This window comes from Bacillus sp. PS196, from assembly GCF_037963555.1.
GTDB lineage: Bacteria > Bacillota > Bacilli > Bacillales > Bacillaceae > Bacillus > Bacillus subtilis.
The window spans coordinates 187501-245171 of record NZ_CP150159.1 but is presented as its reverse complement, the minus strand read 5'-3'; the positions used below and the strand labels follow the sequence as shown (position 1 = coordinate 245171).

At 42.8% G+C, this 57671-nt stretch carries 54 protein-coding genes, 5 tRNA genes, 2 rRNA genes and 2 pseudogenes (2 of these 63 only partly in view); 23 read left to right on the top strand and 40 right to left on the bottom strand.

What is annotated here, in order from left to right:
• Positions 1–758, top strand: the 3' portion of a protein-coding gene (locus tag NST79_RS01400; RefSeq protein ID WP_212060573.1) for an AraC family transcriptional regulator. 70 nt of this gene lie to the left of the window's left edge; 758 of the gene's 828 nt are visible here — the last part of the coding sequence; its start codon lies off the left edge, out of view; it ends in the stop codon at positions 756–758.
• Complete coding sequence (locus NST79_RS01395; protein ID WP_076458347.1) at positions 755–1675, top strand: DMT family transporter; 921 nt, start codon at positions 755–757, stop codon at positions 1673–1675. Before NST79_RS01400 ends, NST79_RS01395 begins: the two co-directional genes overlap by 4 nt.
• Before the next feature lie 252 nt (positions 1676–1927).
• Here the strand turns inward: NST79_RS01395 and NST79_RS01390 are convergent, their stop codons facing one another.
• The 3 genes from NST79_RS01390 to NST79_RS01380 all read right to left on the bottom strand — a co-directional run bounded on the left by NST79_RS01390 (position 1928) and on the right by NST79_RS01380 (position 4432).
• Positions 1928–3178, bottom strand: a complete 1251-nt coding sequence (locus tag NST79_RS01390) for an MFS transporter (protein WP_212060625.1) — start codon at positions 3176–3178, stop codon at positions 1928–1930.
• On the bottom strand, positions 3175–4092 hold the full coding sequence (locus NST79_RS01385) for a helix-turn-helix domain-containing GNAT family N-acetyltransferase (RefSeq protein WP_212060572.1): 918 nt from the start codon (positions 4090–4092) through the stop codon (positions 3175–3177). The genes NST79_RS01390 and NST79_RS01385 overlap by 4 nt, the downstream gene beginning before the upstream one ends.
• Before the next feature lie 91 nt (positions 4093–4183).
• The gene (locus NST79_RS01380; protein ID WP_015715167.1) at positions 4184–4432 is read right to left on the bottom strand and encodes a YbeF family protein; all 249 of its coding nucleotides are present in this window, start codon (positions 4430–4432) and stop codon (positions 4184–4186) included.
• 296 nt (positions 4433–4728) lie between these two features.
• On the opposite strand from NST79_RS01380, the gene glpT reads away from it, so the two are divergent.
• Complete coding sequence (glpT, locus tag NST79_RS01375; protein ID WP_003246460.1) at positions 4729–6063, top strand: glycerol-3-phosphate transporter; 1335 nt, start codon at positions 4729–4731, stop codon at positions 6061–6063.
• 98 nt (positions 6064–6161) lie between these two features.
• A complete protein-coding gene (locus NST79_RS01370; RefSeq protein WP_029317254.1) occupies positions 6162–7043 on the top strand; it encodes a glycerophosphodiester phosphodiesterase in 882 nt (293 codons plus the stop codon).
• Between the two features lie 46 nt (positions 7044–7089).
• On the opposite strand, the gene NST79_RS01365 is transcribed toward NST79_RS01370, so the two are convergent.
• Positions 7090–8709 (bottom strand): APC family permease, encoded by a 1620-nt coding sequence (locus NST79_RS01365; RefSeq protein ID WP_167559192.1) that lies wholly within the window; start codon positions 8707–8709, stop codon positions 7090–7092.
• Positions 8710–8976: 267 nt separating this feature from the next.
• Here NST79_RS01365 and NST79_RS01360 point away from each other — a divergent pair, with 267 nt between their 5' ends.
• Positions 8977–9237 carry a hypothetical protein gene (locus tag NST79_RS01360; protein WP_003234883.1) on the top strand — a complete coding sequence of 87 codons (261 nt, stop codon included), beginning with the start codon at positions 8977–8979 and terminating at the stop codon, positions 9235–9237.
• A gap of 40 nt (positions 9238–9277) precedes the next feature.
• On the opposite strand, the gene cypC is transcribed toward NST79_RS01360, so the two are convergent.
• Complete coding sequence (cypC, locus tag NST79_RS01355; protein WP_021481914.1) at positions 9278–10531, bottom strand: fatty-acid peroxygenase; 1254 nt, start codon at positions 10529–10531, stop codon at positions 9278–9280.
• A gap of 163 nt (positions 10532–10694) precedes the next feature.
• On the opposite strand from cypC, the gene blaOXA reads away from it, so the two are divergent.
• Positions 10695–11498, top strand: coding sequence for a class D beta-lactamase (blaOXA, locus tag NST79_RS01350; RefSeq protein ID WP_212060570.1), 804 nt, complete (start codon positions 10695–10697; stop codon positions 11496–11498).
• Positions 11499–11524: 26 nt separating this feature from the next.
• Here the strand turns inward: blaOXA and NST79_RS01345 are convergent, their stop codons facing one another.
• From NST79_RS01345 to NST79_RS01330, 4 genes are all read right to left on the bottom strand, one after another.
• On the bottom strand, positions 11525–11716 hold the full coding sequence (locus NST79_RS01345) for a DUF5370 family protein (RefSeq protein ID WP_003234886.1): 192 nt from the start codon (positions 11714–11716) through the stop codon (positions 11525–11527).
• A 16-nt stretch (positions 11717–11732) separates the two neighbouring features.
• Positions 11733–11981, bottom strand: coding sequence for a sigma-G-dependent sporulation-specific acid-soluble spore protein CsgA (csgA, locus tag NST79_RS01340; protein ID WP_024571599.1), 249 nt, complete (start codon positions 11979–11981; stop codon positions 11733–11735).
• A gap of 111 nt (positions 11982–12092) precedes the next feature.
• Positions 12093–13481 carry an amino acid permease gene (locus tag NST79_RS01335; protein WP_015252942.1) on the bottom strand — a complete coding sequence of 463 codons (1389 nt, stop codon included), beginning with the start codon at positions 13479–13481 and terminating at the stop codon, positions 12093–12095.
• Between the two features lie 308 nt (positions 13482–13789).
• Complete coding sequence (locus NST79_RS01330) at positions 13790–14974, bottom strand: DUF4885 domain-containing protein (protein ID WP_212060568.1); 1185 nt, start codon at positions 14972–14974, stop codon at positions 13790–13792.
• A gap of 131 nt (positions 14975–15105) precedes the next feature.
• On the opposite strand from NST79_RS01330, the gene NST79_RS01325 reads away from it, so the two are divergent.
• Both NST79_RS01325 and NST79_RS01320 read left to right on the top strand, forming a co-directional pair.
• Positions 15106–15963, top strand: coding sequence for a hypothetical protein (locus tag NST79_RS01325; protein ID WP_212060566.1), 858 nt, complete (start codon positions 15106–15108; stop codon positions 15961–15963).
• A gap of 85 nt (positions 15964–16048) precedes the next feature.
• Complete coding sequence (locus NST79_RS01320) at positions 16049–16810, top strand: protein kinase (RefSeq protein ID WP_212060564.1); 762 nt, start codon at positions 16049–16051, stop codon at positions 16808–16810.
• Here NST79_RS01320 and NST79_RS01315 read toward each other — a convergent pair.
• The 4 genes and pseudogenes from NST79_RS01315 to NST79_RS01300 form a co-directional block, all read right to left on the bottom strand.
• Positions 16795–17057, bottom strand: a pseudogene (locus tag NST79_RS01315) (hypothetical protein). The gene NST79_RS01320 and the pseudogene NST79_RS01315 sit on opposite strands and share 16 nt — an antisense overlap.
• Positions 17058–17115: 58 nt before the next feature.
• Positions 17116–18102 (bottom strand): two-component system sensor histidine kinase YbdK, encoded by a 987-nt coding sequence (gene ybdK, locus NST79_RS01310; protein ID WP_191603904.1) that lies wholly within the window; start codon positions 18100–18102, stop codon positions 17116–17118.
• The gene (gene ybdJ, locus NST79_RS01305; protein WP_003234895.1) at positions 18099–18770 is read right to left on the bottom strand and encodes a two-component system response regulator YbdJ; all 672 of its coding nucleotides are present in this window, start codon (positions 18768–18770) and stop codon (positions 18099–18101) included. The genes ybdK and ybdJ overlap by 4 nt, the downstream gene beginning before the upstream one ends.
• A gap of 1 nt (position 18771) precedes the next feature.
• Positions 18772–19749, bottom strand: a complete 978-nt coding sequence (locus NST79_RS01300) for an alpha/beta hydrolase (protein WP_212060562.1) — start codon at positions 19747–19749, stop codon at positions 18772–18774.
• 131 nt (positions 19750–19880) lie between these two features.
• On the opposite strand from NST79_RS01300, the pseudogene NST79_RS01295 reads away from it, so the two are divergent.
• A pseudogene (locus NST79_RS01295) lies at positions 19881–20027 on the top strand (MerR family DNA-binding transcriptional regulator); the annotation flags it as partial.
• A gap of 106 nt (positions 20028–20133) precedes the next feature.
• Here the strand turns inward: NST79_RS01295 and NST79_RS01290 are convergent.
• The 10 genes from NST79_RS01290 to adaA form a co-directional block, all read right to left on the bottom strand.
• Positions 20134–20487, bottom strand: coding sequence for a hypothetical protein (locus tag NST79_RS01290; RefSeq protein ID WP_212060560.1), 354 nt, complete (start codon positions 20485–20487; stop codon positions 20134–20136).
• A 207-nt stretch (positions 20488–20694) separates the two neighbouring features.
• The gene (locus NST79_RS01285) at positions 20695–21867 is read right to left on the bottom strand and encodes an MFS transporter (protein ID WP_212060558.1); all 1173 of its coding nucleotides are present in this window, start codon (positions 21865–21867) and stop codon (positions 20695–20697) included.
• Between the two features lie 127 nt (positions 21868–21994).
• Positions 21995–22297, bottom strand: a complete 303-nt coding sequence (locus tag NST79_RS01280) for a metalloregulator ArsR/SmtB family transcription factor (RefSeq protein WP_003234907.1) — start codon at positions 22295–22297, stop codon at positions 21995–21997.
• 482 nt (positions 22298–22779) lie between these two features.
• A complete protein-coding gene (locus NST79_RS01275) occupies positions 22780–23154 on the bottom strand; it encodes a DUF2294 domain-containing protein (protein WP_003246482.1) in 375 nt (124 codons plus the stop codon).
• Positions 23155–23211: 57 nt separating this feature from the next.
• The gene (locus NST79_RS01270) at positions 23212–23502 is read right to left on the bottom strand and encodes a DUF6407 family protein (protein WP_003234913.1); all 291 of its coding nucleotides are present in this window, start codon (positions 23500–23502) and stop codon (positions 23212–23214) included.
• A 63-nt stretch (positions 23503–23565) separates the two neighbouring features.
• Positions 23566–24093: a carbonic anhydrase gene (locus tag NST79_RS01265; RefSeq protein ID WP_041335172.1), complete on the bottom strand. Its 528-nt coding sequence runs from the start codon at positions 24091–24093 to the stop codon at positions 23566–23568.
• A 76-nt stretch (positions 24094–24169) separates the two neighbouring features.
• A complete protein-coding gene (locus NST79_RS01260; RefSeq protein ID WP_212060556.1) occupies positions 24170–26782 on the bottom strand; it encodes a YbcC family protein in 2613 nt (870 codons plus the stop codon).
• A 14-nt stretch (positions 26783–26796) separates the two neighbouring features.
• Positions 26797–28314 carry an NADH dehydrogenase subunit 5 gene (locus NST79_RS01255; RefSeq protein WP_212060554.1) on the bottom strand — a complete coding sequence of 506 codons (1518 nt, stop codon included), beginning with the start codon at positions 28312–28314 and terminating at the stop codon, positions 26797–26799.
• Positions 28315–28832: 518 nt separating this feature from the next.
• Positions 28833–29372, bottom strand: a complete 540-nt coding sequence (gene adaB / locus NST79_RS01250; RefSeq protein ID WP_088325225.1) for a methylated-DNA--[protein]-cysteine S-methyltransferase — start codon at positions 29370–29372, stop codon at positions 28833–28835.
• Positions 29359–29994: a bifunctional transcriptional activator/DNA repair enzyme AdaA gene (adaA, locus tag NST79_RS01245; RefSeq protein WP_038428288.1), complete on the bottom strand. Its 636-nt coding sequence runs from the start codon at positions 29992–29994 to the stop codon at positions 29359–29361. The genes adaB and adaA overlap by 14 nt, the downstream gene beginning before the upstream one ends.
• A gap of 272 nt (positions 29995–30266) precedes the next feature.
• On the opposite strand from adaA, the gene alkA reads away from it, so the two are divergent.
• Positions 30267–31178 carry a DNA glycosylase gene (gene alkA / locus NST79_RS01240; RefSeq protein ID WP_212059268.1) on the top strand — a complete coding sequence of 304 codons (912 nt, stop codon included), beginning with the start codon at positions 30267–30269 and terminating at the stop codon, positions 31176–31178.
• Between the two features lie 280 nt (positions 31179–31458).
• Here alkA and NST79_RS01235 read toward each other — a convergent pair whose 3' ends face one another.
• From NST79_RS01235 to NST79_RS01180, 12 genes are all read right to left on the bottom strand, one after another.
• Positions 31459–31599, bottom strand: a complete 141-nt coding sequence (locus NST79_RS01235) for a hypothetical protein (RefSeq protein WP_015252961.1) — start codon at positions 31597–31599, stop codon at positions 31459–31461.
• A 46-nt stretch (positions 31600–31645) separates the two neighbouring features.
• Positions 31646–33448: a glutamine--fructose-6-phosphate transaminase (isomerizing) gene (gene glmS / locus NST79_RS01230; RefSeq protein WP_015252962.1), complete on the bottom strand. Its 1803-nt coding sequence runs from the start codon at positions 33446–33448 to the stop codon at positions 31646–31648.
• A 433-nt stretch (positions 33449–33881) separates the two neighbouring features.
• Entirely contained in the window at positions 33882–35228 is a 1347-nt protein-coding gene (gene glmM, locus NST79_RS01225) for a phosphoglucosamine mutase (RefSeq protein ID WP_069322323.1), read from the bottom strand.
• Positions 35229–35246: 18 nt separating this feature from the next.
• On the bottom strand, positions 35247–36701 hold the full coding sequence (cdaR, locus tag NST79_RS01220) for a CdaA regulatory protein CdaR (RefSeq protein WP_131227045.1): 1455 nt from the start codon (positions 36699–36701) through the stop codon (positions 35247–35249).
• Positions 36694–37515, bottom strand: a complete 822-nt coding sequence (gene cdaA / locus NST79_RS01215) for a diadenylate cyclase CdaA (RefSeq protein ID WP_003223651.1) — start codon at positions 37513–37515, stop codon at positions 36694–36696. Before cdaA ends, cdaR begins: the two co-directional genes overlap by 8 nt.
• A 160-nt stretch (positions 37516–37675) precedes the next feature.
• The gene (gene rsiW, locus NST79_RS01210; protein ID WP_015252964.1) at positions 37676–38302 is read right to left on the bottom strand and encodes an anti-sigma-W factor RsiW; all 627 of its coding nucleotides are present in this window, start codon (positions 38300–38302) and stop codon (positions 37676–37678) included.
• A 13-nt stretch (positions 38303–38315) separates the two neighbouring features.
• Positions 38316–38879 carry an RNA polymerase sigma factor SigW gene (gene sigW, locus NST79_RS01205; RefSeq protein ID WP_014478649.1) on the bottom strand — a complete coding sequence of 188 codons (564 nt, stop codon included), beginning with the start codon at positions 38877–38879 and terminating at the stop codon, positions 38316–38318.
• Between the two features lie 230 nt (positions 38880–39109).
• Positions 39110–39181, bottom strand: a tRNA-Gln gene (locus NST79_RS01200).
• A 4-nt stretch (positions 39182–39185) separates the two neighbouring features.
• Positions 39186–39270, bottom strand: a tRNA-Tyr gene (locus NST79_RS01195).
• A 22-nt stretch (positions 39271–39292) separates the two neighbouring features.
• Positions 39293–39365: transfer RNA gene (locus tag NST79_RS01190), tRNA-Thr, on the bottom strand.
• Positions 39366–39369: 4 nt separating this feature from the next.
• Positions 39370–39445, bottom strand: a tRNA-Val gene (locus NST79_RS01185).
• A 3-nt stretch (positions 39446–39448) separates the two neighbouring features.
• Positions 39449–39523: transfer RNA gene (locus NST79_RS01180), tRNA-Glu, on the bottom strand.
• A 179-nt stretch (positions 39524–39702) separates the two neighbouring features.
• Between NST79_RS01180 and NST79_RS01175 the strand changes: the two genes are divergently transcribed.
• The 13 genes from NST79_RS01175 (at position 39703) to NST79_RS01115 (ending at position 54133) form a co-directional block, all read left to right on the top strand.
• The gene (locus NST79_RS01175) at positions 39703–40158 is read left to right on the top strand and encodes a DUF523 domain-containing protein (RefSeq protein ID WP_021481932.1); all 456 of its coding nucleotides are present in this window, start codon (positions 39703–39705) and stop codon (positions 40156–40158) included.
• 12 nt (positions 40159–40170) lie between these two features.
• The gene (locus NST79_RS01170; RefSeq protein WP_014475628.1) at positions 40171–40653 is read left to right on the top strand and encodes a GNAT family protein; all 483 of its coding nucleotides are present in this window, start codon (positions 40171–40173) and stop codon (positions 40651–40653) included.
• A gap of 109 nt (positions 40654–40762) precedes the next feature.
• Positions 40763–41677 (top strand): N-acetylmuramic acid 6-phosphate etherase, encoded by a 915-nt coding sequence (gene murQ, locus NST79_RS01165; protein ID WP_017694928.1) that lies wholly within the window; start codon positions 40763–40765, stop codon positions 41675–41677.
• A 16-nt stretch (positions 41678–41693) separates the two neighbouring features.
• On the top strand, positions 41694–42545 hold the full coding sequence (locus tag NST79_RS01160) for a MurR/RpiR family transcriptional regulator (protein ID WP_015252968.1): 852 nt from the start codon (positions 41694–41696) through the stop codon (positions 42543–42545).
• Positions 42546–42570: 25 nt separating this feature from the next.
• Positions 42571–43938 (top strand): PTS transporter subunit EIIC, encoded by a 1368-nt coding sequence (locus NST79_RS01155; RefSeq protein ID WP_003234968.1) that lies wholly within the window; start codon positions 42571–42573, stop codon positions 43936–43938.
• A 56-nt stretch (positions 43939–43994) separates the two neighbouring features.
• The gene (amiE, locus tag NST79_RS01150; protein WP_038428285.1) at positions 43995–45320 is read left to right on the top strand and encodes an N-acetylmuramoyl-L-alanine amidase; all 1326 of its coding nucleotides are present in this window, start codon (positions 43995–43997) and stop codon (positions 45318–45320) included.
• Positions 45321–45347: 27 nt separating this feature from the next.
• Positions 45348–47276 carry a glycoside hydrolase family 3 protein gene (nagZ, locus tag NST79_RS01145; RefSeq protein ID WP_212059267.1) on the top strand — a complete coding sequence of 643 codons (1929 nt, stop codon included), beginning with the start codon at positions 45348–45350 and terminating at the stop codon, positions 47274–47276.
• Positions 47277–47289: 13 nt separating this feature from the next.
• On the top strand, positions 47290–48534 hold the full coding sequence (locus NST79_RS01140; protein WP_015252972.1) for an exo-beta-N-acetylmuramidase NamZ domain-containing protein: 1245 nt from the start codon (positions 47290–47292) through the stop codon (positions 48532–48534).
• A gap of 190 nt (positions 48535–48724) precedes the next feature.
• Positions 48725–50314: a bacillibactin transport transcriptional regulator Btr gene (btr, locus tag NST79_RS01135; RefSeq protein ID WP_212059265.1), complete on the top strand. Its 1590-nt coding sequence runs from the start codon at positions 48725–48727 to the stop codon at positions 50312–50314.
• Positions 50315–50404: 90 nt separating this feature from the next.
• Positions 50405–51358, top strand: a complete 954-nt coding sequence (gene feuA / locus NST79_RS01130) for an iron ABC transporter substrate-binding protein FeuA (protein WP_015252974.1) — start codon at positions 50405–50407, stop codon at positions 51356–51358.
• 18 nt (positions 51359–51376) lie between these two features.
• A complete protein-coding gene (locus NST79_RS01125) occupies positions 51377–52381 on the top strand; it encodes an iron ABC transporter permease (protein WP_212059257.1) in 1005 nt (334 codons plus the stop codon).
• Entirely contained in the window at positions 52374–53384 is a 1011-nt protein-coding gene (gene feuC, locus NST79_RS01120) for an iron ABC transporter permease FeuC (RefSeq protein ID WP_003234980.1), read from the top strand. The genes NST79_RS01125 and feuC overlap by 8 nt, the downstream gene beginning before the upstream one ends.
• Positions 53381–54133: an alpha/beta hydrolase gene (locus NST79_RS01115; protein ID WP_212059255.1), complete on the top strand. Its 753-nt coding sequence runs from the start codon at positions 53381–53383 to the stop codon at positions 54131–54133. The genes feuC and NST79_RS01115 overlap by 4 nt, the downstream gene beginning before the upstream one ends.
• Positions 54134–54142: 9 nt before the next feature.
• On the opposite strand, the gene NST79_RS01110 is transcribed toward NST79_RS01115, so the two are convergent.
• From NST79_RS01110 to NST79_RS01090, 5 genes are all read right to left on the bottom strand, one after another.
• Positions 54143–55063, bottom strand: coding sequence for a bile acid:sodium symporter family protein (locus tag NST79_RS01110; RefSeq protein ID WP_010886390.1), 921 nt, complete (start codon positions 55061–55063; stop codon positions 54143–54145).
• Between the two features lie 145 nt (positions 55064–55208).
• Positions 55209–56645, bottom strand: coding sequence for a SulP family inorganic anion transporter (locus tag NST79_RS01105; protein ID WP_003234986.1), 1437 nt, complete (start codon positions 56643–56645; stop codon positions 55209–55211).
• 473 nt (positions 56646–57118) lie between these two features.
• The gene (locus NST79_RS01100) at positions 57119–57271 is read right to left on the bottom strand and encodes a hypothetical protein (protein ID WP_212059253.1); all 153 of its coding nucleotides are present in this window, start codon (positions 57269–57271) and stop codon (positions 57119–57121) included.
• A gap of 144 nt (positions 57272–57415) precedes the next feature.
• Positions 57416–57531: ribosomal RNA gene (gene rrf, locus NST79_RS01095) — 5S ribosomal RNA — on the bottom strand.
• A 55-nt stretch (positions 57532–57586) separates the two neighbouring features.
• Positions 57587–57671: ribosomal RNA gene (locus NST79_RS01090) — 23S ribosomal RNA — on the bottom strand (it continues 2843 nt past the right edge of the window).

The following is a 57671-nucleotide window of genomic DNA, read 5'->3' as shown; positions in this document are numbered from 1 at the left end:
TTATGCAAAAATTCCCGAACCACTTTCACGATTATTATGTGATTGGATTTATTGAAAAAGGGCAGCGGTATCTGGCCTGTCAGGATCAAGAATATATCATCAATCCAGGTGATCTTCTCCTCTTTAACCCCCGTGACACGCATAGCTGTGAACAGATTGACGGCCGGACGCTTGATTATCGGTGTATCAATGTCATGCCGGATATCATGGAGAAGGCGGTGAAAGAGATTACTGGCTCCGGGCATCTCCCTTATTTCTCCCAGCATGTGTTATTCCGCCATGAGCTGACAGCCAGCCTGCAGGAATTGCATATTTTGATATCCGAGGAAAAACAAGCTTTGCGTAAGGAGGAGCTGTTTCTTCATCTATTAGAGGAGCTGATCCGCCATTATTCAGATGTCACGTTCCTTAGCAGCGTTCCAGAACCATCAGACGAAGTCAAAATGGTTTGTGAATTTTTAGAAGAGCATTATGCCGAAAATGTTACACTCAATGATTTGAGTGAATTAACAGGCTGGAGCAAGTATCATTTATTGCGTTCATTTACAAAACAAAAAGGCATTACCCCTAATAGCTACATGGAAACAATCCGGATTAATCAAGCCAAAAAACTCCTTGAACAAGGGGTAAGGCCGATTGATGCGGCATTTCAGACAGGATTCAGCGATCAGAGTCATATGACGAAGTTTTTTAAACGGCAGGTGGGGCTGACACCGAAGCAATACATGAAGATTTTTGAAAAGGAGCTTCACAGATGAACATACAAAGAGAAACTTCGGGGCATATCGCAGCCATTGTGACCATTCTGATTTGGGGGACGACCTTTATTTCGACAAAAGTTCTGCTGGCTGACTTCTCTCCAATGGAAATATTATTTTATCGGTTTTTGATGGGCTTTATCGCTCTTATCCTCGTCCGTCCCAACATGATTCCGTTCAGAAATTGGCGGCAGGAGCTGTTGTTTGCCGGAGCTGGTTTATTTGGCGTAACCTTATACTTTCTATTAGAAAATATAGCTCTCACCTATACATACGCATCCAATGTCGGCATGATCGTGTCCATTATACCGATGATCACTGCGGTTTTGGCCCATTTTCTGCTCGAAGGCGAAAAACTGCGTCTGACTTTTTTGATTGGATTTGTCTCGGCACTGATCGGGCTTTTATTGATTACGTTTAACGGCAATGTGGTACTGCGTCTAAATCCGCTCGGAGACATCATGGCAGCCGGGGCTGCTCTCGTGTTTGGCGGATACTCGATATTCATGAAAAAATTAAGCGCTTACGAATACCACATCATCGAGTTGACACAGAGAGTATTTTTGTACGGCTTATTGTTTATGGTTCCCGCCTTATTTTTGTTCGACTTCCATTTTGGCCTGAGCCGATTTTCATCTGCTTCGAATGCGCTTAACATGCTTTTCCTAGGCATTGGCGCTTCTGCCCTGTGCTTCGCCACTTGGAATTATTCAGTCGGCGTGCTCGGAGCCGTCAAATCCAGTGCGTATATTTACATGGTCCCGGTTATCACGATCGCCGCTTCCGTCCTGGTCCTGCATGAAAACATGACATGGATCGCTCTTCTAGGAGGCGCCCTTACGCTTTTAGGCCTCTACATCTCGGAGATGAAACCGAAAGCGAAGCTGATGGAGAACGGATGTAAAATGGATGCTTAATGTCTAAATTACAGTTTATGGGTAGACGACAGACATCTCACGCTGCGTTACAAATCAACTATTGTGAAAATATGTTAAATAGTCTCAACTTCCCAATAGATGTTTGAGGTTTTACGCTTATAATCGTTCAGAACGCTTCAAACAAAAATCCGAAAACGCCCGCATAGTCGGTATGATCGACTTCGTATTAGAACAAACAAAAAAAGCATCTCTGAATAATCCCAAATCAGAGATGCTTTCCCTTTGTCCTCATCACTTGTCTACCACAGCCGCACTGTCACGCGTAACCGCCGCTGGCTCCCTCAGCATCACATTCATTACGCTCGCAAGCACGAGCATTCCAATCGACAAATAAAAAGCCAGTGTATACTCACCCGTTACCGTGTAGATGACGCCGGGCACATACGCACCTAGTGCCGATCCGATCTGATGGGCGAGTGACAGCCAGCCAATCATGAGGCCGATCGAGTAGTTTTGAAAGTACTGGGTGGCGAGTATTTGAGTCGGTGCTACCGTTGCAAAGTCCACTAATCCAAACAGAATCGCAAAGGCTAAAAGCAAGTAGGGCTCGTGGCTGTAAATAAGAATCACGATCGACAGCGCCCGCACCGCATATAAAATGCACAGGATTTTCCGGCTGCTCCACCGGTCCGCTACAATTCCGGACAGCAAGATGCCAGCAATATTAAAGCCTGCCAGCAGACTGACAGCAGCACTTGTGACTGTCGTTGAAAAGCCATGATCATGAGAAAACGGAATCAAATGGGTATCCATCAGCCCCACGGTCGTAAAACCACAGATCAAAAACGGAAAAATCAAGAACCAGAATTGCCTCATACGAAACATCCCGGCCACTGAAAGAGCTGTTGTTTTGGGTGCTGTTTCTTTTTCTGATGCAGCCAGTCCGCCTATCGGCTCTGTATTCTTTTCTGAAGGATTGTTCCGAAGCATCAGCAGCGCAGCCGGAAAGACAATCACGATTAATAGCAGTCCCAACACCACAACCGTCAGCTTCCAGCTAAACCAATGGATCAACATGAGTGAGCCGGGAACGAGAAGCATTTGCCCCGCGCCAAAGCCTGCTTCCATGATCCCAAAGGCTAGTCCCCGCTTTTTGCTGAACCAATTGACGACCAATACACTTGCCGCCACATTCGATGCTCCGCCAACTCCAAGCGAGACACCCAGCCCGTAAAGCAAAAACAGCTCCCAAGGCGAAGTCACAAGGTATGTTAAGAAAATGCTGACTCCTGTCAGTAACGCACTCCATGCCAAAACAGCCCGAGCACCCCATTTGTCCACAAGCCGCCCAATCACAGGCTGTGATATGCCATAAACAATAAAACTCATCGTCGAAATCAGCGAGATGGTGCTTCTATCCATTGAAAACTGCCGTTCCCACGGCTCCACAAACGCACCAAACGACAGCCGCACCCCCTGAACCGCCAATAAGATCAAGAAGGTGACGGAGACGATGACCCAAGCATAATGCAGTCTTTTCATGACAGCTCCAAATCCCACCGTTCTTCTGTCAGCTGCTGTCCCCATAATGGCGCTTCTTGTTTCACTTCACTTATCTTGAATCCAAATTTTTCATAGAGCGGACGAGCCTCAGCCATGGTACTCACCGTCCAAAGGAAAATGCGGTCAAACTTCATGTCTTGGCAGTATGCAACCAGATGCTCCAGCAATTGCGTGCCGAGCCCCCTGCCCCGAAAATCCGCATCAACCAGAAACCATCTGAGCTGGACTGTCTTTTCATCATGCTTGACCAACCCGACAGAGCCGGCAAATTTCCCGCCGCTTTCCGCAATCCATATTTTTTCGATTTTAGCGTCAAATGTCTCCTGAAGATAAGCTAAAAACGTGTCATCCCAACCGTGAGCCTCCGCGTAAAATTGTCTTTGTTTCTCAATAAGGAGTTGAAGATCCTCCGAAAGAAAATAATCTCTAATCGATATCTCTGATGTTCTGGCAGAAAGCGACTGTGAAAGAATCGCTTCAATCTCTGCCATCGCCTCGGCAAGCTTGTGCTGCTCCTTTTGGTTGATTTCCTTCAGCATCAGTTCTACTTGTTCGTTGGCTTTCTCCTCCAGCTTTTTATAAATCGTTTTTCCTGTTTCTGTGACAAAAATATAATGGTGGCGGGCGTCATCTTTGCTCCTCTGTTTATAGATCAAATCTTCTTTTTCAAACTGCTTCACAATCCTGCTGACATATCCCCGGTCAAGCCCCAGCTTATCCTGAAGAGCTTTTGCCGTACAATTAGGCGTATTATAAATCTCAAATAAAATCCGTGTTTCTGTTAAGGAAAACGGGCTGTCGTAAATATGCTCATTAAGGAAACCAAGGACGTTTGTATAAAATCGATTGAACTTTCTGAATTTTAATCCGACAGATGATTCTCTTGTTTTCAAATCAATCCCCACTTTCTAATATTGTTGACTAAGGCAATTATAATCATATATAGTTGCTTTAGTCAACGATATGTTAGAAAGTGAGGTCTTTTTAATTTCCTGATTCCTTCCTTTTCCTTACCACAATCAATGTGATATAGGATAAAGCCAGAGAAACCAAGCTATAGACAACAGCCCATCCCAAAAATGATTCATTAAAAATGGTAAAGGTGAGCACAAGAGAAATCACCAAACTAAGCATTGGCATCAGATACGGGTTTTTACAAATACAGGTCCCGACAATCGATAGCAGCATAATTCCTAACGGTAAAATAAAGAATGCGATATCTAATTCATCCACCTTTAAACAGCCTCCCTCCAGATTTTTATGTTACTAGTAAAAAAATATAATTGCATTTAGTAAAAGGATAATATTTACTTCCCTAAGGCCCAATTTGAAAATTACCCGTTTACATTCGCTCCGGACTATGATAATTTAAGAAAGCGCTATCATGATAAGTTAATAGCTTGGATGGAGATGAGGAGAGCCAGGAATCCAACCCCTTTTGACAAGGGGTGTTTTCTGGCTCTATTTGTTTTTTGGGAAAGGAGGCACGCCACACATCCAGCACAAACAGCAAAGGGGGATAATTATTAATGCTTAATATATTTAAACCGGCTCCTCATATTGAGAGACTGGATGATTCAAAGATGGATGCGGCATACAAACGGCTCAGGCTGCAAGTATTCATTGGTATTTTCATTGGCTACGCAGGCTACTACCTGCTGCGGAAAAACTTTGCCTTTGCCATTCCTTATCTGCAGGAACAGGGATTTTCGAAAACAGAACTGGGTTTGGTGCTGGCCGCTGTGTCCATTGCGTACGGCTTCAGCAAATTCATCATGGGAATGGTGTCTGACCGCTGTAATCCGAGATATTTTCTGGCGACAGGCCTATTTTTATCAGCAATCGTTAATATTCTATTCGTTTCAATGCCTTGGGTGACTTCGAGCGTCACCATCATGTTTATTTTTATGTTTATCAACGGATGGTTTCAAGGAATGGGCTGGCCGCCATGCGGCAGGACGATGGCCCATTGGTTCTCCATAAGTGAACGCGGCACAAAAATGTCGATCTGGAATGTCGCCCATAACATAGGCGGCGGTATTCTTGCTCCGCTTGTCACTCTTGGGATCGCGATGTTCGTCACTTGGAAAAGCGTGTTTTTCTTCCCTGCCATCATCGCCATTATCATTTCATTTTTAATTGTTTTATTGGTTCGTGATACGCCTCAATCCTGCGGACTCCCGCCAATTGAAGAGTATCGGAATGACTATCCAAAACACGCTTTTAAAAATCAGGAAAAAGAATTAACAACAAAAGAAATTCTTTTTCAATATGTGCTGAACAACAAATTTCTTTGGTACATCGCTTTTGCCAATGTATTTGTTTATTTCGTGCGATACGGCGTGGTTGACTGGGCGCCTACTTACTTAACAGAAGCCAAAGGCTTTTCTCCCGAAGACTCGCGCTGGTCGTATTTTCTTTACGAATACGCAGGCATACCGGGAACGATCTTGTGCGGCTGGATCAGTGACCGATTCTTCAAAAGCCGCCGGGCACCGGCAGGCGTTTTGTTTATGGCGGGTGTTTTCATTGCCGTATTGGTGTACTGGCTGAATCCGGCCGGCAATCCGCTCGTAGACAATATCGCCTTAATCAGCATTGGCTTCTTAATCTACGGACCTGTTATGCTGATCGGCCTGCAAGCGATCGATCTAGCACCGAAAAAAGCAGCCGGAACTGCAGCTGGTTTGACCGGATTTTTCGGATACATCGGCGGATCCGCCTTCGCAAACGCCATTATGGGCTTTGTCGTTGACCGCTTTAATTGGAACGGCGGCTTTATCATGCTGATCTCTTCCTGCATTCTTGCCATCGTCTTCTTGGCTTTGACATGGAATACAGGAAAACGGGCAGAGCATGTTTAAGAAAGACACATAAAAGATTAATAGTTTTCCAACACGCGGTTTACATCCGTTTTTTAATATGAAAGACAGGTAGTGCTTATCTATAAGGAGGAAAAATCATGAGAAAAAATAGAATACTGGCCTTGTTTGTTCTGTCGCTGGGCTTACTCTCATTTATGGTAACGCCAGTGTCGGCAGCGTCAAAAGGAAACCTGCTGTCACCTGACCGTATCCTGACCGTCGCGCACAGAGGGGCTTCTGGATATGTGCCTGAGCACACGATTCTGTCTTACGAAACCGCTCAGAAAATGAAAGCTGATTTTATTGAATTGGATCTGCAAATGACAAAAGACGGAAAATTGATTGTCATGCATGACGAAAAACTGGACCGCACCACAAACGGAATGGGTTGGGTGAAAGACCATACGCTCGCAGACATTAAGAAGCTTGACGCCGGTTCTTGGTTTAATGAAGCCTATCCGGAAAAAGCAAAGCCGCAGTACGTCGGCCTTAAAGTTCCTACATTAGAAGAGGTATTAGACCGTTTCGGAAAGCGCGCGAACTACTACATTGAAACAAAATCGCCTGACACCTACCCAGGTATGGAAGAAAAACTGATCGCTTCTTTGCAGAAACATAAATTACTGGGAAAGCATTCTAAGCCAGGCCAGGTGATCATTCAATCGTTCAGCAAAGAAAGCCTGGTAAAAGTCCATCAATTACAGCCAAACCTGCCGACCGTTCAATTGCTGGAAGCCAAACAAATGGCGTCAATGACAGATGCTGCCCTGGAAGAAATCAAAACATACGCTGTCGGTGCGGGCCCGGATTATAAAGCTTTAAATCAAGAAAACGTCCGTATGATCCGCAGCCACGGCCTCCTGCTTCATCCTTACACAGTCAATAATGAAGCTGATATGCATCGCCTGCTTGATTGGGGCGTAACAGGAGTGTTCACCAACTATCCTGATCTTTTCCACAAAGTAAAAAAGGGTTATTAAAAGCAAAAAACCTTGCGACAACTATCGCAAGGTTTTCTTCTATATTTTATTCTTTTCCGGCAGCAGCTTCTGACTGTCCATTAATCAGCTGAGAATTTATCTCTTTCGCATCCTTTAAGTATTCTGTCTGGTAGCCGCTCTTCAGCGCCCACACATAGAATACAAGTGATACCATCGCAATCAGAACCATATCCCAGCCATAATGAATGACATTCAGGCCGCCGAATTTATCACTGCCCAAATAAGAAATGACCATCATGGCCAGCAGATAAAACACCATCCAGACGCCGGCTTTAAAGTTCCGGCCAAACCCTTTCCATTTCGCCTTCGCCTGATAATAGAAATAAATCGGAAGACCGATCAGGATAATAAACAGGACCTGCCCTGTTAACGGCCAGCGCGCCCAATACAGCACCAGTGACGCAAAGATAAATCCAAGCGGCGCAATCACGTTTAAACCTTTTAAACGAAGAGGCCTGTACAGGTCTTTCCCCGTCCGTCTCAATGTCATGACTGTGATCGGGCCGGTGATATAAGAAATTAACGTAGCAACGGAAATAATTTCCGCTAATACGCCCCACCCTCTGAACAGGAACAAAAAGATGAACGACACAATCAAGTTAAAGAACATTGCTTGTCGCGGAACGCCGTAAATCGGATGAAGCTTCCCGAATATACTCGGCATGTATTTGTTTTTTTCCATTCCGTAAATCATTCGGGACGTTGTCGCCGTATACGTAATCCCCGTTCCAGACGGTGATACAAATGCATCTGCATATAACACAATAACTAGCCAGTTAATATTCAGCGCAATCGCCAGATCAGCAAAAGGAGAATTAAAATTCAGATGGCTCCAGCCGTGAGCAATATCAGAAGGATTCACCGCTCCGATGAAGGCGATCTGCAGCAGGACATAAATCACTGTCGCAACGAAAAGAGAGCCAACAACCGCAATCGGAATTGATTTCCCCGGATTTTTTGCTTCACCCGCCATATTAATCGGGCTTTGGAAACCATTAAACGCAAAAACGATACCTGAAGTGGCAACCGCCGTCAGCACACTTGCCCAGCCATTCGGCGCAATGCTTTGACCGCCAGTAAAGTTTTCTCCATGGAATCCGACAAACAGCAAAGCTCCAATCGTAAGACCCGGAATAATAATTTTAAAAATCGTAATTAATGAATTCGCTTTCGAAAATAGATTGACTGTCCAATAGTTCAGCAGAAAATAAATGAGAAGCAATACAGAGGCAAATGCTAGCCCTTCCCCAGTCAGCGTTCCATTCTTCACCAAACCGCTTGTCCATTTCGCCCATTCCCATGGCCAAGAACTCATATATTGAACGGAGGCCACCGCTTCAACCGGAATGACGGACACAATCGCAATCCAGTTGGCCCAACCCGCAATAAAACCGATAAACGAACCGTGTGAATATTGCGTATATTTTACCATTCCCCCCGCTTCAGGGAACATAGAACCTAGTTCACTATAAGAAAGAGCAATAAATAAAATGACGACCATTCCAATAACCCATGAAATAATAGCAGCTGGTCCTGCTATTTGAGCAGCACGCCAAGCCCCGAACAGCCAGCCTGAACCGATCATCGACCCGAGCCCGACCATCATGAGGGAAAACGTTCCCATTCTTCGATGCAATTGATTCATATCGTAAACACCTTTCATGTATGATGACATTCTCTTGCTAATTATATTATTATTCTGATTACTTTACTTTGTCAATATTTATCGAATTTTGACTGAAACTATAATAAGTCAATGTATATTACCTTCCAATACAGGAATGAAGTCACTAGTTTCTTCTTAAATGGAATTTACTGTAAATTCCAATGATAAAAACACAATAGGTTTAGCTATTTCCAAAACGGGAATGATACAGGAAACACTATTCTTAAAATAGAAAGGAGTATCACCATGAAACAAAAGCTGTTACTTTCAGGTCTCGCTGTTTCAACTGTCGGCATCACTTCTTATCTATTAAAAGACCCGTCAAATCGCCAAAAGGCAAGAGAATTCATTCACAGCATGAAGATGAAAATAACAAAACAGCCAGACATGGAAACGTTCCCAGTTGATAAAGCCGGCCACCCGGACCCGCAAGATATCGAGGACAACAAAATGGTATCAGAAGGCTCCATGTATCCCGTCCAATACTACGATGAAAAAAAGAAGTAATCAAAAAGCTCTCTTCGATAAAGGAAGAGAGCTTTTTGATTTAACTTTTTCGTCTGATTCCGCTCATTACGAAGCCGCTTTCAGGCAATGACGGCATTCTGGCGAGACTGTAATGCAGTGATTGTTCCGGAACATCGTATTCAATCTGATGGACGAGGAAATCCAGGCTCGCTTTCATGACTTCAATTGTAATGCCTTCCCCTGGACAGCGGTGGCCTTTTTCGGCGTGCCCCCCGCCTTGAGGAATCATATCAAACGGATTTTCTTCCCGCTCCGCAAATCGTTCCGGCCGGAATTCATCGGGATGATCCCATAGACGAGGGTCGTGATTCGTTCCATATACATCAAGCAGCACCGATGTGCCCTTCTTAAACTCACAGTTATTCCATACAAAATCTTTTTTGACAAGCGCCCCTAAAAACGGGCCGAACGGATAATATCTGCGGACCTCCTGCACAAACATTTCTCTTTCCCGGCTGTTTCCAGACCGCAGCCATTCCTTATACTTCGGATGCTCATGAAGCGCCAAAGCTGAAAACACCAGAAAGTAAGAAATGGCGACAATAGGTCGGAGTACATTAATCAGCTCAATGGCTGCCATGCGGGAATCCAGCTGGCTTCCATCTTCTTGTGTGTGAAAAGCCATTTCATGCAGCGCTGTTCCGGGAGTCGTTTTCAGCAAGCCGGCACGAGCATCTTCAATCATGACTTCAATCCACTCTTCTGCACGCGGCCTTGCTCTTCTTCCCTTCCAATGCCGCGGTCCCACAGCACCGAACGCGTCGACCATGTCAATGAAGTCATCCGCTCTCTCTTTGACTTCCGTTTCCTTCAACGGAACACCTGCCCAATAGCACGCTACCCGGCACAGGATTTCTTTTGCTTCCTCAAATAACACAACCTCATCTGCCTTCTCCCATCTTGTGACTGCTGCTTTCCACTCCTCTGTCATCAACTCAGCCAAACGTTTTTGATGCGGCGGTGTCATCAATGACAGAAAAAGCATCTTCCGATGGATATGCGCGCTGCCATCCATTCCCTGAATCGCATTAACACCAAACAGCGATTTCTGCACCCGCTTAGGCAAAGCGTTCTGCCGCTGGAATCGATCCGTATCATAAAACACCTTCGCCGCCTCAGCGCCAGTCATGCAAATAAAGTTTTTTCCCAACAAACGGGCCTGAAACAGATCTGAATTGTAGCGCTCTGTTCTGTTTTTAATAAATAAATACCCTTCCTTCAGCAGTGTCAGACTGTTATCGAGACTTTTGTCATGTGGAATCTGCTCATTCATCCGCTTACCCTGCCTTCCTTTTTACCCTCTATTTTCACGTTATCTTCCGACTATAAACCCAGTATCAGTATTTGTTTACAAAACTAAATTTAAGCGCTTTTTGATTATTTTTTAAAGGAAGAACAAACGAAAGAGAGAAAAGGTAGTTAAAGGGGAGAACAAAATGAAAAAATGGATATATGTTGTGCTTGTGCTGAGTATTGCAGGGATCGGCGGCTTCTCCGTCCACGCAGCGTCATCTGCTCATGAAAAACACTTGAATGTCAGCAGAATGAATGTCGATGACGAATTCAAGGATACGGATGGAACCTTCATTCTTCACGATTTACAAAAGGATCAGACATTTGTCTATAACAGAAAACGGGCAAATCAAAGACAAACTCCGCAATCCACCTTTAAAGTCGTGAACGCTTTAATCGGTTTGCAGGTCAAAGCTGTAAGAGATGAATACGATGTTAAACGATGGGACAGGGTCAAGCGTGAATTCGAATCATGGAACCGCGACCATACGCTTGGCTCGGCCATGCGCGAATCCGCAATCTGGTATTATCAGGCATTAGCGAGAGATATCGGCGAGGAAAGAATGAAAAAATGGCTTCATACTCTATCTTACGGCAACGAGGATATCAGCGGGGGAATCGACCAGTTTTGGCTGCAAAGCTCGCTCACAATATCTCCGCTGGAACAAGAAACTTTTTTGGAGAAACTGGCTAAAGAGGAGCTTCCATTTGACAAGCCGGTAATGAAAACCGTCAAGCGCATGATGATTCAAGAGGAAGGCGATCATTACACGCTCTACGGGAAAACCGGAACCCGCCTGACTGATATGGGATTAGGATGGTTTGTCGGATTCATCAAAACAGAGCATGGCTCTTATGTCTTTGTCACCAATGTCGATGATTCCGGCACAAAAGCCAAAAACATCACCGTGGATATCCTGAAAAAGTATGGCCTGATCACATCCTAAATAAAAGAGCCCTGCACGGCAGGGCTCTAAATCTCATGCTCAAAACAATAATGATTCACAAGCTCTTCAATCAAATCATGATCGGGATATTCCCCGTTAAATTCAAATTCGATTTCTTCCACAAATTCTCCTTGATGGTACACATGGATGGCTCCGTTTTGACGGACAACGCTAAACTCCGGCTGAAATGTATATCCGCTTCGTTCAATTGCTCCCATTTCTTACCCGCCTTTCTCAAAGCAATAATTCATACACCTCGTTTAATTCCTTGGCCCGTTTTTGATCCTGTTCATTCTGGGCATACTTAATTTCTTTTTCTAATACATGGTTCAAAAAAGACATTTCATTATCATCTAAGTCTTTTACAAATTCCCCTTCATTTGCATAACGCTTCGCCAGCATCTTCTTGCAAATACGCTGGCACACTTCATTTTCTAGATGATTCGAAAGTGATTCGCGCAAATAACCGAGTGTAACATCCATTTTATGAACACCTTTCCTTCTGCTATCTTTACCCTATAGCTTGCTAAAATAGGGAAAATCCATACGCGAAAAATAAAAAAAGAGACATCCGCGAATGTCTCTTTTTTATCGTTATTCAGCTGCTTGTTCGCTTTTTGTCAAATTGGCCTGCGTGCGTTTGCCAATCCCAAACACATAATAACTAATGACCACAAGCGCTAAGAAAATTACGCCTACAATCAGAGAGATACGAGTATCATCGTTAAACCACATGCCAACCAGAACCATCAGCAAGAAAGCAATCGTCAAATAGTTTGTAAAAGGAGCAAACGGCATTTTGAATGGATGTTTATCTAATGCAGCGCCCTTCGCTTTTCTGAATCCGATATGGCTGATCAAAATGATAAACCAAGGAATCATCCCTGGGAGCACGCTTGCGCTGTATACATAGACAAAGATCTTCGGCGGAGCGATATAGTTCAGCACAACACCGACAGCCAAACCGATCAGCACCGCAATTGTGCCATACAGCGGCACACCATTGCGTGAAATCTTCTTAAAGAATTTCGGTGCTTGTCCATTGACACCCAGTGTATACAGCATGCGGCCCGCGCTGAAAATACCGCTGTTACAGCCGGACATTGCAGCAGTAATCACGACAAAGTTAATAATGCCGGCCGCTGCCGTAATTCCAATTTTCGAGAACGTAGACACAAACGGACTTCCGAGTGAGTTGAGCTCATCCCAAGGATACACCGTCACGATCACAAAAATAGCACCAATGTAGAAAATCAAAATACGCCAGATAATACTTTGAATCGCATTTCTTAGCGTGTTTTGCGGGTCCTTCGCTTCACCCGCTGTAATCCCGATCAGCTCAACTCCTTGATAGGCCGCAATGACAAGAGACAGTGCAAAGAAGAAACCCGAGAAACCTCCTGCAAAGAAGCCCCCGTGAGACCACAGGTTCGACAAACCGATCGCATCTCCGCCATTGCCAAAACCGAAGAAAATAATTCCGATTCCCGCAATAATCATCAAGATAATCGTCACGATTTTAATCATCGCAAACCAAAACTCAAATTCCCCAAACGACTTAACAGAAATTAAATTCGCCGCACCAAGAATCACCATTGCCACGATACCAGGTATCCAAGCAGGCAAATCCGGGAACCAATACTTCATATAAGAACCGACAGCGATAATTTCTGACATGCCGACGATAATCCACTGGAACCAGTTGCTCCATGCTGTTATATAACCTGCCATCGGATGAATATATTGATGGCCGAACGTCGCAAAAGAACCTGTGCTCGGCTCGACATACAGCATTTCACCCATCGCACGCATAATAAAAAAGATAAAAATTCCGCATATTGCATAAGCCAGAAGGACAGATGGGCCAGTCCATGAAATCGTGCTGGCAGAACCCATAAACAAGCCAACACCGATCGTACCGCCCAAGGCGATCATCTGAATATGGCGCGCGCCCAGGCCCCTCTTTAATTCTTTATTTGCCACTCCTCTTCCTCCTCCTAACATAAATGAGAAAACAGCAGACCTGCTTGCCTTCACATGAATCAGCGATAACAATCAGAAAATTCAAACTTAAAATTGTTATATAATCTCCTAAATTACTTATTTCATCATAATAAATTTCTCTGGGAAATACAATTGTTTTTTTCAGGTAAACACCTTTGTTCAGAGTTTTGAATCGTTCACTTCTTTTAAAATCTTTTATATAAAAATAATAAAATTATTTGAATATTGAAATTAATACACCCCTTAGATTCTCATAAAAAATAAGCTGTTCTATATGAACAGCTTACCTAATAATTCACACCCGTTTGACGCTTTAATGCTTCAAGCCACCCGGTATCTCCGGTCCCATAGCTCTTCCTTTGTCCCACATCTCTCAGAGATCCATTGCTGTAATCAATTGATAGGATGAATTCCGGAATGGCATTATACCCGGCTTCCGCGATTTTACTGAGCTCTGAACGATAGTAAGATATAGCATAAGAAGCCGTTTGTTTCTGCACTGGATCTTTTTCAAGTTCTTCTTTATAGACGTCTAATAAGTCACGTCCATCAGGCGTGACATACCGCCCATCAATCACTTCTAAATCCTTTAAATGGTAGCCTGTAACTTCGTACATCTCACGAGCAGCCTGATACTTTTGATAGGCCTCTTCGGAAAATTGTGCTGAATCACTGCTTTGGCTTTTCATGATGTGCAAAAATAGTTCTTTGCTGTTGTCTCCAGATTGCAGCACTTGCTCAATCTGCTTGATCAGATCCTGATCGTCTGTCCCGCTCACCCGCACCTGATAGTCAATCGGTGTGATTGTAAACGTCAGCTCTGTCCCCTCTGGAATATGAATATGGTTTCGATTCAACAGCACTTGCAGCTGCTGGTTAACCTGTCCCCGCTGATACACCTTTTCATTCTCAGCTTCCACTTCCCCATGAAATGTGACATTCCGAAACGCAGCATCCTGGAGGTTATAGTTTTGCGCCTTCCCTTTGAATAACCATTCTGTTTCATTATCGTAAGCGGCCTGTCTCTCTGCAGCTGACAGATCACTTCTGAAATAAGGAGACTTTGAATTTTGGTACTTATCCTTAATATAGCCTAATGGATCAGACTTTGTTTTATTAATCGCATTCATCCTGCTGTATTTTTCATCTAGTATTTTGATTCTGATATCACTCTCAGATTCATAGGGGTTTTGGGATTGAATCACTGTTTCTTCCCCTGTGTCTGTCACTGTTCGATCATTCGCTGATTGATACACTTTGCTGAACGCCCCGCTGTTTCCCGACACGCTGGTTTTAGAATAATTGAACTGATTGATTCCCCCAGTTGAAGATTGTGACTTAAGCCTGCTGTATGCCTTTTCCAGAACTGCCGCTGGATTTTCAGTCGCATTCTCCCGTTTGGCAGGCGCATTCTTGCTCAATATGTTCTGTGCCATCAGCTGAGTGCGGATAAATTGCCGATTCAGACGCATTGAATTCCCTCCCGAGTATTCTCTCTTATTCTTTTTTATCGGCAAAGATAATGTATATATTAACCTAAAAAAACATTTATTTACACCTAAATCGTTATTATGTATGATGGAAATAAAAGGAGGTTGTTTGCATGGTGAAAAAATGGCTTATTCCATTCGCTGTTATGCTGTCTGTCTTATTCACCTTTACGTATTCGGCATCAGCTGTCGGAGTCACTGCTATCACAGAAAACAATTCATTTGATACCGCAATGCCGATCGGTTATTGGAAATATAAAAATATCGATACAACAATACTGGAAGCTGGTCAAGATGAAGCCTATTTCACTTTTACGGCTAATAAGGGAGAAAAAGTATACGTGAGGAGTACATACCAGAGCGCGTATACAGGGATGAAAATTGAAATTTATGATAAGAATAGAATACCTGTTTCTCAAGGGACAGAAGTCATTAACCCTAATACGTTTTCTTCTTTTATTTATGCAAATGCAGACGCCCAAAACACGACGGATACCTTTTATGTGAAAGTGTCACGAGGCACCTATACTGGAAACATGTACTTTACGCTTTCAATTGAAGACCGAATCAAATCAGGCAGCGGAACGTTCCAATTCAGCGGCGTTGCTGAAAATAAAGGAAATACAAGCCTTAGCCCCTCAGGTTCTGACTCCAGCGTGATCAAGGTTGATTTAACAAACCAATCTGGGATACCGCGTGATGCCATTGTAACCAGAGTTCAGACAACCGCCACTCAAACACCAAGCCAGGGAAATACACGCCACCTGATCATGACGAGCGAAAACAACGAATGGCGCCGTGCTCTTGTAAACAGCTCGACTTCAGGGTCTTATGATATCTCTTTGTCAGATCAACTCAGTGTGGCAAAGGTATGGAGTTTTAAATATAATACATTAGCGACAGCCAGATCGGCGATGAGCAACGTAAAAACAAAAATAGATTATGAATACGACGTGACAAAGCAGTTTTAACTTATACCGAGCCGGTTATCCGGCTCTTTTTTATTCTCAGTCTAGAAGGTAAACTATAGTCAGTACAACCAAGGGAAGTGCAGACATGGCATTAAAGCTTCTAAAAAAACTGCTTTTTGACCGCCCTCTAAAGAACGGCGTTATCTTAAATCATCAATACAAAATCGAAGAGTGCCTCGGTATGGGAGGCTACGGTTTGGTTTATTTGTGCACCGATATCCTAACTCAAACACCTTATGTCTTAAAACAGCTTCGGCCGACAAAAGCGAAAAAGGAAAAAGAAAAAGTCCGGTTCCAGCAGGAAATAAAACTTCTCAAAAGCATTCACCACCCGCAAATTCCGGGCTTCATAGATGAGTTCATCATAGACGGACAGGCTTATTATGTCATGCAGTTCATTGAGGGAGAGAATATAGAAGAATTATTATTTTTTCGAAAACAGCCGTTCACAGAGCTTATGGCGTTACAACTGATTTCGCAGCTGCTTGAGATTATAGAATACCTGCATGATCGCCTTATCTTCCACAGCGACATCAGGACGCCTAATATCATCATCAATGACGGCAGGCTCTGCCTCCTCCTTGCCAAACAATTGACTCCTGAAGAAATGGAGGAAATAAAGGTACGAAAACAGGATGACTTCTTCGATCTCGGAGAAACGCTGTTATTCCTGCTGTACTCTCAATATAAAGGAAAAAAGAAGAAAAACGGCACTTGGCTGGAGGAATTAACACTGACAAAGGAAGTAACCCTGCTGCTGAAAAGATTATTGGGCATCGAGGAAGAGTATCAGCACACCGCTTCCATTCGCGAGGATCTAAACCGGGCCATTCAATCGGTCACATAAAAAAACCCTTGTCCCAAAAGCGGAACAAGAACTTTTTTGGATTAACTGCTGCTGTAGCTCCGGCGTTTGTAACGATGACTGCCGCCATAACGGTCGTAGTGTCTTCTTTTGCCCGGGCTGCTGCTGTAGCTGCGATAATGTCTGCGCCGGCTGCTGCTGTAATGCCGGTGTCTGCGATATCGGTCACTAGAACTGCTTGAGAGGTACTTAATCGTTTTGATGATTTTTTTAAACATATGATGTTCACCCCATTTCTTTCTCCCTATTATATAAATTTTATAGGAGAAAGAAAAACATCAGCGGGGTCACTCTTTTGAAAACAAGAACCCCGTTCCGTTATCATTTGTATGCAGCTCATAAGTAATCGCAAGCAGCCTGCATGTATCCTCAATAATCTTTAACCCAAGTCCCTCACTGCTCTCATTCCGATCAAATCCAATACCGTCATCACGAATAAAAACATCGCCATGTTCAATCGTGACTTCCATCTTTTTAGCTTTTGAATGCCTTAACGTATTTTGAAAAATATTATCAAACAGCCTTTCCATCCATAACGCGTTGCTCATCCATATCACATCTTGATCTGCCGGCTTATAGTGCAGCTCAATCCCACTCATACTGTATAAATAATCCCACTTTTTCACCGCTGTTTCTAATAGCTCGTTTAGACGCACTTCTTCATTTACAATATAAGAGCTTTCCAGCGTCTCAGCGGAATATAGATTGAATTCATTGGTTAATTCCGAGATATATTCGATTTGCTGATACAATGATTCGAATACAGCCTGACCATGACATTGGTCTTCCAAATAAAATAAATGCAGCCTGAGAGCCGTTAAAGGTGTATTAATGTCATGCCGCAGTTTTTGCAAAAGCTCCTTTTTGATTTCCTCTTGCTGTCTCAGCTCCAGTTCACGATATGTCGTCCGTTCAATTAACAAATTGACCGACTTGATCAGTTCCCCGATTTCATCAGCACGCTTCACTTCAATTTTATCGGGCACCCTTTGATCACTCGCCAAATGCCGAATGGTTTGATTTAATAGATTGATTTTATGCAACAGAGAATGAATCGACTTTGAAAATAAAAAAGCTAACAATAAGAGCGATATCAAAAATACAACGATCATTGCCGGGTACGCAAACGACCTGTGAAAGGGCATACCATGATTCATCGGTTTAAACATGCTGTCATAAATAACAGACATCAAAACACTGACCGCCAGCAACAGCATCGGAACACTAATGACAGCCGTAAACAATAACAACTGATATTTTGTCTTGAGCTTCATTTCTTCACAACGGTATTCAGCCGATACCCTTCTCCATATATATTTTCAATCATCTCACCCGCTTGATCATTGATTTTAGCTCTGATTTTTTTAATATGCACATTGACAATATTCGGGTTTCTATCTTCGAGCTGCCATAGATATTCAAAGAAATGTTCCTTTGTCAGGATACTGTCTCTATTTTCATATAAATAAAAGAAAATTTTCCGCTCAATCGCAGTAAATAATACCTCATCATGCAGGCTTTCATTGAACACTTTTTTCGTTACCGCATCAATATACAAATGTTTGATTTGCGTAAAGGTCCCATAATGATGCTCAAGCATATTCCGCATTCTTAATAGCAGCTCTCTCGGATCAAAGGGCTTTACCATATAATCCTCGCCGATCTGCAAACCTTGAAGCTTGCTGTCCATGTCATTGCGGGCTGAGAGAAAAATAACCGGAATGCCCAGCCCCAGCTTTTTGATTTTTGCAGACATTTGATACCCGTCTTCACCCGGCAGCATCACATCCATAATGACCAAATCCACCTTCTGAATCACCGAAAGCACATCCGCTCCATCTGTTTTCCATATCACACGATATCCCTCACGCTGCAAAATCTTTTGCAGCAAATCACCAATCATCACATCGTCCTCAACGATTAAAATACGATAACCCTTCATCCTAGCGAACCTTTCTCATAAACTCCATGGAAAGTTTATATATTTGATCAGGCTGATATAAATAAATACTGTGTGTTCCCCTCAGTTCCTTTATATCGGCAGTATTGAATTGAGCCGCAAACGCTTCATAGTCTTTTCGGTTTTGTATAGCATACTTTGAATGTCTATTTTGGTCAGAGACCGCATCTAAAATCAAGACGGGAGTTTCCTTTGGCGCCGGCAGATTCACAGATTTGCTGCCGTTTTGGTAAGACTGTAAAAGCTCATGCTCCATATCTGCATTAAAAAATTGCTTAAAGTTAATGGCTTTATAGATTTCTTTTTCTTCATCAGTTAAAAACGACTGCCGAATCACCTCAGGATTATATACAGCGGAAGGCATAAACCGATGAAAACCAATCGAGGTTAACAGGTGGAACCCTCTCACTTTCAATCTGTCAACTCCGCTCAATTTATACGTGACGTACTGCTGGGGCAATCCAATATCCATCGCAATAATGGCCTTGATTTCCTTAGGATATTTCTGTGCCCAATACATCACTTCAATCCCGGATATCGAATGAGGCATTAAAATATAAGGAGGCTTATTTCCGCTTTTCATAAGCGCTTTCCTCGTCTGTTCCAATACTGTATCAATATCTCTGTCATCGTGAGACACTTCACTGTATCCATAACCTGCCCGATCTACAACAGCAATCTTATTTTCTTTTGAAAACTTGCTGTACAGCCCCTTCATTTCATAAGCAGGCGCAGCAATCCCCGAACCGGACATAAACACAAACGTATCCTTCCCGCTTCCCTCTTGATACACATTCATCTTTTTCCCGTCAACATCGACTACTGTGCCTTTACCTTTCAGCAGTGCCGCCTCCTTATTTAGCTGGAAATGGTGATAAATAAATACCGAGACGCATACAAGCAAAACCAAAGCAGCCAAGCTGACAAAAACAATTTTCAGGACTTTCCATAATGTTTTCATATGATGCTCCTTTCACCGTGATACTGAAAGGATACGGTATGAAAATAAATAACTGATTAACTTTGGAACAGTTTTATTTTCACATTTAACTTTGCCCTTACGGAAAGGTGTACATTTGGAGCATAGAGGTGATCACTCGGCTATCGATCGGCGAATTTTCAAAGATATGCAAAGTATCAACAAAAACACTGCGATACTATGATGAAATCGGACTCATCCACCCAGAAGACATTAATCCTGAAATCGGAAGGTCTATCCGCAAAGTCCGAGAATTTCTTATACGCAGCCTTCTCCAACCGAGAACGACATTGAGAAGGCTACCGCTTATATCAATCTTTCACAAAACATAATTCAGGGGTATTTAATCTATTTATTCCTATTTATTCACACAACAAAGTCACCACAAAGCTTTTTCTCTTCTTCCTGCTCGATAAACAGATAATTTTCAGGACGGGCCAAAACAGAAAAAAGTGCCAAAAGCAACTTCCAACCTTGAAGCGGACTTCCGCATCTAAACTTCAACACTTCTCCTTCCGCTAAAGCAAACCTCAAAGTTGGGCTTGTACACCAAGCAATCTTCACTTGAATAACATGCTCACCAGGCGGTAAATCAATTCGCAGCCTTCCTCCATCTTTGATAGTTCCCATCTCAGCCCCATCAATTAGCACTGAATACTCTCTCATTTTGTTGATGTACTGCGATGTCCTGCTCATTTCAATGTACGTCTTTTGATTCACGATGACACATCCTCAAAGTAATGATCTTACAGGCGAGAAGCGCTAAAACCCTTCCGCCATACCGTTATTTCCCTTCCTAGTATATTATAACTTGCTGTGCTTCAGCTCTCCGTCGGCAAAAATCCCTTTCAGCTACAGTGTGCCTTCTAGTTGAGCGTATAAAAAAACACCCGCTTGTATAACGAGCGGATGTTAGATCTTTCGAAATTATTGATTGATATCTTTTAGCGTCTGTTTGGGTTGTGAATGAAAAATCCTCAATGATGTAATAATGGCAATCATAATCCCTAACGCACCAACCCAGGTAATCGAGGCCAATGATACGTTTTCCACAAAAACCCCTCCTATTCCTGCGCCGACCGCCATGGCGAATTGCATCATTGACTGATTCATGCTAAGCAAAACACCTGACATTTCCGGTTCTATTGTAGCCAGGTGAAATTGCTGTGTCGGACCTGTAGACCATGCGGCAAACGACCATAATATGAGAATCACCAACACTCCGATATAGGAATGAGTAACAAGTGACAGCAGAATCAGTGTGACGATATGCAATGTCATCCCACCAACGAGTGTAAAGGGTACTCCCCATTTATCGGTGCTATATCCCCCAAACTTTGATCCAACCAAACTGGCAATTCCAAATATAAGCAAAACACCACTGAGCAGCTTGCCATTTATACCTGAGATGTTCAAGAGATACGGTGACAAATAAGTGTAAGCAACAGAATATCCCCCGAGCCAGAAGAAAGTGATTGATAATCCCATAGCCACTTTCCGTTTTTTGAAAAGAGCAAGCTGTTGAAGCAAAGGCACAGGCTTATCCCCTTCAGTATGCGGAAGAGTAAAGAAAATAACGACCATCGCGATCAATCCCAACAAAGCAATGGCACCAAATACAGACTTCCAGCCTAATGCTACTGCTATCATTCTTCCAAGCGGAACACCTATGATTAAAGAAGCGGTAAATCCCATCACGACCGTAGCGATGGCACTGCCCTGCTTCCCTTCCGATGCAATCTTAGCCGCAATCGTTAAGGCGGTGACAACCACCACACCTGCTCCCATCGCCATAATGATCCGCGCTGCAATAAACCATCCATAACCAGGCAGTACAAAAGCCAGGACATTACCGAACACAAACAAACCTAGGGCATACATCATCAATTTGCGTCTATCCATACTTGCTGTCAACGCCATAAGTACGGGTGTAGAAAGAGCATATACAAGTGAGAAAATGGTAATGAGCTGGCCCGCGGCAGCTAAAGTGATCCCGAGAGTATGAGCAATTTGATCCAAAATTCCCGAAATAATGTACTCTGAGGTTCCAACTAAAAAGCTGACAATGGCTAAAATATAAATTTTCCAAGTGTTAGACATAAAACATTCACTCCTCAATTATTAATAAACATATCACGAATTATCGATATGTTATTATAAAAAAATAAACACATCGTAATATGTCGATATGTATGGTGTAAAAATAAACATCTTTTGATGTTTATTTTTATATCTCTGTTTTAAGAAAGTCAGCAAGTTTCCCAATGGCTTCTTCATCTCTTTTGTAATATGTGTACTTTCCAATACGCTCCGCCTTAATCAAGCCGGCTCTTAAAAGGATGGTAAGATATTGAGAAGCTGTCGATTGCGTCATTTTCAATTTGTCTGTTATTTGACTGACACATACCCCGATTGTGTTCATATCAATCCCTTCATGGGGTGCAAAATGACGATCGGGCTCCTTCAGCCATTGTAAAATTTGCAGCCTTGATTCATTTGATAAGGCTTTGAATACTTCAATTGGTTCCATATCGATTATTATATCGTTATATTCCGATATGTCAATCCGTTTTTTGGATATTTTTAATTAAAGGTTTATCTCTGACTAATTCCGTGAAATGAAACTGAAGACAGCATATCAATTTTGTCCACCGCTTAAATTTATCATCAAGCTTTACGAAATTGGTCTCATAATCATGTCACTAAACACTTGGGGGAACCCGGCAGGTGACAAGGATGTTTTCAATTAAAATGAATTTAATATTGTTCAAGTGACTAATCACCAGCAGCAAATTTAGATGTAAAAAACATCCGCTCATAACAACAGCGGATGTTAGATCTTTCGACAGGAATAACACAACAGTGTACTATGAATTGACATCTCTTTATGTCCGCTTAGGATATGAATAAAAGTTATCAATGATACCATAATTGTAAAACAAAAGAATCGGCAGTTCTTTATGTTCAATTCACAACAAATTCCATACCGTCTTAACATTTATTTTCTTTAGATTATAAGATCTTTTCCAAATTTTTCTCTAGATCATTACATAATTTAAATACCATCACTCGTTCACCTGTCCGGGAGCTTAAATCAGTATGAAAACTTTTCACTTTTTCTCCGGTTATTTTTAAGATAATATCCTTAAGGCCTTCTATACCTGATTCGACTAACTCCGAACGAGTTTGTTTGATAGATAACATACCCTCTTTTGATCCACAAACTACATATTCGGCTGGTGTTAAAATCCCTTTTAAATTGACGATGATCATGTCCCGCAGTATATCAGTCTTAACAGATACAGACCCCCGTCCAAGATAATCCTTCTCCCATTGAGTAATGGACTTACTGATCTCTGATTCAATAGAACCCTTCGACTTTTTCATATCTAATACATCTCCTGAGCAAAAAAATTGGCATATTCTATTTGTGATTTCGTCTCATTAATATTCTCTTACAACATATCCTTCATATACACCTTCAATATCCAAATCAGTTTTACCGTTTCTTGTGACCACTATCATTTTGGATAACATATTTTCTTCCATCATAGAGTGGACATGCAAAAATCGAACATTTCCTGAATGGGTTTCCTCAACTTCTTCATAAGACTTTAGATGATAAAAATCAATTGCTTTTCTAATTAGTTTTTTTATACATTCCATATTTTCACGATCAAACGAGTTCATTTCCTCTATTGTTTTCGTGACAAAATCAGTTAAATTAGCGCTCATACAATCTCCTTAGAACTGCTTTCTCCATATATGGGTGCGTTTAGAAGTTAGACCTGCATTTCATCATGACAAGCAATGATCAGGTAAGGCTTGACCTGTTTTAACATCAGGAACCTCCACGATTGAGGGTTTTCCATCCTTATGATGAACGAATAAACCTCTAACTTTAACATATGACGGCACTAGGGGATGATGTCGAATCATATCAACACTTTTTTCAATGGTGTCACTGCTATTTTCATTTAGCCATTCATCGACCGTACCACCTAAAAATTCAGGCTTGCAATTTTGAAAAAGATAATCCAATGTTTGTATTTTATCTTTCATTGTTTCAAGTTGAGTTAGTCCATTACCTGCGGAAGTCTTCTTATCTTTTGTTCCTACTACAAAAATCTCCTCAACATCTTCCTGGTAAATCGCAAAAATAACAGACCTCATGATTTCTCCATAAGGATGTGAAATACCGGCACCATAGCTTTGTATAGTCAACATATTCTCTGCAGAAGTGTTAGTCGCTTCTTGTAAAATAGGCTCCAAACCGTTTTCAATATCCGTCAAAAATAATACTTTTTTATTTTGGTTTACATTCATACAGCACACCTCTTCCTTATGTTTATCATTTTTATTTTGAATAACAAATCCATTTGATAAATGCTTAGATTCATCATTACCAGCTTTCCCAACATCCTTCTGGATCAAGACTAGCCAATCGGACCCATCCATTTTGAACTTTTTGCAGAAATGCTGAATCATTATTTAATAACCGTTCTACATATTCTCTAGGTGCTTGGATGAGTATCAATAAACGAAGAGGAGAATGATAGGCCTCGTGATCTGATTCCATGACGGATTGCCAAGGCAGTCCGGCTAACAAGTCGCTTGCATTCCCCTGCATAACGCCGAGACCTGCAGTAACGGTTTGAGTTGCTTTATTTCCGCTGCCATAATAATGAGGTGCTACCGTTGATGCGTAATATTGTAAATTAATCCATTGGGCTACAGTTCCAGGTCCTGCAATAATATTTGCTAGGAGTTCACCGCTTTCATCCTGCTTCCAATCATAATTATGGAGAAAGGCTCTGCCTTCCAAATCACAATCCTGAGTTAGTTCACGTTTACCGATAATAAAAGCGGCATTACGAGCCAGTCCCCATTCCGGACGTATCTCACTCCAATCTTCCGCAAATCGGTTTGCCTCAGCCTTCGGATTTTTTAGCTTCGATTGGAAATTCGGTAATTGGGCTAGACGTTCTGCGTTTACATGATGTCTCACTTTCGGCATAACGGCTTCAATTTGTTCAAATGCTTCTTGTGCAGCTTCGGAAAGCTCTGGTACATAAAGCCAATGTAATTCATCTACTGTTGTATTATGTTCAGCTGCTGCAAAAACCGTATCCTCAGGAATTTTAATTCCTTCAGCTAAAAGAGCTTCTCGTACCTCTGATAGATTACATAAAGCAGCTAAAACTCTTGCATTGAATCCACCGGCCGCTCCACCGCAGGCACCACAATCAAGGGCTGCAGAATAAGGATTATTAGTGCTTTGACTGCCATGCCCGCAAATTACGACCAATGGTGCGATGTTCTCTGTTAACCCCATCATTTTTAATGCTTGGCGAGCATAGTTCACTTTTTCTTCATCAGTAAAACCCACAGGTATTTCTGCCTCTGTAGCATCATGATGAAGCGAGAGTTTTGTATCAGGTTTGCGTAACCAAGCCTCACGGAGATTACGAATGAAACGACCCGCCTTTCTTGGCACAAAGCTACGGGCTGCCATTTGCAGAGTAAGCCAAGGTCCGCTTAGCTCAGGCAGTAGTAAGCTCGAAAGCGCATTCTGCTTCATCGTTTTAAAGGTATGGCTTAAAGAATGAATTGCTTGCTTCCGTTGATTGTATTTTTTGAATACATCCTCATCTGCGAACTCTTTTATTTTATTTTGCGGTTTTTGTATGATCGGCAAGGAAGCATGACTGTGTTTACTGCCAAGTTCACAAGTTGCAACCGGCACCCCGAAGAAACCAGCAATACCAATCGTTTCAAACGGGCCTTCTTTTTCTAGTTGACGACGAAAAGGTTCTGATCGTACATCGATGCAGAATGCTAATTGAGCTAATGCAGATTTTTCACCGCCGGTTTCACGTTGTTTCGAGATGATCTTCTGGCTTAATCGATCAGTGTACGTTTGTTCCCAAGCTTCTAACCAAAGTTTCTTGCGAAGTTTCTCATCAAAGCTGTAGGCAAATGATAAATATTCGTTTTGTTCAATGGCCGTCATCTGTGACCATTCTTCTAATGTAAGCCCACCCCAATGAATCCAAGCTGCTATAAGGGGAGCAATTGAAATTGTTTTCTTAGATCGTTCATTCAAAGGTAAGTATGGCTTTATAAGAGCCCACTCCATGGATATTCGAACCGCTAAGTATTCTGTTAGGAGTGCATGTTCGTGGCTCGATTGCTGGGAGCGCCAAAGCATCATCCCTGCCCATCCAGGTAATGAAAGTAAATGACCTTCAAGATAAGTCTGGATTTCTGACTCTGGGATTTCTAGTGCGAATAAGGCTTCCTGTAAAGCCAAATGTGCCTCTTTCGGCCAACCTTTTAACCTTTCTCGCTGCTTTTTACTAAGTGCTGGATCATATTGAATGAGATGCTGCCAAGCACGATAGAAACCTTCCTCACGATTAGGCATTGTCCAGCCTGCTTGAGAGTCATCAAGATATAATTTACTCCATTTAATGACATGATGATCTAGTATATTGACTAGCCTTTCACCATCTTGATTCTCTATATACGAACTTAGTGGCTGCATAAACACATTCTCGATATGATCCAATCCACTACATTCACCTACTAATTTCTCCAGCTCATGTGATGATAAAAGGTCGGAAGGCAGGGGATCTAACTTTAATGCAGCATGACAAAATCGCTCTGCCACGTCCCGTGGAATGTGATAGGAATGTGAATCAAGCCAACGCTGCAGCCCCATTTCCACAAAATCTTCATCAATCTCACCTTTATTCTTTGCTGAACGGATCATAGACGCACTAGGGTATATATCAACATCACGAGTGTTTTTCAACCAACTTGCAACCTGATCAAAAGGTTGGTTTTCAAGTCCCATCCACGGATTACGTGCAGCAAATGTAGAAATAGGCCAAAGTGGCGCAATCACTCGGCTGGCAGATGTAATGAAAACGTTAAGATCCCTTTCTTGAACATCAATATCTGTATCTATCTTGTTTACACTATCTTTCGTTAATACGGATGTAATGCCCATCTCAGATTAGCTCCTTATGAAATATATTGTTTAAGGTAGTCTGGGTGACTCTCTACTGACTTTGGTTTTGCTTCACCTAATCGAACTAACCAAAGATAGAGTACCGCGAAAAAAACGGAAGAACGATGACGAGCAACCCACGTACCTAAAGCACTGCCAAATAGTAAGAGACATACGACAATCATGACAGCTGACATTGGAGGTTGAACACTTTGAAAAATGGTTGTATGCAGCCACTTATAGAAAAGGTGATGAATGATAAAATATACGAGGGCTGCTCCTCCTAAAACAGTTAAGCCGGCAATTCGGCCAATTCGGCCCTCTCCAAAAGCGACAAGCTGAGTCCAAGAAACGGACAATGACCACCCTAAGATCAGCGCACTGATTAAGTGATACCCGTCCCCAGGAGCAGTGAGCCAAAAAGCAACACCTATAACTAAGGATAAAATCCGACCAGCCATGGCCCATAAATAGGATGTTCTTTCATTAGTGCGAGCCGATACTTCATGACGCCCTACTGCTGAACCAGCTTGTAGAAACAACGTAGCTTTGAATAAACCATGTAAAATAAGATGAATAATGGCTGCTATATAGGCGCCTAATGCACACTGAATGAGCATAAACCCCATTTGTCCAATCGTGGAGCCTACTAACTGGCGTTTATAATCAACCTGGACTAAACTAATTCCAGTTCCAATCAATACAGAAATGCTAGCAAGCAGAAGTAAGATAATCGAAGCGATACCACCATGAAATAGAGGTGAAAATCGAGTTAGTATTATTCCTCCAGCATTTACTAAACCTGCATGCATAATTGCAGAAACTGGGGTTGGAGCAACAATAGACTCAACCAACCATCTTTGGAACGGCCATTGAGCTGCAGGAATAATCACTGCTAATACAATCAATAGCTGAATCCCTGTTCTCTCCCATTCTCCCAGCCCAGCTAAACTTTCATTTGTTACAACCAATGATAACTGCCATTGACCTGTGGCATGAAAAAGCAACATCATCGCAAAAAACAAAGAAAACCAACTTAACAAAAATAATCGGCCAGAAATTTTGGCTGCTTCACTAGCCACTTGCCAAGCACTGTTTAACCTTATAAGTAAGGTTAAACCAACAAGAGTTGCTCCCCAAAATAGAACCATCAAGCGGAGATCACCACTTAACCATGTCATTGAAGCAGCTCCTGTTGTGAAAGTAAAAAGCGTAAAATATTTTCGATAAGATCGATCCCCCATTAAGTAACGTACAGAAAAACGCTGAATGATGAATCCAATTGCAAGAACAAAGAAAGTCATTAAACAAGCTAAGGAATCTAAGTGCCAAGGGCCAACATTTCCACTCACACCACTATTGGCAAGAATCAGTAAGGAAACCAAAAGTGGTAAAGCCAAGATCCCAATATGAATGCGGACAAAACTCAAGGGTACACGCGGATGTAAAAACAATAGTCCACTAATCCCAGAAGCCATAAGCATAATAAAAAATAATGTTAATAATGATGACAAACTCAGCGAAACTAACATTCTAAATTCTCCCTTTTTTAAAACTCATTATTGGTCAAAAGACCTTTCAATCAGATCATATTTGTCTATTATTTATTTCAATTTTTATTTATCTCTATTTTTTTCCAACAAAAAAGCCGACAACTTCAAAATTTCAATGATTATGTTAGATCATTGAATCCTGAAAATTGTCGGCTTCACTTCAACTAACTTCAGCGAAGTTTTTTGAAGTGCTACCTTATTATTGGTCTTTACTTTATGCTATGTTTTCATTTCCTTTAATATAGTCCTGATTATCAAATAAATCGACTCATGTTCTCTTCCTTTTTTATTAGGATACTTTTTCATCCTGTCAATATTTAAAATTAAATATGAAAAGAATGCTAAAGGCCTACATATTTTAAAAGGAAAAATAAACATCTGCATCGATTATTAAGTTACGTATAAGATATGCTAAATTTTAAAAGTTGTCAAGTTTATCAGTAAACTGGTCTTTACTTTCCTCTAAAAGAATCCACCCTATTATAGATGATTCACTTTCAATGAGGAACATCCATTTCAGATGAAGCTCGCTTTTCCAGATCGAGGAGCAGTGTCTTCATTTCGAATCCGCCCCGATAGCCAGTTAATGAGCCATTCTTTCCTATTACACGATGGCACGGTACAGTAATTAATACCGGATTAGCCCCAATAGCCGCACCTACAGCACGAACAGCTGCTGGTTTATTTATTTCATTTGCAATGTCGGAATAGGATTTCGTCTGTCCATAAGGAATTTCACAAAGTGCATTCCAGACTGCTAGCTGAAATTGCGTACCGGCGTACTCAACTGGAACAGTAAAGTTTTTCCGCTTTCCTTCTAGATATTGAGTGATTTCAACGGCATAGGGTTCAAGCTTATCATCATCTTCAACAAGAAGACTTCCCGGAAAGCGTTTCCTAGCCCATTCGAACAATTCCTCGATTGGTTTGTTCTGTGAACCTACAAACACAAGCCCCTTTAAAGTTGAAGCAATATAAAAATTCCAATTCTTGAACATTAGTAAAGACCAATAAAGGGTTGGTTTATTTGTTTCCATTGTACGTTTCCTCCATTTTACTCATTTGACGAAATTGTGCTGGTGTCTGTCCAGTTTTCTTTTTAAATAAAGTAATAAAATAAGGCGCGTTAGCTATACCCACACATATAGCGATATCTCCAATCGATTTATTTGTCTGAATCAAATACTTTTTAGCCGCGTGTACTCTAACTTGTTGTATATACTCAACCAGCGTAATGCCTTTAATCTTTTTAAATGTTCGATGCATATGATACGGACTCCCATGACAAATATCTGCTAACGATTCTAGCGTTAATTTTTCTGTGAAATTTTTATCAATGTATTCAGTAATTAAATCAACCCACTCGCTATCAGGCATTTTTTCATTAGTGGGCTTGCAACGTTTACAAGGGCGAAAATTTGCGCGGAGAGCTTGTTCTGCGTTTGGAAAAATGCATACATTTTCTTTTTTCGGAACACGAGATTTACAGGATGGTTTACAGAATACCCCTGTCGACTTTACAGCGTAGAAAAATTGATTATTGTACGCTGCATCATTATTTATAATTGCTTGCCACTTTTCATCTGTTATCATTTCTACATCATTCGAAATTCTATGATCATGGCTCTCTTTATGTCCGTTATTGATACTATCCGGCATTTATCTCACCTCTCCTTACATGGCTCATCTAATTCATTTTGAATTGAATCCCAATTTAAATTTTCGACACGCGTTTTTTATATCTTGGGCCATTTTTATCTACTCCCGTTTAGCATTCTTGATAACTACACTATAACCTCATAAATAGAAAAAAATAAGATGGTTAGAATGTAATAGCAAGATAACAAAATGAGTAAAGATGATTATGTGATAAACTAATTTCAACCAGCGTGAGTTTTCATATAATTATTTAAGATAAGGAGAATGAAAAAGTGGCATGGCATGAAGTCAATGATGTTATTGTCATTACATTACCTGAAATTTTCGACATGAATGCGAACCTAGGCTACCTAACCAGGGAAAAAAATGAATGTATGTATGAAATAGAGAACAATATCATTACAAAAGTTATAGCCATTGGGGAAATTCGGTCCTTAGTGCAGGTAAGCGTAATCAATAATAAACAAATGATTGTTCAATTCCTAAACGATTCTAGACCTGTTGAGCAGTGGAAACGGGAAGAGATTGTAAAATATATTCATGAATGGTTTGATCTTGATAACGATTTAACTCCATTTTATGAATTGGCAAAAGCAGATCCATTACTTAAAATGCCTGCCCGAAAATTTTATGGGTTGCGAGTGATCGGCATTCCCGATTTATTTGAAGCTTTATGTTGGGGAGTTTTAGGACAACAAATTAACTTAGCCTTCGCGTACTCCTTAAAGAAGCAATTTGTAGAAGCATTTGGCGATTCTATTGAATGGAATGGTAAAAAGTATTGGGTGTTCCTACCGTACGAACGAATTGCACGGTTAACCCCTACCGACCTGGCAGATATTAAAATGACGGTAAAAAAAAGTGAATATATCATTGGAATAGCCAGATTAATGGCAAGTGGAGAATTATCGAGGGAAAAATTAATGAAAATGAACTTTAAAGATGCTGAAAAAAACTTAATTAAAATACGAGGAATCGGTCCTTGGACAGCCAATTATGTTCTAATGCGCTGCCTTAGGTTCCCGACAGCTTTTCCAATCGATGATGTGTGTCTAATTCGTTCGATAAAAATATTACGTAATATGAATCGAAAGCCTACGATAGATGAAATCTTAGAAATATCGTTTTCATGGAAAAAATGGGAGTCATACGCTACCTTTTATTTATGGCGTGTCCTTTACTGAATCATTTCAACTTAAACCGGAATGTACTCAATAAAAAAAGGATGAACTTTAAAACCTAATCTCACAAGTACATTGTAAGTGCGACTTCTAGAATTCTTTTGCCTTTATTAATTGACAATAAAAAAACACGTTATCATTCCAATAGGCTCTTCGATTTTCGGATTTCTAGCATGCTAAATTCCAACTGCTATCAAAAGCGTATCTTAATGAGGAACTGCTCTCTTATATCTGTATTAACATCAGAAAACTCAGTTAGGCAAAAGCAGTTTCTCTCCAAGTCTTAATGACTTTTAACCTCGTTAACCGACCTAATGTGGAAACATCTTAAATCTATAGCCATGGCCGATAGATAGTCGAGTCCTGTAGCATCACCTTCTTTAATCCATTTTTCCACTGTAGACGTTCTTTCTCTTTTGGACATAAAAACACCCCTTTAGACAATCTTATCCAAAGGGGTTAAACATTTATTACTCCACAGTAACACTCTTCGCAAGGTTACGCGGTTTATCAACATCACAGCCGCGATGCAGTGCAGCATAGTAAGCGATCAGCTGCAATGGAACAACAGATACCAACGGAGCAAGTGCTGGGTTTACTTCCGGCAGTACGAATCTGTCATCCGCATCGTCTAGGCCTTTCAGTGAGATGATGCATGTGTTTGCTCCGCGAGCGGCAACTTCTTTGACGTTTCCGCGGATGCTTAGGTTTACGTGCTCTTGAGTTGCCAGTGCGAATACTGGTGTTCCTTGTTCGATCAAGGCAATCGTTCCGTGCTTTAGCTCACCGCCGGCAAAACCTTCTGCCTGGATGTAAGAAATCTCTTTCAGCTTCAGTGCGCCTTCGACACATACGAAGTAGTCAAGGCCGCGTCCGATGAAGAAAGCGTTTCTGGATACAGTCAGGTATTCACGGGCGATCATTTCCATTTCGTCTTTCTGGTCGCATAGAGCTTCCATTGCGTTTGCAGCGATACCGAGTTCTTTGACGAGGTCAAATCCGATATCGATGCCGTTTTTGTCAGCAGCCACAGAAGCAAGAACCGCAAGAACTGCAATTTGTGCAGTGTATGCTTTCGTTGACGCAACAGCGATCTCAGGGCCTGCATGAAGCAGCAATGTATAGTCAGCTTCACGAGAAAGCGTTGATCCAGGTACGTTTGTGATTGTCAGGGCTTTGTGTCCGAGTGCTTTGACTTGAACGAGAACCGCGCGGCTGTCTGCTGTTTCTCCGCTTTGAGAAAGGAAAATGAAGAGCGGTTTCTTAGACAGAAGCGGCATGTTGTAGGAGAATTCACTCGCTACATGCACTTCAACCGGCACGTTTGCCCACATTTCAATATATTGTTTACCGACAAGTCCTGCATGGTAGCTTGTTCCGCAGCCAATGATATAGATGCGGTCCGCTTCCGCTACAGCGGCAGCGATATCACCAGGCACAGACAGCTTGCCGTTTTCATCTTGATACGTTTGGATGATTTTGCGCATAACAACAGGCTGCTCATCCGTTTCTTTCAACATGTAGTGAGGGTACGTGCCTTTTTCGATATCACTGGCATCAAGCTCAGCAATATAAGACGCACGTGTAATCACGTCACCATCAAGGTTTTTGATGACAACTTGGTCATCAGTGACGATAACCATTTCTTTATCCATCAGCTCAACATATTCGTTGGTTACTTGAAGCATCGCCATTGCATCAGATGCTACGACGTTGAATGTATCTCCAAGACCTACTAATAGAGGGCTTTTGTTTTTCGCTACAAAAATCGTTTCTCTGTTGTCGTTATCGAATAAAGCAATTGCATAAGAGCCTTTTAACAGAGTAAGTGTTTTGCGGAACGCTTCTTCTGTCTCAAGTCCTCCATTGACGAATTGCTCGATTACTTGAACGACTACTTCTGTATCGGTGTCACTTTTGAGCTCTACATCTTGCAAATACTCTTGCTTCAGCTGAACATAGTTCTCGATCACGCCGTTATGAACAAGTGTAAAGCGTCCCAGTGCGCTTTGATGCGGGTGAGCGTTCAGATAGCTTGGTTCGCCGTGTGTAGCCCAGCGAGTATGCCCAATTCCGGCTTTCGCTTCTACATTGGCATCCACAACTTCACGAAGATCTGCAATGCGTCCTTTTTCTTTGAACACATGGATTCCCTGTTCGTTGGCAACAGCAATACCAGCAGAGTCATAACCGCGATACTCAAGCTTCTCTAACCCTTTTAATAAAATTTCCTTCGCATCAAGCTGACCGATATAACCTACGATTCCACACATATTTTTCTTCCTCCTAAGATTGTAAAAGGAGACGAAGAAAGTCAAATTTCAAGGGGACTTTCAATCGTCCCCTCCTACATGTTTTTTGGAAGATCATGTGATTTCTCTTTGTTCAAGGAGTCACCCCCTTGGTTTGAAGAAATCCTTACGGCTGTGATCTGCACACTCAGCCGGGAGGCATCCGCCGAAAATTCGATAACCTCCATCCTCGTCAACTAAGCCTTTTTCCGGGCGCTTAGTTCGGGCGCTATAATTATAGGTAAAGCAATAATCCCGTCTTCTTTTCCTATTGAGAAAATAAGAACAAGACAAGCTTGATTTTACAACATGTGGCATAAACGGTCAATTGTTTTTTAAACAACTTTGCCGTATGTCTCACAATTATCTTATGTAATCCTCGCTTGTCTTGTTCACTCTCTGATAATAGACTTCGTTACTCTAATCCCATTTCTGACCGGACGACTTCAACAATGCGATTGACATACTCATCGCACAGCTCTTTCGTCTTCGCTTCAGCCATGACACGGACGAGCGGTTCAGTTCCTGAAGGGCGCACCAAAATCCGGCCGTCGCCGTTCATTTCTTTTTCAACTTCAGAAATAACTGCTTTTACTTTTTCATTTTCTTCAACTTTATATTTATCAGTCACTCTCACATTGACTAACAGCTGCGGGAACTTCTGCATTTCAGCTGCAAGCTCTGACAGTGGCTTGCCTGTGGCTTTCAAAGTGTTCATCAGCATAATAGCAGACAATAATCCGTCCCCTGTCGTGTTGTAATCAAGGAAAATAAGATGTCCTGACTGCTCTCCGCCGACGTTGTAGCCGTCTTTTTTCATTGCTTCTACTACGTAGCGGTCGCCGACAGATGTCTGTACGCTTTTGATGCCTTCTTTTTCGAGCGCCTTATAGAAGCCGAGGTTGCTCATCACGGTTGAAACCAAAGTATCATCCTTTAAACGGCCCTCTGATTTCAGATGTTTTGAGCATATGTACATGATTTGGTCGCCGTCTACAATATTTCCTTTTTCATCGACAGCAATCAGGCGGTCGCCGTCACCGTCGAACGCAAGACCAAGATCCGCGTTTTTCTCTTTGACAAACGCGCTGAGCGCTTCGGGATGAGTCGAACCGACGCCGTCATTAATGTTTAATCCGTTCGGGGAAGTCCCCATTGTAGAAACATCTGCATCTAAATCAGCAAACAGGTGTGTCGCCAAGGATGACGTTGCGCCATGGGCACAGTCCAATGCCACATGAATGCCTGTGAAATCTTCATCAGCTGTCTGTTTTAAGAATTGCAGATATTTTTGTCCGCCTTCAAAATAATCGTTTACAAGTCCAAGGTCTGCTCCGACAGGTCTTGGCAGCTTATCCTCAGGTTCGTCCATCAGGCGCTCAATTTCAGCCTCCTGTTCATCAGAAAGCTTAAATCCATCTCCCCCAAAGAATTTGATGCCGTTATCCTGCACTGGGTTATGAGAAGCGGAAATCATGACGCCCGCCTCTGCATCCATCGCTTTTGTCAAATAAGATACACCTGGTGTAGAAATGACACCCAGGCGCATGACTTCTGCGCCAATGGATAAAAGTCCGGCGACAAGGGCTCCCTCCAGCATATGGCCGGAGATGCGTGTATCGCGGCCTATCAGCACTTTTGGACGTTGTTTGTCTTTTGTCAGCACATAACCGCCGAAACGTCCGACTTTAAAGGCCAGCTCAGGTGTAAGCTCACTATTGGCGACACCTCTTACACCGTCTGTTCCAAAATACTTGCCCATTTTATAATCGCTCCTTTTTTATTCCGATGAGGATTGTGAATTCGCAGTGGATTCATCCTCATCCTGATCTTGGTTTTGATCTTTATTTTCGTCTTGGTTTTGATCGTTGTTGTTTTTATCAGTGTTCTTTGTATCTTCTTGCTGATTGTTCTTTTGATCATTTGTTTGTTTATCTGTGTCATCCTGGTTCCCTGATGTATTGCTGCTGTTATCATTCGTTGATGTATTGCTTTTCTTAGACGTCAGCTTGATTTTGGCGTTTTTCCGCCCCAAGGACCAAGTTACATTCTGTGGCCCGTTCACTTCAAGCTTCACGCTATGCTCCCCGTCCTCTAAATCTGAAACATTCACATACAATTCAATATCTGATTTTTTCAGCTTTTTTATATTCGTGGGAGAGCCTTTAGCCGTTACATCTATCGCTTGTGATTCAGGATCAAGAAATTCAATGTTTTGTGAGCTGCTCAGCCCTACAGTCTTGATAGGGACATTCTCGAACTTCTGATCCGCTTCACTATCGACTTCTATATGCAAAGTCACCTTTGACGGTGAGATTTTTTTGACACCGTCAGGAAGCGGAATATCTGCCTCGATATCGGAATCCTTGTTAATTTTACTTAAATCTAAGCTGACGCCGTCAATAAATTCAAGAGAATCCAACACATCCTGTGAGCCGTAAACCGTTACCTCACTGGGGCTGGATTCAATATTCGCTATGCTGACACCGTCAGGAAGGCTTCCTGTCCGTTCAATTTTAAAGGGCACTTTTTTACTCGGGCTTGTCACCGGAACGGTAATCTTGATGACCGAGGGCTCCACGTCGACAGGAAGCGCGTTTCCGTCTTTATCATAGACAGTCACTTTCGCTTCCTTTTCAATCGTTTCATCTGCGTTTTCCAAATTCACTGAAGCTTTTACAAGAGAAATATTATCGATGACATTTTTCGATCCGGTAATCTGCACATTTTTCGGACTGACAATCGGCTGCTCCGGAGAATAGCCTTTTTTCATCTTGCTTTTGTTGTAGTACTCCACTTCTACGGGAAAACTTTTGGTCGTCCGTTCCTGAATGGTCACTGTCGTAACAGACGGATTAATTGAGATTGTCAGCCCATCCGACACGTTTTTGGCCTTAAGCTCAACCTTATGTGTGCCGGTTTTCAAATGTTCCATATCGGCATATATTTCAAAGTTTTTGGTCTGCCGAGCCTTTTTCACGGCGCTTGTCGAGCCTTTTATCGTGACATTAACCGTTTGCGGAACACCCGTTACGACGTAATTTTCATCATCATAATACGCTTTAACCGGAATATCAGTCAGAGTTGCTTCATCAGTTGTTGATGTCGGAAAGAAAGATTCACCCGGTTTTTTCGGAGTCGGTGCTTGGTTGCTGTTAACCGCCACATAAAGCAAGAGCGCGAAAAGCAGAGCAATGATTTTCACAGCCCAGCGGTTGTTTAAGAATTTATCCATTTTTCTTGCCCCTCCAATACCAGCGGTTAGAAGAAGTGTCTCTGGTGTTTTTCTTAAACTCGGCTTCAAGCATTTCTTTCAGCGCTTCTTCTGTAAGCTCTCTGTGAAGGTCGCCGTTCTTTGCCACACTGACGCCGCCAGTCTCTTCAGACACAATAATCGTCAAACTGTCTGTTACTTCACTGATACCGACAGCTGCTCTGTGCCGCGTGCCCAGTTCTTTTGAAATAAACGGGCTCTCAGAAAGCGGCAGATAACAGGCGGCCGCGGCAATTTCATTATTTTTCATAATCACCGCACCGTCATGAAGCGGGGTGTTTGGGATAAAAATATTGATCAGCAGCTCAGAGCTGACTTTGGCATTCAGTGGTATGCCGGTCTCAATATAATCCCCCATTCCAGTATCCCGCTCAATGGTAAGCAAGGCGCCTATACGGCGTTTCGCCATATAATTGATCGCTTTTGTAATGGCCTCAATCGTTTTCTGCTGCGCTTCTTCAACAGGCGTGCCGCTCCTCGAAAAAAAGCGGCCGCGGCCTAGCTGTTCAAGCGCTCTTCTCAGCTCAGGCTGAAAAATAATAATAATTGCTAAAAATCCCCATGTTATCGCTTGGTCCATCAGCCATTGAAGTGTGCTGAGGCCCAAATATTGGCTGGCCATACGAACAAGCACGATGACTACAATTCCTTTTAACAGCTGAACCGCTTTCGTGCCGCGTATCACCATAATCAATTTATATATCACATACCAAACAAGGAGAATATCAACGGCATTGCCGAGGTACTGCAAAAAAGGGATATCCTCAAAAGCCATTTCCTCGTCCTCCAAGATTTCAGTCATTTCGTATTTTGTGTTTTACGTGTTACGCATATGTACTTTACATAGCGAGCCCATTATACCACATTTCGATTTAGCAAGTGAAATGTGCCAGCCCTCTCAGCCCGCAAAAAAAGAGCAAAGCGGCTAACGCGCTTTACTCTTCTCCGTTCGGACTGAATGCATCGAGTACACTTTTCCCCGCAGACTTCATCTTGTACCATGTCCAGTCGAATAATTGATTGATTTCTTCAATCTGACCGGTGACTTGTCCAGCAGAGGCCATATACTTTTCGCCGTTTACGACGGTTACATCCCCGTCTATTTTGCCTTTAATAATCAGCTTGCCGTTTTTGACAGTGACATCGCCTTTGACCGTCTCACCTTCTGGCACGGTCACAGTATGGTTATGAACCACAAGATTCGGCTGCTTGGACACGCTGAAATTGTGGTCATTATGCCAGCTGTTAAAAAAACCCCCGCCCATCAAAATGATGAATACCGCAGCAGCTGCGATAACGGGATGGGTTCTGAACCATCTTTTTACAGAAGCTCTTTTCTTCTCCTTAGGCAATTTTGCCATGACATTAGCGGTAAAATCCGCGGGGGCTTCGACATGCGATGTGCTCCGTACGAGCGCTATGGATTTCTCCATCTCGTAAAAATGCTTTCTGCATTTCTCGCATGTCTCCAGATGTTCATTTAATACGTGTTCATCTTTTGGAAGGATATCTCCATCAAGATGCATATGCATAAGCTGCACAATTTGTTCAGGACAGCTCATTTCATCACCCCACTTAAAGATCCCTTAATTGTTTTCTAAGAGCCTCTCTGCCTCTGTGAATCCGCGTTTTCACAGTCCCCACAGGAATGTTTAGAATCTCCCCGATTTCAATTAATGAGAGTTCGTCAATATACTTTAATACGATGACTGTTCTGTATTTGTCAGGAAGCTTTAAAATTTTCTGCTGTATCGTGTTTGAGAGCTCCAGCGACACAACTGCATCTTCAGGCAAAACACCATCTGCGGCGATTTGAGAATACATGGTCAAGCCTTCCGTACCAGCCACCTCTGCATCGAGGTAATAATCCGGCTTCTTTTTGCGAATGCGGTCAATGGTCAAATTGGTCGCGATTCGATAAAGCCAAGTTGAAAATTTCCGGTTAATATCAAAACTGTCGATATTAACGTACGCTCTGATGAAAGCTTCCTGTGCAATATCCTCCGCCTCATGCACATTGCCAAGCATACGGTAGCAAAGCTGATAAATTTTATCTTTGTAAATATCTACAATGTCCGCAAATGCATTCTGGTCGCCTTTTTTGACTTGTTTAATTCTTTTTTTAATCATCATTTCCATATTTATCTAACCTCTGCCTTCACCGGTCTGTATGTATACGAGCTTCGTTTCAAAAGGTTTCAATTTTTTTATAAAATAAGTTTATCAAATTTTTGGCAGGGTGTAGATGGTAATTCGTGAATAAACTACCTTAACATATTTTTAAAATTATTATACAGACTGAACAGTTAGAAGTTGGAATGATTTTTCCGAAAAGAAAAAAGACACCTTTTGATCAAAGGTGTCTGTGACTGGGCTAGCTGGATTCGAACCAACGCATGACGGAGTCAAAGTCCGTTGCCTTACCGCTTGGCTATAGCCCAATAATGGTGGAGGGGGGCAGATTCGAACTGCCGAACCCTGAGGGAGCGGATTTACAGTCCGCCGCGTTTAGCCACTTCGCTACCCCTCCACATAAAATTTTGAAAAAACAGTGCCGGCAAGAGGACTTGAACCCCCAACCTACTGATTACAAGTCAGTTGCTCTACCAATTGAGCTACACCGGCAAGATGGTGGAGGATGACGGGCTCGAACCGCCGACCCTCTGCTTGTAAGGCAGATGCTCTCCCAGCTGAGCTAATCCTCCAAATGGTGACCCGTACGGGATTCGAACCCGTGTTACCGCCGTGAAAGGGCGGTGTCTTAACCGCTTGACCAACGGGCCGTTGTATTCTCGTCGAGCTGACAAAAGTTATTATATACAGGTCACCCCCTGTTTGTAAAGAGAAAAATTAAATTTTTTATTTTCAAACTTTTTAACTCCTTTTTTAACTGAAAAAGCCTCCCAACTAAAGCCATTTATTTTATGATAGAGACAAGCAAAGCAAGAGAGGAGAAACCAATATGATACTAGTCAGTTCTTGCCTTGGAGGCATTGAATGCAGATATAACGGCTCTCACGCAGCGTCGGAGAAAATCAGAAAACTAGTCGATGAAAAGAAAGCAGTCATGGCTTGCCCTGAACTTCTCGGCGGCTTCTCTACCCCCCGCGAACCCGCAGAAATCATAGGAGGCACTGGCGAGGATGTCCTCAATGGAACAGCGAAAATCGTGACAGCTTCAGGAGAAGACGTCACAGAACTATATATGGAAGGCGCCGCGAAAACATTGGCTTACGCAAAAGAAATCAACGCTTCTGCCGTCATATTAAAAGAAAACAGTCCATCTTGCGGAAGCGGTTTTATCTATAACGGCACATTCTCTGGCAAAAAAATCACCGGCAGCGGAGTAACCGCCGCACTGTTAAAACAAGCGGGCTACCGCGTCATTTCGGAAAACGAGCTTGACGACATCTTGTAAGGAGGCCACCCCATGACTCAAGACATTTCTTTATCCTTCTATAAGCCTGAACACTTGCCCGAGCTCCAATCATTCACGCTCACCAACGATGACAAACGCTTTACCTCCCTCCCGAAAGAGGTGCTGTCTCAGGCTCTGGGCATACAGGACCGATACCCGGTTGTTATCTTAAAAGACGACCTTCCAGTCGGTTTTTTCATTTTACATGCATCAAAAGAAACGCTTGCTTCCTATTCTAACAATCCATTTGCTTTACTGCTCAGCTCCCTGTCTTTAAACGCTGTGCATCACGGAAAAGGCTATGCGAAAAAAGCCATGCTTTTGCTTCCCGCTTTTGTGAGCGGATATTTTCCATGGTGCGACGAAATCATCTTGGCCGTCAATCATCTGAACATACGCGCAAAACACCTTTATATGAAAAGCGGGTTCCTTGATAAAGGACGGCGAAGAATCGGGCCGCTTGGAGAACAGTTGATCCTTCATCATTTCTTATAGTCTTAAGTGAAATAAAATTTCAAAAATTTAAAAACATAGTTGAAATATCATAACAGAAATGAATATACTGAATATTGAGATATATCATTTTAAAACAGGGGGCATCCTCATGTCAGAACCATTAAACCTTCACCGTCTCACAACGGAATCACGCAATAGCCAAACAGTTGAAATCCACAAAGCAAACACTCTCGGCATCCTTAAAATGATCAACAACGAAGATATGAAAGTCGCTGCAGCCGTTCAGGAGGTTCTCCCCGACATCAAAACAGCTGTAGACTGCGCATATGAATCGTTTCAAAATGGAGGCCGGCTCATATATACAGGCGCCGGCACAAGCGGCAGACTCGGCGTCATGGATGCTGTTGAATGTCCTCCCACCTACAGCGTAAGCCCAGATCAGGTCATCGGAATCATGGCTGGAGGCCCCGAAGCCTTTTTACAGGCAGCAGAGGGCATTGAAGACAGTGAAGAAGCAGGAGCTGAAGATTTAAGAAACATACAGCTCACTTCAAATGACACCGTCATTGCCATCGCAGCAAGCGGCCGCACACCCTACGCCGCAGGCGCCCTAAGATACGCCCGCAAAGTCGGAGCACACACCATCGCCCTTACTTGCAATGAAAATTCCGCCATCAGCAAGGATGCGGATCACAGCATTGAGGTTGTCGTCGGACCTGAGGCCATTACAGGATCAACACGTATGAAAGCCGCAACCGCTCATAAAATGATTCTAAACATGATATCTACCGCTGTAATGGTCAAAATCGGCAAGGTTTACGAAAACTTGATGGTAGACGTCAACGTCAGCAACAAAAAACTAAAAGAACGCGCCATCAGCATCATCCAAAGCCTTACAAACGCTTCATACGACACAGCCAGATACACTCTGGAACAAGCCGATCATCACGTTAAAACAGCAATCGTCATGCTCAAAACAAGCACAGATCAGAAACAAGCAAAGACATTACTCGATGAAGCAAACGGTTTCATTGACAAAGCAATCGAACATTACCATCCATGATAAGGAGAGAACTAGAATGGCCACAGGCGGTTTAGCGATCATCCAATCAATGAAGCATAAGCTCCCTCCATCCGAGCGCAAACTTGCAGATTATATCCTAGCCCATCCCCACAAAGCAATCGAAAGCACGGTCAACGAAATCAGCGCCTTAGCCAATTCAAGTGACGCTGCCGTCATCAGGCTCTGCAAATCACTCGGTTTAAAAGGATTTCAAGATTTAAAAATGAGAGTAGCGGGCGATCTGGCAAAGCCTACTTTTCAGGGCTACCGGGATATTGTTCCCCACGAGCCGCTGCCCTCCATTTCCGAAAAAACGGCCGGCAATGCCATTCAAGCCATTCAGGATACTTCAGACCTGATGGACTACAAAGAGCTTGAGCGAGCGGTTTCTCTGCTTCTCAAAGCTCATACCGTGCATTTTATCGGCCTCGGGGCTTCCGGCATTGTCGCCAAGGACGCCCAGCAAAAGTGGCTTCGCATTCATAAACAAGCAACCGCGTTTACAGACACTCATCTTGTGGCATCTTTAATCGCAAATGCAGATAAAGACGACATCGTATTCGCCATTTCGTTTTCAGGAGAGACACAGGAAATCATTGAACTGTTTGCCATGGCTAAGGAAAAAGGCATCACAACGATCAGCCTCACACAATTCAGTCAGACATCCGTCTCCGCACTGGCTGATGTCCCTTTGTATACAGCCCATTCCAATGAAGCCTTGATTCGAAGTGCAGCCACTTCCTCCCGCCTCGCCCAGCTTTTTATAATTGATGTTTTGTTTTTAGGCATGGCGGCTGAGCAGTATGAAACGACAACCGGTTATATCGATAAAACGAGAGCAGCCATACAATCTATGAGAATAAAATAAGGCATCTTGAAGGGGAGGGGTTTTAATGAGCAAAGAAAATAACTACCATCATCTCGCACAGAAAATCCTTGAGCTATGCGGAGGAAAATCCAATATTTCTTCATATACGCATTGCATGACACGCCTGCGCATTACGCCTTACGATGAAAGCAAAGCGGATGCTCAGGCTTTAAGAAAGCTTGACGGCGTATTGGGGGTCGTTGAAGCTGAAACCTTACAAATTATCCTCGGCACAGGAGTCGTCAATCATGTTACAGCTGCTTTCTCAAAGCTCGTGTCAGCAGAAGAAGGTGCCGATGTCAAAGAAGCAGCCGCCAAAAAGAAAGCCGATATCAATCGGAAAAATGCCACTCCTTTTAAACTTTTCTTACGTAAAATTGCCAGCATTTTTATCCCTCTTATTCCCGCTCTAGTCGCTTCCGGTTTAATTACTGGGATTACCAAAGCAATTATTCAAGCAGGCTGGCTCTCTGCAGACTCACAAATTGCGATTATCCTGACAGTCATCGGATCAGGGCTGTTCACTTATCTCGGCATTCTCGTCGGTATTAACGCTTCGAAAGAATTTGGCGGGACACCCGCACTTGGGGCTTTGGCCGGGATCTTGATTATCAATCCGGAGATCGCAAAAATCAGTTTATTTGGAGAAGAGCTTCTCCCGGGCAGGGGAGGTCTGATCGGCGTCCTTTTCGCAGCCATATTCATTGCTTACACCGAACAATTTATTCGCCGTTTTATCCCTCAATCACTCGATATCATTGTCACACCCACCGTTTCACTGTTAATCACCGGAATCGTAACGTATGTCGTATTTATGCCTTTAGGCGGATTCATTTCTGATGCCATTACATCCGGCCTTCTGTCCATCCTGGACATCGGCGGCATCGCTGCAGGCTTTATTCTGGGCGCAACCTTCCTTCCTCTCGTCGTAACCGGACTGCATCAAGGCTTGACGCCTGTGCACATGGAACTGATCAATTCAATTGGCAATGATCCTCTGCTCCCTATTTTGGCTATGGGAGGTGCAGGACAGGTAGGCGCGGCCTTTGCCGTTTTCGTGAAGACGAAAAAAACAACACTGAGGAAAGCAATCGCCGGCGGGCTTCCATCGGGACTGCTCGGCATTGGTGAACCGCTTATTTTCGGAGTCACGCTGCCGCTTGGCCGTCCGTTTTTAACAGCATGTTTAGGAGCTGGAATCGGCGGCGCCTTTCAAGCTTATTTTCAAGTAGCCACCATTGCGATTGGTGTCTCCGGACTGCCGCTTTCTTTTCTAGTCCTGCCTTCGCAAATCATCCTGTATATCGTTGGGCTCTTTATTTCCTACGCGGCCGGTTTTTTATTGACCTATGCATTCGGATATAAAGATGAAATGGCTTCTCAGTTCGATTAAATTGTTTCTGTTTTAGGGATAGTAAACGGGATAGAAGCACAGAAAGGGGCTAGCCTGTGAAAACAAAGACACTGTTCATATTCAGTGCCATTTTAACCCTATCGATATTTGCGCCAAATGAAACCTTCGCACAAACAGCAGACAACTTGATTGAGCCGAAAATCATAAATGCAGAAACTGCACAATTCTCGACGAAGAAGCTAAGGAAGGTAGATCAGATGATAGAACGGGATATTGCAGCAGGATTTCCAGGCGCCGTTCTTGTGGTGGTGAAGGATGGACGCATCATAAAAAAAGCAGCATACGGCTACAGTAAAAAGTACGAAGGATCAGAACTGCTGCGCCGTCCGGCCAAAATGAAAACCCGCACGATGTTTGACTTAGCCTCAAATACAAAAATGTACGCAACAAATTTTGCATTGCAGCGCTTAGTCAGCCAAGGAAAACTTGACGTCTATGAAAAAGTTTCTGCATATTTGCCGGGTTTCAAGGATCAGCCGGGTGACCACATAAAAGGAAAAGACAAGATACGTGTCATCGATGTCCTCCAGCACCAATCAGGGCTCCCATCAAGTTTTTACTTTTACACGCCGGAAAAAGCCGGCAAGTACTATTCCCAGGAACGGGACAAAACGATTGAATATTTGACGAAAATTCCGCTCGATTATCAAACCGGGACAAAGCACGTATACAGTGACATTGGATATATGCTACTTGGGTGTATTGTCGAAAAACTCACTGGCAAACCGCTTGATGTCTACACGGAGCAAGAGCTCTACAAACCGCTCAGGCTGAAGCATACCTTGTACAATCCGCTGCAAAAGGGCTTTAAACCGAAACAGTTCGCAGCTACTGAACGAATGGGCAATACACGTGACGGCGTTATTCAATTCCCTAACATCCGCACAAACACGCTGCAAGGAGAGGTGCATGACGAAAAAGCGTTTTACTCAATGGGTGGCGTGTCTGGGCATGCCGGATTGTTCTCAAATGCAGATGATATGGCCATACTGCTGCAAGTCATGTTAAACAAAGGTTCATATCGAAACATTTCTTTATTTGATCAGAAAACAGCCGACCTGTTTACAGCACCTTCAGCAACAGATCTGACATTCGCTCTTGGCTGGAGGCGGAACGGAAGTAAAAGCATGGAATGGATGTTTGGCCCTCATGCCAGTGAAAATGCTTACGGGCATACCGGCTGGACGGGGACAGTTACAATTATTGATCCAGCATACAATTTAGGCATCGCATTGTTAACAAATAAAAAGCATACACCAGTTATTGATCCGGAAGAAAATCCAAACGTCTTTGAGGGTGATCAATTTGCAACAGGCAGTTATGGAAGTGTCATAACCGCGATTTATGAAGCGATGGAGTGAATGATTAGACGATAGGAGGAAGTTTCTATGAGACCTGTCTTTCCGCTTATCCTTTCAGCCGTTCTCTTTCTTTCATGCTTTTTCGGGGCCAGACAGACAGAAGCCTCTGCATCCAAACGTGCAATCGATGCCAATCAGATTGTCAATCGTATGTCGTTAGATGAAAAACTCGGCCAGATGCTGATGCCTGATTTTAGAAATTGGCAAAAGGAAGGCGAGTCCTCTCCGCAAGCCCTTACAGAAATGAATGATGAAGTCGCCAGCCTCGTCAAGAAATATCAATTCGGAGGCATCATCCTTTTTGCAGAAAATGTAAAAACAACAAAACAAACTGTCCAACTGACAGACGATTACCAAAAGGCAAGTCCAAAAATCCCGCTCATGCTGAGTATTGATCAGGAAGGCGGCATTGTAACGAGGTTAGGGGAGGGCACTAATTTCCCAGGGAATATGGCGCTGGGCGCAGCCAGAAGCAGAATCAATGCGTATCAGACCGGCAGCATCATCGGGAAAGAGCTCTCTGCCTTAGGCATCAATACAGATTTCAGCCCTGTCGTGGACATTAACAATAATCCTGATAATCCTGTAATCGGCGTACGGTCATTCAGCTCCAATCGAGAACTGACATCACGCCTCGGTCTATATACGATGAAAGGGTTGCAGCGGCAGGATATCGCGTCTGCCCTCAAACATTTCCCGGGACATGGAGACACGGACGTTGACAGCCATTATGGACTGCCGCTCGTTTCCCATGGCCAAGAACGGCTTCGTGAGGTCGAGCTTTATCCTTTTCAAAAAGCAATTGATGCTGGTGCTGATATGGTGATGACAGCCCATGTTCAATTCCCTGCCTTCGACGACACCACATACAAAAGCAAACTCGATGGATCGGACATTCTGGTTCCAGCTACACTTTCGCAAAAAGTGATGACAGGTCTTCTTCGTCAGGAAATGGGCTTTAATGGGGTCATCGTTACCGATGCGCTCAATATGAAGGCAATTGCAGATCATTTCGGACAGGAGGAGGCTGTGGTCATGGCCGTAAAAGCTGGTGTCGATATTGCATTAATGCCAGCCTCAGTCACTTCATTGAAAGAAGAACAGAAATTCGCACGTGTTATTCAAGCTTTGAAAGAAGCCGTGAAAAACGGGGATATTCCTGAACAACAAATCAACAAATCAGTTGAAAGAATCATTTCCCTGAAAATAAAACGCGGCATGTATCCAGCGCGAAACAGCGACAGTACAAAAGAAAAAATAGCCAAAGCCCAAAAAATCGTAGGAAGCAAGCAGCACCTGAAAGCAGAGAAAAAAATAGCTGAAAAAGCAGTAACTGTATTAAAAAATGAACAGCACACTTTGCCGTTCAAGCCTAAAAAAGGCAGCCACATCTTAATTGTGGCACCTTACGAAGAACAAACTGCTTCAATCGAACAAACCATTCACGATCTCATCAAGCGAAAGAAAATCAAACCCGTATCTGTCGACAAAATGAATTTTGCCAACCAAATATTTAATGCCGAGCATGCAAAACAAGTAAAAAAGGCTGATTATATCATAACCGGCTCCTATGTCGTCAAAAATGACCCTGTCGTCAACGACGGTGTCATCGACGACACAATATCAGATTCAAGCAAATGGGCCACCGTGTTTCCGAGAGCTGTCATGAAAGCCGCACTGCAGCACAACAAACCATTTGTCTTAATGAGCCTGCGCAACCCATATGATGCCGCCAATTTCGAAGAAGCAAAGGCACTGATTGCAGTCTATGGCTTTAAAGGATACGCAAATGGCCGTTATCTTCAACCTAATATTCCGGCCGGAGTGATGGCGATTTTCGGCCAGGCAAAACCTAAAGGCACACTTCCAGTTAACATCCCATCAGTCACGAAACCAGGGAACACCCTTTACCCATTTGGCTACGGATTAAATATCAAAACGGGAAGACCGCTTTAATAAGGAGGGACACATGAGAAAAACAATATTCGCTTTTCTGACAGGGCTCATGATGTTCGGAACGATAACCGCTGCCTCTGCTTCACCCGATTCAAAGAATCAAACGGCTAAAAAACCTAAAGTCCAGACTGGGATAGACACGCTCTTGCCAGACTATAAAAAACAGCTCAAGGGAAAACGTATCGGACTGATCACCAATCCAACCGGAGTAAACGCATCTCTGAAAAGCAGTGTCGATATCCTTTACGAGAACCCGGATATCAAACTGACAGCTTTATTCGGCCCTGAACACGGCGTCCGAGGTGACGCCCAGGCTGGAGACGAAGTAGGCTCTTACATTGACGAAAAAACCGGGGTTCCCGTATACAGCCTCTACGGAAAAACGAAAAAACCGACTCCAGAAATGCTGAAAAATGTCGATATTCTAATGTTTGACATTCAGGATGTCGGGACCCGTTTCTACACGTACATTTATACAATGGCATACGCAATGGAAGCCGCTAAAGAAAACGGCATTCCATTTATGGTGCTAGACCGTCCGAATCCCCAAGGCGGGAATCATATTGAAGGGCCAATCTTAGAACCTGAATACGCCTCATTTGTCGGATTGTATCCCATTCCATTGAAGCATGGGATGACGATAGGCGAATTGGCTTTACTGTTCAACAAAGAATTTGATATTGATGCCGATCTTACAGTGGTAAAAATGAAACACTGGAAACGAAAAATGGATTTTGACGATACCCGATTGCCTTTCGTCCTCCCTTCGCCTAACATGCCGACGGTGGAAAGCACATTTGTTTATCCTGCAACCGGGCTGATTGAAGGAACAAATATATCCGAAGGGCGAGGGACAACAAAGCCATTCGAATTGATCGGAGCTCCCTTTATCAAAAGCACAGAACTTGAAGAAACATTAAACAGCCTCCATTTGCCGGGCGTAACATTTAGGGCAGCATCCTTCACACCGACGTTTTCTAAACATCAAGGAACGCTTTGCCACGGTGTGCAGCTCTATGTGACAGACAGAGATAAGTTTGAAGCCGTTAAAACGGGTCTTTCAGTCATTAAAACCATACACGATCTCTATCCTGAGGATTTTGAGTTCCTGTCAACAGGTTCATTCGATAAACTGGCAGGCAACGGCTGGATCAGGACAAAAATTGAAAATGGAACTTCGGTTGAGGGCATCATAAACAGCTATGAAAAAACACTCCAACAATTCAGCAAAACAAGAAAAAAATATCTCATTTATTAGAACGTAAGCATCGTATGTTACACGTGTAACATATTCTTACTGAACGAAAGACCCTTACTTTTACACATAAGTAAGGGTTTTTTTCATGCTAAAAACCCACCCGCTTTATATAGGAAAACTTTCATTTATTTGGTACAATTTTTATTGAAAATGATTATCAATTGAAAGCTTCTGAAAAGGTGGTCTACTCGTGCAAAATGCAGTGATTTATCAACCGATACAAATTGAATATCTAAAAAAGACAAGTGATCTCTTCTCAGAACAGCAATTAGCCGATTCATTCGTGCTGATTTTTCATTTAAAAGGAAACGGCTATATTTCGATCGGAACAAACACCAATCCTCTGCAAAAAAAGACACTTTATGTTTGTCCGCCTAACGAGACCTTTGGCTTTATGCCAGCAGCCGATGGACATATAGATGCCTGTCTGATCAGGCTTCAAAGCTATATCAAGGAAGCCGGCCAAGATATTTACACACCGTGCACAGAATCGGAATTAGCCAAACTGAAGCTTATGAATGTTTCACATATCGAAAATCTTGCAGTCCGGCTTCAAGAGCTTGCCGCACTATGGAATGAATCGTCTCAGCTTTCTCAGCTAAAATGTGTGATTGAAGTACAAAGCCTGATTTATGATCTTTTTACTGCCAGTTTATCTGATCAAACGGATACACATTCAGCAATCGAAAAAACAAAACACTATATCGAAACACATGCCGATACAAAAATCACGCTTGCCCAGCTGTCGCAAATGGCAGGAATCAGTGCCAAACACTACAGTGAAAGCTTTAAAAAATGGACAGGACAGAGCGTAACAGAATTTATTACGAAAACACGAATCACAAAGGCAAAACGGCTCATGGCAAAATCAAACTGCAAATTGAAAGAAATCGCACACCTAACCGGTTATCAAGATGAATTTTATTTCAGCAGAATCTTCAAAAAATATACAGGCTGTTCACCTACAAGCTATATGAAAAAACGCCGAAAGAAAATCGCCGCATACGGAAGGGGCACAATGGGCCATCTCATCCCTCTTCACCACATACCTTTTGCGGCCGCTCTGCATCCGAAATGGACGTCTTACTACTATCAGCATTATTCGACAGATATACCCGTCCAGCTTAGTGCATACCGGTTTAATGAAAAGTGGGAAGAAAACCTGTACACGTTATCACAGGCAGAACCAGATGTGATTGTCAGCATGGATTCTATTTCTCCAGAAGAACAAGATCGCCTGAATCGCATCACAGAAGTCATGTACCTTCCTTCAGAAGAAAGCTGGAGAACCCACTTTCTGCAAACTGCCTCATTTTTAAAGGAAGAGTCCGAAGCAGAAAAGTGGCTAGCGGATTATGACCAGCAGACAACAGCCGCCAAAAAAACACTTCAGCACGTTCAAGGGCTGCGTTTTCTCTTTTTGAGGCTGCATAAGCAAAACTTCTATCTGGCACATAACCGAAGTGTCCGCGAAGTTTTCTTTGGGGATTTAGGATTCAGCTCGGCAACAACGGCTGACACACCTTCAGAACAAGCGATTTCGTTAGAAAATATCGCAAATTACCAAGCTGACTGTATGATGCTTTTTCTTTTTAAAGAGCCGGAGACCATAGCTTACTACCAGCAATTACAGCAGACAGAAGCATGGCAAAACCTAAGCGCGGTACGGAATAACCGTGTTTATCTTCTATCCCTTGATCCGTGGAATGAATACTCAGCTTGCGGGCACGAACGCATCGTTCAGCAAACTGTTTCTTTACTATCCGGAGATTGTCCATGATAAATCAGGAATTTGTCCATGGTGTTATATCTGTTCATTCTCTATAATTCCAATTGATAATAGTTATCAATTGAACAGGAGGCTCTATAGATGAAAAAGATATCTCTTACCTTATTAATCTTGCTTCTCGCGCTGACAGCGGCAGCTTGCGGCAGCAAAAATGAATCAACTGCCAGCAAGGCAAGCGGCACAGCATCTGAGAAGAAGAAAATTGAATACCTTGATAAAACATATGAAGTAACTGTACCGACAAACAAAATTGCCATTACGGGAAGCGTTGAATCAATGGAAGACGCGAAATTGCTTGACGTTCATCCGCAAGGCGCAATTTCATTCTCCGGCAAATTCCCTGATATGTTCAAAGACATCACTGATAAAGCCGAACCAACCGGAGAAAAAATGGAGCCAAATATTGAAAAGATTCTTGAAATGAAGCCAGATGTTATCCTTGCTTCAACAAAGTTTCCGGAAAAAACGCTGCAAAAAATCAGCACAGCAGGCACGACGATCCCAGTTTCTCATATCTCTTCAAACTGGAAGGAAAACATGATGCTGCTTGCCCAGCTGACTGGAAAAGAGAAAAAAGCAAAGAAAATTATTGCAGACTATGAACAGGATCTAAAAGAAACAAAAACAAAAATCAACGATAAAGCGAAAGATTCAAAAGCGCTTGTCATCAGAATCAGACAAGGCAACATTTACATTTACCCTGAACAGGTGTATTTCAACTCCACACTATACGGTGATTTAGGCCTTAAGGCGCCGAACGAAGTAAAAGCTGCAAAAGCGCAAGAGCTGATTTCATTAGAAAAATTAAGTGAAATGAACCCGGACCATATTTTCGTCCAATTTTCTGATGATGAAAATGCAGACAAACCTGATGCCTTAAAAGATTTAGAGAAAAATCCAATCTGGAAAAGCCTGAAAGCAGTCAAAGAAGACCATGTGTATGTCAACTCAGTGGACCCTCTCGCACAAGGCGGCACAGCTTGGAGCAAAGTCCGTTTCCTGAAAGCGGCTGCTGAAAAATTGACACAAAACTAATTCAGAGTAGGTTTTTGTATGTATTCAAAACAGTGGACACGTATCATATTGATTACTTCTCCATTTGCTATAGCGCTGTCACTTTTACTTTCAATCCTTTATGGGGCAAAGCATCTTAGCACAGATATTGTTTTTACATCTCTTATTCATTTCGATCCGGGAAACACAGACCATCAAATTATATGGCATTCCCGGATTCCAAGGGCTGCCGGCGCTCTGCTCATAGGGGCAGCCCTTGCTGTTTCTGGAGCGCTTATGCAGGGCATTACGCGCAATTATTTAGCTTCGCCATCCATTATGGGTGTTTCAGATGGTTCAGCGTTTATCATTACGCTTTGCATGGTTCTGCTCCCGCAATCATCTTCGATTGAAATGATGATATACTCTTTTATCGGCTCAGCGTTAGGAGCGGTGTTAGTATTCGGCCTTGCCGCCATGATGCCAAACGGATTTACCCCCGTGCAGCTCGCCATCATCGGCACAGTCACAAGCATGCTGCTCAGCAGCTTATCAGCGGCCATGTCGATTTATTTTCAAATTTCTCAGGATCTCAGTTTCTGGTACAGTGCCAGACTTCATCAAATGAGTCCAGATTTCCTGAAGCTTGCCGCTCCGTTTTTCCTGATTGGCATTATAATGGCCATTTCTCTCAGCAAAAAGGTAACCGCTGTATCATTAGGGGACGACATTTCTAAAAGCCTGGGGCAAAAGAAAAAAAACATTAAAATCATGGCGATGCTTTCCGTCATCATTTTAACCGGCAGTGCCGTAGCGCTGGCCGGAAAAATTGCGTTTGTCGGGTTGGTTGTTCCGCATATCACGAGATTTCTCGTCGGCTCTGATTACAGCAGGCTGATTCCGTGTTCCTGTATTTTGGGCGGAATCTTTTTAACCTTGTGTGATCTCGCAAGCAGATTTATCAACTATCCGTTTGAAACACCGATTGAGGTCGTAACATCCATTATCGGCGTACCTTTCTTCCTTTATTTAATTAAACGAAAAGGAGGGGAGCAAAATGGCTAAAAAATATGCATTGTTCATCGCTTTGATTCTTGTTGTCAGCTATTTCAGCTTAACGAGCGGATCATTTTCTGTTCGTCCTGCTGAGCTGCTCTCCACTCTTTTTCAAATCGACCCGAATCCGCAGTATGAAATTTTGCTGTTCGATTTAAGACTGCCGCGGGTTGTCATGGCTGCTATTATTGGACTCGGTCTTGGCATTGCAGGCGCTGTTATCCAAGCCATCACGAGAAACGGGCTTGCTGACCCTGGAATTCTCGGAATCAACGCAGGGGCGGGAGCCGGCATTGTAGCGTTTATGCTCTTATTCCAAGGCCAGAAGGAAGTGACATCCATAGCTGCAGCGATGGGAATGCCGCTCTTTGGATTGATAGGCGGGCTCATCGCGGCGATCCTGATTTACATATTTGCATGGCACAGAGGCAATTTAGATTCAGGAAGAATTATTCTGGTAGGGATTGCGATCAATTCAGGATTCAGCGCACTGTCTTTGTTTTTATCTTTAAAAATGGACCCGCAAGACTATCAAATGGCCATGGTGTGGAAAAACGGAAGCATCTGGTCTGCCAACTGGACGTATATCACAGCCGTTCTCCCATGGATGCTGCTGTTTATACCGATTCTTATCGGCAAATCCCGTCTGCTCGACACCATTCGTTTTGATGAAGACACAGTCAGAAGCCTCGGCATTTCATCAAATAAAGAAAAAACCATCCTGCTCGTTGCCTGTGTAGCAATCATCAGCGCCTGTGTCTCCGTAGCGGGAAGCATGGCGTTTGTCGGCTTAATTGCTCCCCATATCTCACGGAGACTGGCTGGCGTCGAACATCGCTATATCCTGCCACTGAGCGGTTTAATCGGGATGCTTCTTGTGATAAGCGCAGACTTTGCTGGAAAACTGTTTTTTCAGCCCGCAGAAGTGCCCGCAGGCATCATTTTGGCGATCCTCGGAGTTCCTTATTTCTTATATCTGCTTTTCAAGCAAAAAAAGGGGGAGAATGCTTGAAAGGATCTCTTTCAGAACACAAAGCCGGCAACAGGAGGTTCACGCTGTACCTCCCTCCTTCCTACAGCACAGACAGCGGGGGATTTCCTGCTGTTTACGTGCAGGATGGCAGTTCTTTGTTCCAAAACCAAATCGAATTATTAGAAAGCGCATATCAACAGCAAAGGCTCCCTGAACTCGTGCTAATTGGTATCGAACCCGAAAACCGGCTAAATGAATACACACCTTGGCCGGCTGCATCACTCAGTGATCGGTTCACGGACTTCGGCGGAATGGGATATCACTATCTGTCTGATATAACGAACCAGTTCATTCCGCTAATCGAAGAAAACTGGAACGTCACCAGGGAACCGCAGTCAAGAGGAATGATCGGTGCCTCATTAGGCGGCCTCATCTCAATGTTCGCCATATTAAAATATCCGTCAATGTTCGGGAAAATAGGCTCTATATCAGGTTCATACTGGTACGAGAACGCAGCGGAAACCATTCATATATCTTCTTTAAAGCCCGGCACTGCACGTGTTTTCATGTCTATCGGGAGTGAAGAAGGCCGTGAAAAACAATCCATTCAGCGACATATGCTGAAAAAAACAAAGCAAGTTCATCAAAGTCTAAAAGAAAAAGGCTTCACTGAAGACCAGTTGTGTCTTTCAATTGAAAAAGGAGCGGTGCACCACCACAAGTATTTCTGCAAACAGTTCATCAACGCGCTCGAATGGCTATACGGAAAAAACCGCTCAACCCTATGAGCGGTTTTTTTATGCTTTCTGCAACATTGGTTTTAATTCAAAACGATTCAGCATATAGCCAAACAAAGCAGCCAATATCTGCTGAAACAGCATGCCGATCACAACAGGAACGGCAACCTGAGACGGGAAGAACGTAACGGCAAGAACTGCGCCGGCACTAATATTCCTCATGCCTCCCGTAAATATAAGAGAGACTATTTCCTCTTGCCGCCTTTTCATCATTTTTCCGATCAGCCAAGCAGCGGCATAGCCTGTTAACGCGATAAAGAATACCGTTACAGCTATTCCTGCAAATCTCAAATCAATGGATTTGAAATAAGGAGCAATCGCTGAACTGTTAATCGCAATCACTGCCATCAAGCAAAGCTTTGAAAAAGGCGACAGCGCACTGCTCACAAACGCAGTTCTTTCTGGAGATGACATCTGATTAAACAGCATGCCCAAAAAAGAAGGAATCACGACCATTACAATCAGACCTTTCATCATTCCCCACACATCCATGTGAACCTGAGCGCCGGCCAGCAATGAAAGACTCAGCGGTACGATTAGCGGTGACAGCACAGTATCAACTAAAATAATCGAAAGTGTCAAACCGACATTCCCTTTGTACATCGCTGCCCAAATCAAGCTTGTAATCCCCGTAGGAATCACAACAGCCAATGTTAAACCGGTAATCGTCAAAGGATCACCTTTAAATATAAGATGGCCGCTGCCCCAAGCAAAAAGCGGCATGAAAATATGAAGAACGAATAGTGCAAGAATCATAGGGAGAGGATGAGACAATGCATGTCTCAAAGATTGAAAGTTCGCGCTCAAACTGCCTGCAAACGTAATAAAAGCAAAGATCCAAGGCACAGCCCATTCATACCCATTTAAAAACTGAGACAGCAGCACGCCCAGCACCACACTAGTCGGCGTTAACAGCGGCATCACTCTCCCCAATACACGGTTCAGCTTCTGAAGCATCATATGCAAGTCCCCTATTTAAAATTTCTCTTCTCTCTATTATATCAATGCTGCTTAAGTGTATGTTATATAAAAAAGCCCAGATCTCATTCATCTGGGCTTCTCTATTTTATGCCATCTGTTTCATTAGAGATTTACTCGCTTTATTCAAACCTTTTAACTCAGCTTCAATGCCTTGTTCCTTAAACTTCGCAACAATCTTATCAAGTGCGGCCGCACCAGAATCGTCCCATACGTGAGCTTCAGTTAAGTCAATCACAACCCGCTCAATATCCTCTTGATATATAAACGCATTCGTAAGATCAGTCACTGACGCAAAAAAGATTTGCCCCTTCACTTGATACGTTCTAAGCTTTTGATCCTCTGCATGAGAAACGATTTTCAGCTTCGAGATTTTTGCTACAAAGAACACGGCACTTAAAAGAACACCGACAAATACACCCTTAGATAAGTCATCCGTCACAACAACCGTAACCACAGTCACAACCATGACAATCGAGTCCGTGAGCGGCGCTTTTTTGAGACCTTTTAAAGAAGACCAATCAAAAGTGCCGACAGACACCATAACCATTACAGCTACTAACGCCGCCATTGGGATTTTCACCACGACATGACTTAACACCGCAATTAAAAACATCAGAAAAGCACCGGCAACAAATGCTGACAAACGTCCGCGACCGCCCGCTTTTGTATTAATGACAGATTGTCCGATCATAGCGCAGCCTGCCATTCCGCCAAAGAATCCAGTCACGATATTCGCAATTCCCTGTCCGCGGCTCTCTTTATTTTTATCACTATCCGTATCCGTCATTTCATCAATAATCTGTGCTGTCAGCAAAGATTCAAGCAACCCGACAAACGCTAAAGCAATTGAATAAGGAAAAATAATTTGCAGTGTTTCAAAGGTAAACGGAACATCAGGGATTAAGAAATGAGGCAATGAACTAGAAATATTGCCCATATCACCAACCGTCCGCACATCCACATGGAAAGTGACCGCAATAATTGTCATCACAATAATCGCCACAAGCGGAGACGGAACAGCAGTCGTAAACCTTGGCAGCACATAAATAATAACCAACGACCCGGCAAGCATCGCATACATGCTCCAAGAAGCACCTTCAAACTGGGGAAGCTGCGCAGAGAAGATAAGGATCGCCAGCGCATTCACAAACCCGATCATCACAGAACGCGGGATGAATTTCATTAATCTTGCAATTTTACTGATACCTAAAATCACTTGAATAATGCCAGTCAAAATCGTAGCTGCAAATAAATACTGAAGCCCATGATCAGCAACCAGCGACACCATAACAACTGCCATTGAGCCTGTCGCAGCTGAAATCATACCAGGTCTGCCGCCAAAAATTGAAATAATAATGGCTATGCAAAATGACGCATAAAGACCGACCATCGGATCCACACCGGCTATAATAGAAAAGCCAATCGCTTCAGGTATTAACGCTAACGCAACTAAAATGCCAGCAAGAATGTCTTTTCGGATATTCCCGAACCATTGCTGTTTTAATGTAAAACTATTATTCAAATATAACGACTCCTTTTTAGTAAAAAATAAATCCGCACCATATCTATTGTATTGGGAGCTTTTTTTATTTTACGGGAGAAAATGAAAAGAAAAACGACCGGAGAAAACGGGGAAACGTTGAGTATATTGTATTGAGGCAAGGAGTTGTCATACAAAGAGTATCATAATAAATTTTTATCAATTACGCAAGATGATTGCTGAAGAAAAAAATGGCTCAAATATAGTCTGAGACATTTTATCATATCCGGATGAAACCAAGAATCGTTTTAATGACAGTAATATCTTTTCTCTCATTTGGCAACCCGAGCCGGTTTCCGAAAAAATAACCTATCATCATTATCTCAGGCTGATAAATATGAGCGGCCTCATTTAACTCTGTATTTTGGCAATCAATAAAACAGCTTTTGCAGGGATTATTCTTAGTTTTTTCTTAGGACTTATTTATGGCCGGCATGTTCGCCATTATTTTATTGTCACCAATCAATTTTATCATGGAAAAACAGAACAAACGACAAGCTTGCTGTTCGCTGCCAATGGATTGGCGGCTCTATCCTGCCAATCGCAGTCGGATGGAGTCTGGATGAGTCTCCCGTACAAACTGCATTTTGATTATTTATGACTCTCATGTTGATCATGCTAGGGATTGTATTGGAATTCAAAAGTATTAGAAAACTTTAAAAAGCAGAAGCTTGATAAAATGGATACTGACGAAAGCAAATCGGCACAGATATAAAACAAAAAACCCAGCTCAATGAGCTGGGTTTAAGCTTGCTTGGCGGCGTCCTACTCTCACAGGGGGAAACCCCCGACTACCATCGGCGCTGAAGAGCTTAACTTCCGTGTTCGGTATGGGAACGGGTGTGACCTCTTCGCTATCGCCACCAAACAAATTGAGAGTGTTCTCTCAAAACTAGATAACAGGTGTGACATCATTCAAAAATATGGTTAAGTCCTCGATCGATTAGTATCTGTCAGCTCCATGTGTCGCCACACTTCCACCTCAGACCTATCAACCTGATCATCTTT

Coding starts and splice junctions, on each gene's coding strand:
- NST79_RS01395 (WP_076458347.1), top strand. CDS start 755: ATGAACATACAAAGAGAAACTTCGGGGCATATCGCAGCCATTGTGACC.
- NST79_RS01390 (WP_212060625.1), bottom strand. CDS start 3,178: ATGAAAAGACTGCATTATGCTTGGGTCATCGTCTCCGTCACCTTCTTG.
- glpT (WP_003246460.1), top strand. CDS start 4,729: ATGCTTAATATATTTAAACCGGCTCCTCATATTGAGAGACTGGATGAT.
- NST79_RS01370 (WP_029317254.1), top strand. CDS start 6,162: ATGAGAAAAAATAGAATACTGGCCTTGTTTGTTCTGTCGCTGGGCTTA.
- NST79_RS01365 (WP_167559192.1), bottom strand. CDS start 8,709: ATGAATCAATTGCATCGAAGAATGGGAACGTTTTCCCTCATGATGGTC.
- NST79_RS01360 (WP_003234883.1), top strand. CDS start 8,977: ATGAAACAAAAGCTGTTACTTTCAGGTCTCGCTGTTTCAACTGTCGGC.
- cypC (WP_021481914.1), bottom strand. CDS start 10,531: ATGAATGAGCAGATTCCACATGACAAAAGTCTCGATAACAGTCTGACA.
- blaOXA (WP_212060570.1), top strand. CDS start 10,695: ATGAAAAAATGGATATATGTTGTGCTTGTGCTGAGTATTGCAGGGATC.
- NST79_RS01345 (WP_003234886.1), bottom strand. CDS start 11,716: ATGGGAGCAATTGAACGAAGCGGATATACATTTCAGCCGGAGTTTAGC.
- csgA (WP_024571599.1), bottom strand. CDS start 11,981: ATGGATGTTACACTCGGTTATTTGCGCGAATCACTTTCGAATCATCTA.
- NST79_RS01330 (WP_212060568.1), bottom strand. CDS start 14,974: ATGCGTCTGAATCGGCAATTTATCCGCACTCAGCTGATGGCACAGAAC.
- NST79_RS01325 (WP_212060566.1), top strand. CDS start 15,106: ATGGTGAAAAAATGGCTTATTCCATTCGCTGTTATGCTGTCTGTCTTA.
- NST79_RS01320 (WP_212060564.1), top strand. CDS start 16,049: ATGGCATTAAAGCTTCTAAAAAAACTGCTTTTTGACCGCCCTCTAAAG.
- ybdK (WP_191603904.1), bottom strand. CDS start 18,102: ATGAAGCTCAAGACAAAATATCAGTTGTTATTGTTTACGGCTGTCATT.
- ybdJ (WP_003234895.1), bottom strand. CDS start 18,770: ATGAAGGGTTATCGTATTTTAATCGTTGAGGACGATGTGATGATTGGT.
- NST79_RS01300 (WP_212060562.1), bottom strand. CDS start 19,749: ATGAAAACATTATGGAAAGTCCTGAAAATTGTTTTTGTCAGCTTGGCT.
- NST79_RS01285 (WP_212060558.1), bottom strand. CDS start 21,867: ATGTCTAACACTTGGAAAATTTATATTTTAGCCATTGTCAGCTTTTTA.
- NST79_RS01280 (WP_003234907.1), bottom strand. CDS start 22,297: ATGGAACCAATTGAAGTATTCAAAGCCTTATCAAATGAATCAAGGCTG.
- NST79_RS01275 (WP_003246482.1), bottom strand. CDS start 23,154: ATGAAAAAGTCGAAGGGTTCTATTGAATCAGAGATCAGTAAGTCCATT.
- NST79_RS01270 (WP_003234913.1), bottom strand. CDS start 23,502: ATGAGCGCTAATTTAACTGATTTTGTCACGAAAACAATAGAGGAAATG.
- NST79_RS01265 (WP_041335172.1), bottom strand. CDS start 24,093: ATGAATGTAAACCAAAATAAAAAAGTATTATTTTTGACGGATATTGAA.
- NST79_RS01260 (WP_212060556.1), bottom strand. CDS start 26,782: ATGGGCATTACATCCGTATTAACGAAAGATAGTGTAAACAAGATAGAT.
- NST79_RS01255 (WP_212060554.1), bottom strand. CDS start 28,314: ATGTTAGTTTCGCTGAGTTTGTCATCATTATTAACATTATTTTTTATT.
- adaB (WP_088325225.1), bottom strand. CDS start 29,372: ATGGAAACAAATAAACCAACCCTTTATTGGTCTTTACTAATGTTCAAG.
- adaA (WP_038428288.1), bottom strand. CDS start 29,994: ATGCCGGATAGTATCAATAACGGACATAAAGAGAGCCATGATCATAGA.
- NST79_RS01235 (WP_015252961.1), bottom strand. CDS start 31,599: ATGTCCAAAAGAGAAAGAACGTCTACAGTGGAAAAATGGATTAAAGAA.
- glmS (WP_015252962.1), bottom strand. CDS start 33,448: ATGTGTGGAATCGTAGGTTATATCGGTCAGCTTGATGCGAAGGAAATT.
- glmM (WP_069322323.1), bottom strand. CDS start 35,228: ATGGGCAAGTATTTTGGAACAGACGGTGTAAGAGGTGTCGCCAATAGT.
- cdaR (WP_131227045.1), bottom strand. CDS start 36,701: ATGGATAAATTCTTAAACAACCGCTGGGCTGTGAAAATCATTGCTCTG.
- cdaA (WP_003223651.1), bottom strand. CDS start 37,515: ATGGCTTTTGAGGATATCCCTTTTTTGCAGTACCTCGGCAATGCCGTT.
- rsiW (WP_015252964.1), bottom strand. CDS start 38,302: ATGAGCTGTCCTGAACAAATTGTGCAGCTTATGCATATGCATCTTGAT.
- sigW (WP_014478649.1), bottom strand. CDS start 38,879: ATGGAAATGATGATTAAAAAAAGAATTAAACAAGTCAAAAAAGGCGAC.
- NST79_RS01175 (WP_021481932.1), top strand. CDS start 39,703: ATGATACTAGTCAGTTCTTGCCTTGGAGGCATTGAATGCAGATATAAC.
- NST79_RS01170 (WP_014475628.1), top strand. CDS start 40,171: ATGACTCAAGACATTTCTTTATCCTTCTATAAGCCTGAACACTTGCCC.
- murQ (WP_017694928.1), top strand. CDS start 40,763: ATGTCAGAACCATTAAACCTTCACCGTCTCACAACGGAATCACGCAAT.
- NST79_RS01160 (WP_015252968.1), top strand. CDS start 41,694: ATGGCCACAGGCGGTTTAGCGATCATCCAATCAATGAAGCATAAGCTC.
- NST79_RS01155 (WP_003234968.1), top strand. CDS start 42,571: ATGAGCAAAGAAAATAACTACCATCATCTCGCACAGAAAATCCTTGAG.
- nagZ (WP_212059267.1), top strand. CDS start 45,348: ATGAGACCTGTCTTTCCGCTTATCCTTTCAGCCGTTCTCTTTCTTTCA.
- NST79_RS01140 (WP_015252972.1), top strand. CDS start 47,290: ATGAGAAAAACAATATTCGCTTTTCTGACAGGGCTCATGATGTTCGGA.
- feuA (WP_015252974.1), top strand. CDS start 50,405: ATGAAAAAGATATCTCTTACCTTATTAATCTTGCTTCTCGCGCTGACA.
- NST79_RS01125 (WP_212059257.1), top strand. CDS start 51,377: ATGTATTCAAAACAGTGGACACGTATCATATTGATTACTTCTCCATTT.
- feuC (WP_003234980.1), top strand. CDS start 52,374: ATGGCTAAAAAATATGCATTGTTCATCGCTTTGATTCTTGTTGTCAGC.
- NST79_RS01110 (WP_010886390.1), bottom strand. CDS start 55,063: ATGCCGCTGTTAACGCCGACTAGTGTGGTGCTGGGCGTGCTGCTGTCT.
- NST79_RS01100 (WP_212059253.1), bottom strand. CDS start 57,271: ATGAGAGTCATAAATAATCAAAATGCAGTTTGTACGGGAGACTCATCC.